At 63.6% G+C, this 57,278-nt stretch carries 51 protein-coding genes and 1 tRNA gene (2 of these 52 cut by a window edge); 30 read left to right on the plus strand and 22 right to left on the minus strand.

The window, feature by feature from the left end; genetic code table 11:
• On the minus strand, positions 1-501 hold the 5' portion of the coding sequence (locus OW493_RS02250; RefSeq protein ID WP_289863104.1) for a lipopolysaccharide kinase InaA family protein. 363 nt of this gene lie to the left of the window's left edge; the window shows 501 of its 864 coding nt (coding positions 1-501); it begins with the start codon at positions 499-501; the stop codon falls past the left edge of the window.
• A gap of 556 nt (positions 502-1,057) precedes the next feature.
• Between OW493_RS02250 and OW493_RS02255 the strand changes: the two genes are divergently transcribed.
• From OW493_RS02255 to OW493_RS02300, 10 genes are all read left to right on the plus strand, one after another.
• Positions 1,058-2,659 (plus strand): cytochrome ubiquinol oxidase subunit I, encoded by a 1,602-nt coding sequence (locus OW493_RS02255; protein WP_084209032.1) that lies wholly within the window; start codon positions 1,058-1,060, stop codon positions 2,657-2,659.
• Between the two features lie 6 nt (positions 2,660-2,665).
• Positions 2,666-3,799 (plus strand): cytochrome d ubiquinol oxidase subunit II, encoded by a 1,134-nt coding sequence (gene cydB / locus OW493_RS02260; protein WP_289863107.1) that lies wholly within the window; start codon positions 2,666-2,668, stop codon positions 3,797-3,799.
• 90 nt (positions 3,800-3,889) lie between these two features.
• Positions 3,890-3,991 carry a cytochrome bd-I oxidase subunit CydX gene (gene cydX, locus OW493_RS02265; RefSeq protein WP_024951692.1) on the plus strand — a complete coding sequence of 34 codons (102 nt, stop codon included), beginning with the start codon at positions 3,890-3,892 and terminating at the stop codon, positions 3,989-3,991.
• A 58-nt stretch (positions 3,992-4,049) separates the two neighbouring features.
• Positions 4,050-4,352: a cyd operon YbgE family protein gene (locus OW493_RS02270; RefSeq protein ID WP_167593034.1), complete on the plus strand. Its 303-nt coding sequence runs from the start codon at positions 4,050-4,052 to the stop codon at positions 4,350-4,352.
• 510 nt (positions 4,353-4,862) lie between these two features.
• On the plus strand, positions 4,863-5,969 hold the full coding sequence (locus OW493_RS02275) for a glycosyltransferase family 2 protein (RefSeq protein ID WP_289863110.1): 1,107 nt from the start codon (positions 4,863-4,865) through the stop codon (positions 5,967-5,969).
• The gene (locus tag OW493_RS02280) at positions 5,959-6,378 is read left to right on the plus strand and encodes a GtrA family protein (RefSeq protein ID WP_084209029.1); all 420 of its coding nucleotides are present in this window, start codon (positions 5,959-5,961) and stop codon (positions 6,376-6,378) included. The genes OW493_RS02275 and OW493_RS02280 overlap by 11 nt, the downstream gene beginning before the upstream one ends.
• Before the next feature lie 5 nt (positions 6,379-6,383).
• Entirely contained in the window at positions 6,384-7,595 is a 1,212-nt protein-coding gene (locus tag OW493_RS02285) for a hypothetical protein (RefSeq protein ID WP_191236748.1), read from the plus strand.
• The gene (locus OW493_RS02290; RefSeq protein WP_289863111.1) at positions 7,570-8,295 is read left to right on the plus strand and encodes a hypothetical protein; all 726 of its coding nucleotides are present in this window, start codon (positions 7,570-7,572) and stop codon (positions 8,293-8,295) included. Before OW493_RS02285 ends, OW493_RS02290 begins: the two co-directional genes overlap by 26 nt.
• A 186-nt stretch (positions 8,296-8,481) precedes the next feature.
• Positions 8,482-9,321 (plus strand): mechanosensitive ion channel domain-containing protein, encoded by an 840-nt coding sequence (locus OW493_RS02295; RefSeq protein WP_240499561.1) that lies wholly within the window; start codon positions 8,482-8,484, stop codon positions 9,319-9,321.
• A 159-nt stretch (positions 9,322-9,480) separates the two neighbouring features.
• The gene (locus OW493_RS02300) at positions 9,481-11,214 is read left to right on the plus strand and encodes a glucosyltransferase domain-containing protein (protein WP_289863244.1); all 1,734 of its coding nucleotides are present in this window, start codon (positions 9,481-9,483) and stop codon (positions 11,212-11,214) included.
• Between the two features lie 114 nt (positions 11,215-11,328).
• On the opposite strand, the gene putP is transcribed toward OW493_RS02300, so the two are convergent.
• The 4 genes from putP to OW493_RS02320 all read right to left on the minus strand — a co-directional run bounded on the left by putP (position 11,329) and on the right by OW493_RS02320 (position 18,103).
• Positions 11,329-12,810 (minus strand): sodium/proline symporter PutP, encoded by a 1,482-nt coding sequence (gene putP / locus OW493_RS02305; RefSeq protein ID WP_077372611.1) that lies wholly within the window; start codon positions 12,808-12,810, stop codon positions 11,329-11,331.
• Between the two features lie 470 nt (positions 12,811-13,280).
• Positions 13,281-16,478 (minus strand): bifunctional proline dehydrogenase/L-glutamate gamma-semialdehyde dehydrogenase PutA, encoded by a 3,198-nt coding sequence (gene putA, locus OW493_RS02310; protein ID WP_289863245.1) that lies wholly within the window; start codon positions 16,476-16,478, stop codon positions 13,281-13,283.
• A 501-nt stretch (positions 16,479-16,979) separates the two neighbouring features.
• Positions 16,980-17,738, minus strand: a complete 759-nt coding sequence (locus tag OW493_RS02315; RefSeq protein ID WP_077372614.1) for an AraC family transcriptional regulator — start codon at positions 17,736-17,738, stop codon at positions 16,980-16,982.
• Entirely contained in the window at positions 17,738-18,103 is a 366-nt protein-coding gene (locus tag OW493_RS02320; protein WP_077372617.1) for a hypothetical protein, read from the minus strand. Before OW493_RS02320 ends, OW493_RS02315 begins: the two co-directional genes overlap by 1 nt.
• Before the next feature lie 178 nt (positions 18,104-18,281).
• On the opposite strand from OW493_RS02320, the gene OW493_RS02325 reads away from it, so the two are divergent.
• Positions 18,282-18,950: a helix-turn-helix domain-containing protein gene (locus OW493_RS02325; protein ID WP_289863113.1), complete on the plus strand. Its 669-nt coding sequence runs from the start codon at positions 18,282-18,284 to the stop codon at positions 18,948-18,950.
• Between the two features lie 91 nt (positions 18,951-19,041).
• Here OW493_RS02325 and OW493_RS02330 read toward each other — a convergent pair whose 3' ends face one another.
• From OW493_RS02330 to OW493_RS02340, 3 genes are read right to left on the minus strand one after another with little or no spacing between them, the layout of a single operon-like run.
• Positions 19,042-20,562: a tripartite tricarboxylate transporter permease gene (locus OW493_RS02330; RefSeq protein WP_077372623.1), complete on the minus strand. Its 1,521-nt coding sequence runs from the start codon at positions 20,560-20,562 to the stop codon at positions 19,042-19,044.
• Positions 20,562-20,999: a tripartite tricarboxylate transporter TctB family protein gene (locus OW493_RS02335; protein WP_077372626.1), complete on the minus strand. Its 438-nt coding sequence runs from the start codon at positions 20,997-20,999 to the stop codon at positions 20,562-20,564. Before OW493_RS02335 ends, OW493_RS02330 begins: the two co-directional genes overlap by 1 nt.
• Complete coding sequence (locus OW493_RS02340) at positions 20,999-21,985, minus strand: tripartite tricarboxylate transporter substrate-binding protein (RefSeq protein ID WP_084209024.1); 987 nt, start codon at positions 21,983-21,985, stop codon at positions 20,999-21,001. The genes OW493_RS02335 and OW493_RS02340 overlap by 1 nt, the downstream gene beginning before the upstream one ends.
• A 392-nt stretch (positions 21,986-22,377) precedes the next feature.
• On the opposite strand from OW493_RS02340, the gene OW493_RS02345 reads away from it, so the two are divergent.
• Positions 22,378-23,958: an MFS transporter gene (locus OW493_RS02345; RefSeq protein WP_289863118.1), complete on the plus strand. Its 1,581-nt coding sequence runs from the start codon at positions 22,378-22,380 to the stop codon at positions 23,956-23,958.
• A 50-nt stretch (positions 23,959-24,008) separates the two neighbouring features.
• Here the strand turns inward: OW493_RS02345 and OW493_RS02350 are convergent, their stop codons facing one another.
• Entirely contained in the window at positions 24,009-25,079 is a 1,071-nt protein-coding gene (locus tag OW493_RS02350) for a tripartite tricarboxylate transporter substrate-binding protein (protein ID WP_289863119.1), read from the minus strand.
• A 309-nt stretch (positions 25,080-25,388) separates the two neighbouring features.
• Here OW493_RS02350 and OW493_RS02355 point away from each other — a divergent pair, with 309 nt between their 5' ends.
• Both OW493_RS02355 and OW493_RS02360 read left to right on the plus strand, forming a co-directional pair.
• Positions 25,389-26,429, plus strand: coding sequence for an adenosine deaminase (locus tag OW493_RS02355; protein ID WP_354670117.1), 1,041 nt, complete (start codon positions 25,389-25,391; stop codon positions 26,427-26,429).
• Positions 26,430-26,589: 160 nt separating this feature from the next.
• Positions 26,590-26,663, plus strand: a tRNA-Gly gene (locus OW493_RS02360).
• 50 nt (positions 26,664-26,713) lie between these two features.
• Here the strand turns inward: OW493_RS02360 and OW493_RS02365 are convergent.
• Together OW493_RS02365 and OW493_RS02370 are read right to left on the minus strand one after the other, a co-directional pair.
• A complete protein-coding gene (locus tag OW493_RS02365; RefSeq protein WP_289863121.1) occupies positions 26,714-27,247 on the minus strand; it encodes a hypothetical protein in 534 nt (177 codons plus the stop codon).
• Positions 27,248-27,427: 180 nt separating this feature from the next.
• Positions 27,428-27,889, minus strand: a complete 462-nt coding sequence (locus tag OW493_RS02370) for an HIT family protein (protein WP_289863123.1) — start codon at positions 27,887-27,889, stop codon at positions 27,428-27,430.
• Positions 27,890-28,218: 329 nt separating this feature from the next.
• Here OW493_RS02370 and OW493_RS02375 point away from each other — a divergent pair, with 329 nt between their 5' ends.
• Complete coding sequence (locus tag OW493_RS02375; RefSeq protein ID WP_289863125.1) at positions 28,219-28,857, plus strand: LysE family transporter; 639 nt, start codon at positions 28,219-28,221, stop codon at positions 28,855-28,857.
• A 110-nt stretch (positions 28,858-28,967) separates the two neighbouring features.
• On the opposite strand, the gene OW493_RS02380 is transcribed toward OW493_RS02375, so the two are convergent.
• Complete coding sequence (locus OW493_RS02380) at positions 28,968-29,963, minus strand: TRAP transporter substrate-binding protein (RefSeq protein WP_289863127.1); 996 nt, start codon at positions 29,961-29,963, stop codon at positions 28,968-28,970.
• A gap of 163 nt (positions 29,964-30,126) precedes the next feature.
• Positions 30,127-31,122, minus strand: a complete 996-nt coding sequence (dctP, locus tag OW493_RS02385; RefSeq protein WP_289863128.1) for a TRAP transporter substrate-binding protein DctP — start codon at positions 31,120-31,122, stop codon at positions 30,127-30,129.
• Positions 31,123-31,411: 289 nt separating this feature from the next.
• Here dctP and OW493_RS02390 point away from each other — a divergent pair, with 289 nt between their 5' ends.
• From OW493_RS02390 to xylB, 10 genes are all read left to right on the plus strand, one after another.
• Positions 31,412-32,005: a Yip1 family protein gene (locus OW493_RS02390; protein ID WP_077372653.1), complete on the plus strand. Its 594-nt coding sequence runs from the start codon at positions 31,412-31,414 to the stop codon at positions 32,003-32,005.
• A 184-nt stretch (positions 32,006-32,189) separates the two neighbouring features.
• Complete coding sequence (locus OW493_RS02395) at positions 32,190-33,146, plus strand: sugar-binding transcriptional regulator (RefSeq protein WP_077372656.1); 957 nt, start codon at positions 32,190-32,192, stop codon at positions 33,144-33,146.
• 715 nt (positions 33,147-33,861) lie between these two features.
• Entirely contained in the window at positions 33,862-35,205 is a 1,344-nt protein-coding gene (locus tag OW493_RS02400; protein ID WP_077372660.1) for a sugar ABC transporter substrate-binding protein, read from the plus strand.
• 258 nt (positions 35,206-35,463) lie between these two features.
• A complete protein-coding gene (locus OW493_RS02405; protein WP_043334545.1) occupies positions 35,464-36,351 on the plus strand; it encodes a sugar ABC transporter permease in 888 nt (295 codons plus the stop codon).
• Positions 36,352-36,379: 28 nt separating this feature from the next.
• A complete protein-coding gene (locus tag OW493_RS02410; protein ID WP_205632704.1) occupies positions 36,380-37,267 on the plus strand; it encodes a carbohydrate ABC transporter permease in 888 nt (295 codons plus the stop codon).
• A gap of 89 nt (positions 37,268-37,356) precedes the next feature.
• Entirely contained in the window at positions 37,357-38,604 is a 1,248-nt protein-coding gene (gene ugpC / locus OW493_RS02415) for a sn-glycerol-3-phosphate ABC transporter ATP-binding protein UgpC (protein ID WP_077372662.1), read from the plus strand.
• 26 nt (positions 38,605-38,630) lie between these two features.
• Entirely contained in the window at positions 38,631-39,341 is a 711-nt protein-coding gene (locus tag OW493_RS02420) for an HAD family phosphatase (RefSeq protein ID WP_240499560.1), read from the plus strand.
• Between the two features lie 26 nt (positions 39,342-39,367).
• The gene (locus tag OW493_RS02425; RefSeq protein WP_176502882.1) at positions 39,368-40,210 is read left to right on the plus strand and encodes an L-iditol 2-dehydrogenase; all 843 of its coding nucleotides are present in this window, start codon (positions 39,368-39,370) and stop codon (positions 40,208-40,210) included.
• A gap of 60 nt (positions 40,211-40,270) precedes the next feature.
• A complete protein-coding gene (locus OW493_RS02430; RefSeq protein WP_307722823.1) occupies positions 40,271-40,972 on the plus strand; it encodes a nucleoside/nucleotide kinase family protein in 702 nt (233 codons plus the stop codon).
• A gap of 24 nt (positions 40,973-40,996) precedes the next feature.
• Positions 40,997-42,514, plus strand: a complete 1,518-nt coding sequence (gene xylB / locus OW493_RS02435) for a xylulokinase (RefSeq protein WP_289863133.1) — start codon at positions 40,997-40,999, stop codon at positions 42,512-42,514.
• A 150-nt stretch (positions 42,515-42,664) separates the two neighbouring features.
• On the opposite strand, the gene mgrA is transcribed toward xylB, so the two are convergent.
• Entirely contained in the window at positions 42,665-43,693 is a 1,029-nt protein-coding gene (mgrA, locus tag OW493_RS02440) for an L-glyceraldehyde 3-phosphate reductase (RefSeq protein WP_054556771.1), read from the minus strand.
• A gap of 192 nt (positions 43,694-43,885) precedes the next feature.
• On the opposite strand from mgrA, the gene OW493_RS02445 reads away from it, so the two are divergent.
• On the plus strand, positions 43,886-44,791 hold the full coding sequence (locus OW493_RS02445) for a LysR family transcriptional regulator (protein WP_136938143.1): 906 nt from the start codon (positions 43,886-43,888) through the stop codon (positions 44,789-44,791).
• 123 nt (positions 44,792-44,914) lie between these two features.
• Here OW493_RS02445 and OW493_RS02450 read toward each other — a convergent pair whose 3' ends face one another.
• The 4 genes from OW493_RS02450 to glcD all read right to left on the minus strand — a co-directional run bounded on the left by OW493_RS02450 (position 44,915) and on the right by glcD (position 49,563).
• Complete coding sequence (locus tag OW493_RS02450) at positions 44,915-45,322, minus strand: heme-binding protein (RefSeq protein ID WP_077372671.1); 408 nt, start codon at positions 45,320-45,322, stop codon at positions 44,915-44,917.
• 61 nt (positions 45,323-45,383) lie between these two features.
• Positions 45,384-46,709, minus strand: a complete 1,326-nt coding sequence (gene glcF, locus OW493_RS02455; RefSeq protein WP_289863134.1) for a glycolate oxidase subunit GlcF — start codon at positions 46,707-46,709, stop codon at positions 45,384-45,386.
• A 28-nt stretch (positions 46,710-46,737) separates the two neighbouring features.
• The gene (glcE, locus tag OW493_RS02460; protein ID WP_289863135.1) at positions 46,738-47,940 is read right to left on the minus strand and encodes a glycolate oxidase subunit GlcE; all 1,203 of its coding nucleotides are present in this window, start codon (positions 47,938-47,940) and stop codon (positions 46,738-46,740) included.
• A 123-nt stretch (positions 47,941-48,063) separates the two neighbouring features.
• The gene (glcD, locus tag OW493_RS02465) at positions 48,064-49,563 is read right to left on the minus strand and encodes a glycolate oxidase subunit GlcD (protein ID WP_289863136.1); all 1,500 of its coding nucleotides are present in this window, start codon (positions 49,561-49,563) and stop codon (positions 48,064-48,066) included.
• Between the two features lie 360 nt (positions 49,564-49,923).
• Between glcD and glcC the strand changes: the two genes are divergently transcribed.
• Together glcC and OW493_RS02475 are read left to right on the plus strand one after the other, a co-directional pair.
• Positions 49,924-50,739 (plus strand): transcriptional regulator GlcC, encoded by an 816-nt coding sequence (gene glcC / locus OW493_RS02470; protein WP_218015034.1) that lies wholly within the window; start codon positions 49,924-49,926, stop codon positions 50,737-50,739.
• A 150-nt stretch (positions 50,740-50,889) separates the two neighbouring features.
• Positions 50,890-51,474: a VTT domain-containing protein gene (locus OW493_RS02475; RefSeq protein WP_289863137.1), complete on the plus strand. Its 585-nt coding sequence runs from the start codon at positions 50,890-50,892 to the stop codon at positions 51,472-51,474.
• On the opposite strand, the gene OW493_RS02480 is transcribed toward OW493_RS02475, so the two are convergent.
• The 4 genes from OW493_RS02480 to OW493_RS02495 all read right to left on the minus strand — a co-directional run bounded on the left by OW493_RS02480 (position 51,451) and on the right by OW493_RS02495 (position 56,521).
• Positions 51,451-52,887 carry a D-serine ammonia-lyase gene (locus tag OW493_RS02480; RefSeq protein ID WP_289863138.1) on the minus strand — a complete coding sequence of 479 codons (1,437 nt, stop codon included), beginning with the start codon at positions 52,885-52,887 and terminating at the stop codon, positions 51,451-51,453. The genes OW493_RS02475 and OW493_RS02480 overlap by 24 nt on opposite strands.
• A gap of 653 nt (positions 52,888-53,540) precedes the next feature.
• Positions 53,541-53,960, minus strand: a complete 420-nt coding sequence (locus OW493_RS02485; RefSeq protein ID WP_289863139.1) for a CBS domain-containing protein — start codon at positions 53,958-53,960, stop codon at positions 53,541-53,543.
• A 212-nt stretch (positions 53,961-54,172) separates the two neighbouring features.
• A complete protein-coding gene (locus OW493_RS02490; protein ID WP_077372695.1) occupies positions 54,173-55,657 on the minus strand; it encodes a dihydrolipoyl dehydrogenase in 1,485 nt (494 codons plus the stop codon).
• 114 nt (positions 55,658-55,771) lie between these two features.
• Positions 55,772-56,521 carry a glutathione peroxidase gene (locus tag OW493_RS02495; RefSeq protein WP_077372697.1) on the minus strand — a complete coding sequence of 250 codons (750 nt, stop codon included), beginning with the start codon at positions 56,519-56,521 and terminating at the stop codon, positions 55,772-55,774.
• A 335-nt stretch (positions 56,522-56,856) separates the two neighbouring features.
• Between OW493_RS02495 and OW493_RS02500 the strand changes: the two genes are divergently transcribed.
• Positions 56,857-57,117 carry a hypothetical protein gene (locus tag OW493_RS02500; RefSeq protein ID WP_240499559.1) on the plus strand — a complete coding sequence of 87 codons (261 nt, stop codon included), beginning with the start codon at positions 56,857-56,859 and terminating at the stop codon, positions 57,115-57,117.
• 82 nt (positions 57,118-57,199) lie between these two features.
• Positions 57,200-57,278: the 5' end (the start) of a YqaE/Pmp3 family membrane protein gene (locus tag OW493_RS02505; protein ID WP_043334518.1), read on the plus strand. 83 nt of this gene lie beyond the right edge of the window; the window shows 79 of its 162 coding nt (coding positions 1-79); it begins with the start codon at positions 57,200-57,202; its stop codon lies beyond the right edge, outside the window.

The following is a 57,278-nucleotide window of genomic DNA, read 5'->3' on the forward strand; positions in this document are numbered from 1 at the left end:
GCGTCGGGTATCGTCCAGCGCCGGCCAGCGTGCATGCCAGTGGTCCAGATCATCGCGGCCGTCGAGATCGAAGGTGATCAGGATGGCGCGCCACTCCTTGCCGGTGCGGCGCTCGCCATACCAGCCGGCATCCACCGAAGGAATGCCCAGCGCGTGATAGTGGCGGATGGCACGCCACTCGCGCGAGAAGGTCGGCTCGCCCAGTGGGCGTGACAGGCTGCGGCCCAGATGGTTGGTCTGGCGCTTGAGGTAGAGGCGATGTGTCTGGCCCTGCTCGTCCTCGAGAGTGAGCAGCGAGACCGTCGAGGTGCCTCCGCGCTCACGGTTAGGGGCATCAACGTCCTGGGCGGCCACGTGCCACAGGGCCTCGAACCGGTTCAGGCCGTGGTAATCCAGCAGATTCCCCAGGGCGGGGTCACAGTAGTCGGCATGGCCACGGGGCGCCGTGGCACGTGGGCCCCGAGAGGCGCTGGACAGGGAGTGGCGGGAAAAGGAGGTCATGGCAAGTTCACGAGCGAAAGAGGGGAGGTGGGTCACGGGCAATCCCTGCCGCAGGACCCAGCGATGGATCGCCCTATGATAGTTAGCCTGCTGGTGAAGTGATAGTCGCTGATCGGCAACTCCTGTGTCTGCGCATTCAACACGCGTCGCAGGATTGTCCGAGCCGTGCATGGCTGCTGTCGTGCAGGCCCGTGCTCTGTGGCGTGTGGTGGAAGGTCGCAGGTGTCGCGCAGGTGCGCAGGAAGAGCGTTGAGAGGCCGCTGGCGGTCCACTGCGCGCCAGCCCAGCAATGATGCGGGCCATGGACGTTTCCGCTGTCAGCTCATGGGCTTGCGATCCCCGCAGGCGGCGCTTGCCGGAGTGCGGCTGCGACAACCTGTCATCTGGAGCCTGTCGCGAGAGGGCAGAGAATGTCCGACCAAGGTCTTGGTACCACGGTGCCATTGCCTGTGCGCTTTCCGGCGGGAGTCGGGGGGGGAGACTGCCCCCGACGTCGGTGGCAAGCGCATGCAGAGACGGCAGTCTGGCCGTTCGTCTTATCGCAAAGGGGTTAGACATGATCTCCGATACCGTAGTGGAGCTGTCGCGGTTCCAGTTTGGCATGACCGCGCTCTATCACTTCCTGTTCGTCCCGTTGACCATCGGCATGGCCTTCCTGCTGGCCATCATGGAATCCCTGTATGTGATGACCGGCAAGCAGGTCTACCAGGACATGACCAAGTTCTGGGGCAAGCTGTTCGGCATCAACTTCGCGCTCGGTGTCGCCACCGGCCTGACGATGGAGTTCCAGTTCGGCACCAACTGGGCCTATTACTCGCATTACGTCGGCGACATCTTCGGTGCGCCGCTGGCCATCGAGGGCCTGGTGGCCTTCTTCCTCGAATCCACCTTCGTCGGGCTGTTCTTCTTCGGCTGGGACCGCCTGAGCAAGCGTCAGCACCTGATGGTGACCTGGCTTGTCGCCTTCGGCTCCAACTTCTCGGCGCTGTGGATCCTGATCGCCAATGGCTGGATGCAGAATCCGGTCGGGGCGGCCTTCAACTTCGAGACCATGCGCATGGAGCTGACCAGCTTCGCGGATGTCATCTTCAATCCGGTCGCCCAGGCCAAGTTCGTGCATACCGTGTCGGCAGGTTACGTGACCGGCGCCATGTTCGTGCTCGGTATCAGCGCCTTCTACCTGCTCAAGGGGCGGGATCTGGGCTTCGCCAAGCGCAGCTTCGCCATCGCCGCGGCCTTCGGACTGTTCTCAGTGGCCTCGGTCATCGTGCTGGGCGATGAGTCCGGTTATGAGGTGGGCGACGTGCAGAAGGCCAAGATGGCCGCCATCGAGGCGATGTGGGAGACCGAGCCGGCGCCGGCGTCCTTCACGCTGATCGGTCTGCCCAACGAGGAGACCCAGCACACCGATTACGGCATCCACATTCCCTATGTGATGGGGCTGATCGGTACGCGCTCGCTGGATACCGAGATTCCGGGCATCAAGGAGCTGACCGAGGAGCACCGCGGACGCATCGTCAATGGCATGCAGGCCTATGATCTGCTTCAGCAGCTGCGGGAGGGTCAGGACGATATCGCGACCCGCAAGGCCTTCGATGCCGTCAAGCAGGATCTCGGTTACGGCATGCTGCTCAAGCGCTATGTCGAGACGCCCTCCGATGCCACGCCGGAGATGATCGACAAGGCCGCGGCCGACTCGATCCCCCCGGTGGCACCGATGTTCTTCTCGTTCCGGATCATGGTCGCCTGTGGCATGGCGATGCTCGCGATCTTCATCGTCGCGGTATGGATGAGTGCCAAGCATCGCTTCGATGTGCGCCCCTTCCTGTGGATCTGCCTGTTGTCGATCCCGCTGCCGTTCATCGCGGTGGAGACCGGCTGGTTCGTGGCCGAATTCGGGCGTCAGCCCTGGGCGGTCGGAGAGATTCTGCCGACCTTCATGGCGGCCTCGAGCCTGGATGAGTCGGATCTGTGGTGGTCCATCGGTGGCTTCCTGGCCTTCTACAGCCTGTTCTTCGTCATCGAGATGTGGCTGATGTTCCACTTCGCGCGCAAGGGACCCTCTTCCCTGCATACCGGCCGCTATCACTTCGAGCGCGGCGCCCTGCGAGACGACGAGGGCATGTCGCTCAATCCTTCGCTGTCATTCAAGGAGTAATGGATCATGTGGGATTACGAGATCCTCAAGCTGTTCTGGTGGGTGGCGGTGGGTCTGCTGCTGATCGGCTTCGTCATCACCGATGGCATGGACATGGGCGCGGCGATGCTGATGCCGCTGGTCAGTCGCAGTGACAGCGAACGGCGCGTGGTGATCAACACGCTGGCGCCGCACTGGGATGGCAATCAGGTATGGCTGGTCACCGCCATCGGTGCCGTCTTCGCGGTGTGGCCGGTGGTCTATGGCGCGGCGTTCTCCAGCTTCTATTTCGCGATGCTGACCATCCTGTTCTCGCTGTTCTTCCGCCCGCTGGGCTTTGACTATCGCTCCAAGCTCGAGAGCCCCCAATGGCGGGGCTGGTGGGACCGCGGCATCGTCGCCGGCAGCCTGATTCCCACTGCCTTCTTCGGGCTGATCTTCGGCAATCTGCTGCAGGGCGTGCCACTGGAAGTCGATCAGTACATGCGTGCCAGCTACGACGGCAGCTATCTCGGGCTGTTCAATCCCTTCGCGTTGCTGTGTGCGGCGCTGTCCGTCGTGATGGTGATGCTGCATGGCGGTACCTGGCTGGTGGCGCGTGCCGATGACGCCGTGGCGGCGCGCAGTGCGCGTCTGGTGCAGCCGCTGGGACTGCTTTCGCTCGGGCTGTTTGGCCTGGGCGGACTGTGGGTGTGGTTGTCCGGCATGGGCTACAGCATCGACCAGATGGGCGATACCGGCACGGCGCTAAAGCTGCTGGACAAGCAGGTCGGCCCCGGCAGCTGGATGGATGTCTACGCGCGTGAGCCGCTGACGTTGTTCGCGCCCTTGGGCGCCGTGGCGGGTATCGTCACCGCGATGTGGCTCTCGGCCAGACGTCAGGGCGGGGCAGCCTTCACGGCCAGTTCCGTCGGGGTCGGCGGTGTGGTCGCCACCGCAGGCATCAGCATGTTCCCGTTCATCGTGCCGTCCTCGCGCATGGGCGAGGCCAGCCTGACGCTGTGGGATTCGGTCTCCAGCGAGCTGACACTGTCCATCGTCACCGTAGCGGGGCTGGTGATGGTGCCGACCATCATCCTCTACACCACCTGGTGCTACGTGAAGATGTGGCGGCGCGTCACGGTGAGTCACGTCGAGCAGGACGGACACAGTCTGTACTGAGGCAGGCAGCCGACGCTGCAACCGCTTTTCCCGTACGCTTCATAATTGCATCATTGGGCGAGGGCACCGCCCTCGCCGGGAGACGACTTCATGTGGTATTTCGCCTGGATTCTCGGTGTACTGCTGGCCTGCTTCGCGGGCATCATCAATGCATTGTGGCTTGAGCAGACTCACACCTTTGACGATGATTGAGGCAGGCGGCCTCAACGATGCTTCTGCGCCGCCGACCGTTCTGATCAAGGAGAGCTCGATGTCACGACCCTGGTACGCCTCACGACCACCGGCCTGGTGCCGAACTCGCCCTGCCCATCTGGCCTCGCTGCTGCTGTCTGCCATGGTGGCCATCTGGATGCTGCTGGGGCCGGATGCCATCGCCTCGATGGCCACCGGGCCGCGCTATCTGATGCTGCTGATCGCGCTGTGGGGGCTGGGGGCCGGCTTCACGCATGGGGTCGGTCTGGTGCCGCGTCATGCCACGCGCGCCTGGCTGCTGGGCGCACCGCTGAGCTGGTGTCTGCTGCTGATCACCCTGATCGCCCTGAGCATGAGCTAGCCACTGCGATGCCTTGAAAGTCCCGAGAGGGGTCACTCCATGAGTGGCCCCTCTTGCGTTGGGGGGGGGGGGCGGCGCGAGAAGTGTCACCGAGGAGGCAAGCGAGCCCTTCTTGAGCGGCAGCGACATGCGATATCGCTTTACATCCCGCCAGTCCGCGCCCTATAACGCCAGTGCAACCGCGTGAGAGGGGGCCTGGAGGTCACCGCGATTCGCTCATGCCCTTGGCCCATGCCCTGGGCTTGTGCATCCGGGCGTGGTGGGCCAGGCGTCATTGCAATCCCTCCTGCGAGCCCCACCTAACACAAGAGACCCCCTGTGCGCCCGAGCGTGCTGTCGTGGGGGTATGGCTGGGCGACCGATATCAACAACAATGGTTCACGAGCGATATCCAGACCGCTCTTCGAGGAGGAAGGCATGCGATCATCCGTTGACTCTGCCCGCGGTTCGGCCCGCGGACCCGAGGGAAGCAGGCCGTCCACGGCGTCTGCTGGTTATATCCCGCGCGACATGACACGGCGCCAATCAGGCGACTGGGTGCTGTCGCTGGTGGTGCCGGTGATGAATGAAGAGGAGACGGTCGCGCCGTTTCTTGCCGCCATCGATGCCACCCTGGCAGCGCAGGTACCGCACCTGGAAATCCTGTTCGTCGACGATGGCTCCAGCGATGCCACCCTGGCGCGCCTGGAAGCTGCCGCGGCCGATGATTCACGTATTCGTTATCTGAGCCTGACACGCAACTTCGGCAAGGAAGCGGCCATGAGCGCCGGCATCGAGCAGGCGCGAGGCGATGCCATCGTGCCGATGGATGTCGACCTGCAGGACCCGCCCGAGGTGATACTCGAATTCATCACCCAGTGGCAGGCCGGCTACGACATGGTCTATGGCGTTCGCGCCGCGCGTGATGAAGACACCGCCACCAAGCGCAAGACGGCAGGATGGTTCTATCGCATCTTCAATCGCCTGACATTTACCGAGATTCCACGGGACGCCGGGGATTTCCGACTGCTGGATCGTCGGGTCGTCGAGGCGTTGCGCCGCATGCCGGAGCGCAACCGTTTCATGAAGGGACTGTTCTCCTGGCCCGGTTATCGCTCGGTTGGCGTCACCTATCAGCGCCCGGCGCGGACCGCCGGCACGACCAAGTTCAACTACTGGAAGCTGTGGAACTTCGCCCTGGACGGCGTGGTGAGCTTCTCGACCTGGCCGCTGCGGGTCTGGACCTACCTCGGCGCGTGCATCGCGGGGCTGTCCTTCCTCTACATCCTCGTCATCATCAGCAAGACGGTGCTGTTCGGCATTGATGCCCCGGGGTATGCGTCCCTGATGATCGCGGTGCTGTTCTTCGGCGGCATGCAGCTGATTTCCATCGGCGTGCTGGGCGAATATCTCGGGCGCCTGTTCATGGAGACCAAGCAGCGGCCGCTGTATCTGATCGATCACGACAGCCTGCAGGATGGCCCCGGTGGCGCTACCTCGCCGGACAGCGGGCTGGACAGCGGCCTCAGCACGGCGCGGGTCTTGCGCGGACAGCGTGACCGTGAGGCCAGTCGCCGCCGTGAATCCTGTCAGAGTGCCGAGCCTGACATGACGCGAGGAGACTCGCGTGAGGGATGATGCCACGTCACGCCAGACGTCCAGCACCGCAGAGCGGGCACGACAGGAAGCCGGCACCGCCACCCGTTTCGGTCTGGTGGGGCTGGCCGCCACGGGGGTGCACCTCGCGGTCGCCGCGTTGATGCTGTTTCTCTGGCCACCGCTCAATGAATTCATCGCCAATATCGTGGCCTTCTGTGTGGCCTTCCAGGTCTCGCTGGTGGGGCATCGACGTCTGACCTTCAAGCGACAGGGCAGCGCCTGGCGGTTCGCGCTGGTGGCGGCCAGCGGCTTCGCGCTCAACAACGGGCTGCTGGCCGTTCTGATCCAGGGGCTCGGCATGAGCGGCTTCGTGGCCATCGCGATCGCGACGCTCTCGGTACCCGTCGTGACCTATCTGGCATCACGACTCTGGGCCTTCAAGGAATGAGCCTCATGAACGACAGCACTGCCGTGAAGGCCGAGCGGATGGGCAAGGGGCGGCTGGCGGCCCTGGGGGCCGCGTTGATCGCCGAGACGCCATCGCCGAGCGAGGCGCTGGTGCGCGCACGCACCGCCAGCATTCCCTGGGCACATATCCTGCTGGCACTGGTGATCACGCGGCTTGCGTGGCTGGCCATCGCCGCCCATGGCGATCAAAGCTACCTGCATGCCATGGCCCAGTTCGATGGCAGCTGGTTCAAGGGCATCATGACCCGTGGCTACGATGTCGAAGCCCGGGGCATGAGCGACGGTGATGCCGCCAACTGGGCCTTCTTTCCGCTCTATCCTGCCCTGTTGTGGCTGGTGACGCTGGGCGGCCAGCTCGACCCGGAGCTGATGGGCGTACTGCTGAGCAATGTGCTGCTGGCGGCGGCCTTGGGGCTGGGGTGTCGCTATCTTGCCATCACGCGCCCTGATGCCTCGCCGCTGCTGTTCGTGTGGCTGGTCGCCAGCATGCCGTACAGCTTCTATTTCAGTGCGCTGTACTCGGAATCGCTGTTCTGGCTGTTGTGTCTCGCGTCCCTGATCGACTGGCGCTGTCAGCGCACCGGACGGGTGATGCTGTGGACGTTGCTGCTGTCGATGACACGGGCCACCGGGGTGTTCTGGGTCATCGCCATGGGCATCGAGCTGCTGGCGCGTCTGCGTCTGGCGGCCTTCGCCGAGCTGTGGCGCCGCCCCGACTGGCTGTTGATCGGCGTGATGGGGCCGCTGGGGCTGTTTCTGTTCATGGCGGTGCTCTACCACCAGACGGGCGATGCGCTGGCCTTCAGTCACGTGCAGATCTCCTGGGGCCGCGAGATGGGAAATCCCATCGTCAATCTGGTGCAGGGGCTGGGGTACTGGTTCACGGCGCCGGAAACGCTCCGGCCCGCCTGGCAGGCCAGCATGGCGCTGATCGGCATCGCGTTGATCGGCTGGCTGGGCCTGCAGCGGCGCTGGCTGGAGATGGGCCTGGCGGCGTTCACCCTGTTCATTCCGCTGGCCACGGGGCTGGATGCCATCCCGCGTTACCTGATCGGCATGCCGGTGTTTGTGCTGGCGCTGCTGGATCTGCTCACGCGCCTCCCGAGCCGACTTGCCTGGGGGCTGGTCGCCCTGGGCGCGCTTTTCAACCTCTGGCTGGTGGAGAACTGGTATGACGCCGCATTCTGGCTCGTCTGATGTGAGTGCGGACCTCTCCGCCACTTCGGGAGGGCGTGCCGACGCGCGTTACGGCGTGCCGACCCGCTTGAGCCGGCGGCGTCTCTGGCTATTGCTGGCAACGGCCGCCGTGCTGGCCTTCGAACTCTGCATGCTGTGGCTGGCACGCACCCCTCAGGTGGATGACCACTACCGACGCTACTTCATCGAACACGCCACCACCTGCTATCGCCCGATGGGCGAGGTACCGGTTCTCGCCTTGGGCGAGCGCTATCCCGTGCGCAAGGGGGAGCCGCTTGGCAACTGCGGCGTGCTGTGGGAAGGATTTTATTCGCCCAAGGAGGATCGGCCGGTCAGTGCTCGCCAGGCGCAGGTGGGTCTGCGTCTGAAGGTCACGCCGGGCCTCAGGCAGCCGGTCGTGGTGGCACTCGCGCTGTCACGCTATCCCGATGACGCCGAACTCCGCCCGGTGGAGGTGTGGGGGGAAGGCGAGCTGTTGGCCCGCTGGCCGGTGGGCGGTCGTCAGGCCAGCCACGAGGTGGAGGTGCCGGAGCAGTTGATCCAGCCGGACGGCAGCCTGCATCTGACGCTCAAGGGGCCGCCGCCCATTGCCCCGCGGGATGTCGGGATCGATGGCAACAAGTTTCCCGTCGGCCTGCGCCTGGATAGCGTGATGTTGCGCTCGACCCTGGGGCTGACGCCGCCCGACAGTGCTCCATGACCCTGACCGGCGGCGCGCGATGGCACTGACGCGGCGACGATAGTCAGGTAAATTGTGCGCGCGGCAACGTGAATGATCCGTCCGACCGAGCGGCAGTTCGCCTGATGGTGAACGGCTCGCGTCCTATCAAGAGAAAGCGCCCGGTAGTCAGTGACTGTCATCGCAAGGGGCTTACAAGGAGTTAGTGTGGATTTTCTGAATGCCATTCCCATGGAAACCGACCAGTTGTTCGAGCTGGCGTTGTGGTGGGGCGGGACCCTGTTGTCAGCACTGGCCGTGCTGGTGTTCGGGATGTGGGTGGCCAAGCGTCTGACCCGCTGGGTCACCTCGCTGTTGCAGCGCAAGAGCATGGACGAGGCAGCAGCAGGCTTCGTCGGTCAGATCGCCTACGCGATTCTGGTGGTCATGGTGCTGCTGACCGCGCTGGATCAGGTGGGGGTCGATACCACGTCGATGATCGCGGCGCTGGGTGCGGCGGGTCTGGCCATCGGTCTGGCACTGCAGAGCTCACTGTCCAATCTGGCCTCGGGCTTCCTGCTGGTGACGCTGCGTCCGTTCAAGAAGGGCGATTACATCGAGGCCGCCGGGACGTCCGGCAGCGTCGACCAGATCACCATGCTGCAGACTCGTCTGGTGACGCCGGACAATCGCAAGGTCACCGTGCCCAACTCCAGCGTGATGTCCCAGACCATCACCAATTATTCGGCACTGCCGACACGTCGTCTGGATCTGGTGGTCGGGGTCAGCTATGACGACGACATCCGTCAGGTCAAGGCGGTGCTCGAGGAGCTGGTCAACAGCGACGAGCGCATCATGAAGGAGCCGTCCTACCTGATCGCCGTGGCGGAACTGGCCGACAGCTCGGTCAACTTCAACTTCCGCATGTGGTGCCAGGCCTCCGACTACTGGGCACTGAAGTGGGACATGACCGAGCGCATCAAGCTGACCTTCGATGAGCGCGGCATCAGCATCCCCTATCCGCAGCGCGATGTGCATATCCATCAGCCGGGCAGGGCGGCCGAGTAAGCCACCTGTCCTCGCGTGATGGCATGCCATGCCATGACATGCCGTGATATGGCACAAAAGAACGCCACCTTCGGGTGGCGTTTTTTTGTGGCGCGAGTCAGCTACTCTCGAGTGTGGCAGTGGTTCATCCTCCAGGACCGGGAGTGTCGTCTCTTGTACATGATCATGGATCTGACTCGTCGCCAACGTCGCCAGGCGTGGCGCCTTCTGCTTGCCAGCCTGGCCGTGCTCGGCATCGGGCTCGTGCCGCTGTTAAGCCAGCAGGCCCTCTATCTGGATGACATGAGTCGTACCCTGGATGGCTACTTCGGATGGGGGCTGAATGCCCGGCCGGCCGCGGAAGGCGTGATGCGCCTGCTGGGCTTCGGGGGAGAGCTTGTCAATGTCGCGCCCTTGCCGCAGCTGGCGGCCTGGGGCATCGCGGCCGGTATGGCGCTGGTCTGGTGGCGCCGGGTGCCGGGGCTCTCGCCGGGCGTCTGCGTGCTGGGCAATGCGCTCATCTGGCTGACACCCTTCACGCTGCAGAACTTCAGCTATGCCTACGACAGCCTGCCGATGAGTCTCGGGCTTGCCAGCGCGATGCTGGCCAGCCTGATCCTGCGCCCGGGTGTCCACGGGCCGGTGCAACGTTCGCAGCGCCGCTGGCAACCTTCATTGATGGCGCTGGGATTGCTGCTGCTGGCCCTGTGCTGCTACCAGCCGGCGCTGAACGCCTTTCTGGTACTGAGCCTGCTGGACGCCCTGATGGGGTCGCGCCCGCGCGGGGTCGAAAGGAGAGAGGCTGAAGAGAGAAATACCGAAGAGAGGAAGTTCGAAGAGGGAAAGACCGAACAGAGTGAATCTGTATGGCGCGCCTGGCTTGCGCTGCTGCAGCGCGGCGGACTGGTGCTGGCTGCCTTGCTGCTCTACCTGCCGCTGTCACGACTGCTGGTGGCGGGCGACTACAGCCAGCAGCACGGCGAGATGCTGTCGCTGGGGGATCTGCCGGCGCTGCTGGCCGCCTTGGAGCAGCATCTCGTACAGGCACTTGCCGCCCTGCGTGGCGGACTGGATCTCGTCAGCGGGGCACTGAGTGGCAGCCTGCTGGTGGTAGCGCTGGGGGCGGCGCTGATGACAGCAGGCCGGCGGCATGGCGCACGCCAGGTGTCCTCGCGCCAGCTGACGCTGGAGCGTCTGAGTCGTCTGCTGTGGGCGCTGCTGCTGATACCTGCACTGTGGGGGCCGATGCTGATGCTGGCGGAGCCGGTCTTTCACTCGCGCACCCTGGTGGGCTGGGGGGCACTGCTGGGCGGTGCCCTGATGCTGAGCCTGGCGGGCCGGCAGGCGAGAGCCTCCGAGCGCTTCACGCTGCGGCGCTGTCTGCTGGCGGTGGCGGCACTGCTGTTGCTGCGTCACTGGTTGATCTTCGCGGCCTGGAGCAATGCGCTGGCCGCCCAGCAGGCCCATGAGACCCAGCTGGCGCGTGAGATCGTCACCCAGGCACGTGAGCTGGGACTGCCGATCACCTCTCCACGTGACCGCGACACCTATCGGCCCGATGACGAGCTGGCGGTGCAGGTGCTGGGGAAGGCGCCGCTGGCACCGCTGGCGCGGGTCGCTGAGCGTCAGGTGCCCGCCGTGCGCCAGAACCTGATCGCCGCCTTCACGCCTGACAACTATTGGGCTGTGGTGAGATTGCGCATGGCCGGTGCCAGTGCGGCGACCCTGCTGCGCGATGATGAGCGCAAGGCCAGTATCAAGGAGCCGCCTGTCTGTGACGAGCGCGCGTCAGTGGATGCCCCGGGAGATGAGGGGGGATCGCCGAGAATCTTCACCCAGACCTTGCGGGAGGGTGTCTGGGTGATCGACTTTCGCACCGCCGAGAACTGTCGCCGAGCAGACGTGAGACCCTGACGTGCGTCCAGACGCTTGCCCAGGCGCTTGCCCAGACGCTTATCCAGACACGACAACGCCGCCCCGAGGGGCGGCGTTGTCGTGTCTCACGGCAGATCATGCTGCCGAGTTCGATCAGGCGTGGTTCTCGACCTGTTCGAATTCGTCGGTGATCTCATCGCTCGGCGCTGCGGTCATGATGCTGACCACGTAGATGGCGATGTAGGCGAAGATGACGCCCGGCACGATCTCGTAGAGGTCGAAGATGCCACCGGACAGCTGCTTCCAGACCACCACGGTCACGCCACCGACGATGATGCCGGCCAGAGCGCCGAAGCGGTTCATGCGACGCCAGTACAGCGACATGATCAGCGCCGGACCGAAGGCCGCGCCGAAGCCGGCCCAGGCGTAGGACACCAGGCCCAGTACGCTGGAGTTCGGGTCCAGTGCCAGCACCCACGCGATGATGGCGATGCCGATCACGGCGAAGCGACCGACCCACACCAGCTCGGACTGGGTCGCGTCCTTCTTGAACAGCGCCTTGTAGAAGTCATCGGCCAGCGCAGAGGAAGACACCAGCAGCTGGGAGTCGGCGGTGGACATCACGGCAGCCAGGATGGCGGCCAGCAGCACGCCGGCGACCGCCGGGTGGAAGATGAAGTTCACCATGACCATGAAGATCTTCTCGCTGTCGGCCAGATCCTTCGGCACATAGACGAGACCCAGCAGGCCGATGCAGATGGCGGCGAACAGCCCCAGGGCTGACCAGATGACGGCGATGGTGCGTGCGGTGCCGACATCCTTCTCGCTGCGGATGGCCGCGAAGCGCGCCAGGATGTGCGGCTGACCGAAGTAGCCCAGACCCCAGGCCAGTGACGAGATGATGCCGACCAGCGTCAGGGCTTCACCGGTGGAGGCGTCACGGAACCATTCCAGCAGCAGCGGGTTCTCGGCGGTGATGCGCGAGCTCGCTTCTGCCACGCCACCCATGTCGGTGAGCGCGACGATGGGCACCACGATCAGCGCGGCGGCCATCATCAGACCCTGGATGAGGTCGGTCCACGACACTGCGAGGAAGCCGCCGAAGAAGGTGTAGGACACGATGGCGATGGTGCCGACGGTCACGGCGATGGTGTAGTCGAGGCCGAAGACGGTCTCGAACAGCTTGCCGCCCGCCACCAGACCGGAGCTGGTGTAGAAGAGGAAGAACAGCAGGATGAAGACGGCCGAGATGACACGCAGCATCTTGGAGTTGTCGCGGAAGCGCTTCTCGAAGTAATCCGGCAGCGTCAGGGAGTCGCTGGCGACGAAGCTGTAGATACGCAGGCGCTTGGCGACGATCAGCCAGTTGAGCCAGGTACCGGCCAGCAGGCCGATGCCGATCCAAGCAGCGGACAGACCACTGAGGTAGGCCGCGCCCGGCAGGCCCAGCAGCAGCCAGCCGGACATGTCAGAGGCGCCGGCGGAAATCGCGGAGGTCCAGGGGCCCAGTGAGCGGCCGCCCAGGATGTAGTCCGACATGTTGGAGGTGCGCTTGTAGGCCAGCAGGCCGATGCCAAGCATCACCGCCAGATAGACGGCAAACGTGATGAGAATTGTGGGGCTATTTTCGACCATCGTGGAGTAAATCCTTTGCATTTATTGTTGTCGGACGTCGAGCGTTCCGATAATCCCGGAGGAGATGGCACCGCCTGGTGCATCACCGCCATGGCCCTGAGCACCTACCGAATGTCACCGTCCTGCAAGGGCTGGTGCCATTCTGTATATGTTCAGACTAGCGCATAAACGAATCATCTGAAGCCTCTCCGTCCCCGCATGTCGCCGTCGAATCAAGCAGGAGAACGGCAACGGACACCGCAGGGCACCTGGCAGGCAGGCCAGTCAATCGGCCTGTCTGCCAAGTGGCATCCCTGTCGGTGTCCGAAGCACACCCCCCGTGCTGCAGAGAGGGTGTGCCAGGCATCGTCCTGATGCCCATTGCCTGACTACTTCATGCACGTCCGGCATGCAGTCCTCTGTCAGGCGGGACCGATGCTACTCGTCGTGCGGGCCCGTCATGCCGAGCCCGTCACCGGCGATAGCGCCGATCATTCGTCGCCCATGGCCAGAAGAGACGCGTTGCCGCCGAGTGCCGTGGTGTTGATGGTACGGGTCTTCTCGGTGGCGAAACGGTGCAGGTAGTGGGGGCCGCCGGCTTTCGGACCGGTACCGGAGAAGCCCTGACCACCAAACGGCTGTACACCCACCACTGCGCCGATGATATTCCTGTTGACGTAGACATTACCAACACGAATTTTCTGTGCAACTGCATTAGCAAAACTTTCGTTTCGGGAATGCACACCGAAGGTCAGGCCATAGCCCAGGCCATTGATGGTATCGATGACCTTGTCGATATCGCCGCCTTTCCAGGTGGCGATGTGCAGGATCGGCCCGAACTGCTCGCTTTCCAGGCTGTCGATGCCGTCGATGCGCAGCGCGATCGGCGCGACGAAGGTGCCTTCGGCGGTGTGCGCCGGGTCCATGCTGGCTTCCGCCACCACGCGGCCCTGGGCACGATATTCCTCGATGTGCTTGAGCAGACCGGCACGTGCCTCTTCATCGATGACCGGGCCGACATCAGTGCCCAGATCGCGCGGATCGCCGATCTTCAGCTCATCCATCGCGCCCTTGAGCAGGCTGATGACGCGCTCGGCGACATCTTCCTGGACGTAGAGCACACGCAGGGCGGAACAGCGCTGCCCGGCGCTCTGGAAGGCGGACTGCACCACGTCATTGACGACCTGCTCCGGCAGGGCGGTGGAGTCGACGATCATGGCGTTGAGGCCACCGGTCTCGGCGATCAGACTCGGCAGCGGGGCATTTTCACGTGCCGCCAGAGAGCGGTTGATGATCTGGGCGGTCTGGGTGGAGCCGGTGAAGCAGACGCCGGTGATGCGCGGGTCGCTGGAGAGCACGCTGCCCACGGTCGGGCCATCGCCCGGCAGCAGCTGCACGACATCCCGCGGCATGCCGGCTTCACGCAGTAGCTCGACGACACGGTGCGCGACCAGCGAGGTCTGCTCGGCCGGTTTGGCGACCACGGTGTTACCGGTGACGGCCGCGGCGACCATCTGACCGCAGAAGATCGCGACCGGGAAGTTCCAGGGGCTGATGCAGGCGAACACGCCCTTGCCGCCCAGCACGATCTCGTTGTGCTCGCCGGTCGGGCCACGCAGGACGGTGGGGGCACCGAAGTCGGCACGCGCACGGTTGGCGTAGTAGCGGCAGAAGTCGACGGCTTCGCGAATCTCGGCGATGCCATCGGTCAGAAGCTTGCCGCCCTCTCGGGAGCACAGGGTCATCAGCTCCGCGGTATGGGCTTCCATCAGATCGCCAAAGCGCTCGAGGATGGCAGCACGCTCCTCGACCGGGGTCATCTCCCAGCGCGGGAAGGCGGCCCAGGCGGCGTCGATGGCGCGGGAGGCTTCATCGGCGCTGGTCCACTGCACGTGGCCCACGGTGACGCGGCGATCGAACGGGCAGGTCACGGCTTGACGTCGTTCGGCATTGGCGTCGACATCGAAGGCCAGCTGCGGACGCACGTCATAGGTGCTGTCCATGAACCTGGCCATCTCGTCCATCAGCGGCTGGTACTGGCTGTTGATGTTCAGATTGATGCCGCGTGAGTTGCGACGGCCCTCGCCATAGATATGCGGCGGCAGGGCGATACGCGGATTGTGGTAGCTCTTGAACTGGGAGAGCGTGGTGACCGGGTGAACGCACAGGCTCTCGACCGGCACGCGCGGGTCGACCAGCTGGTGGACGAACGAGGAGTTGGCGCCGTTCTCCAGCAGGCGACGCACCAGGTAGGGGAGCAGGTCCTTGTGGGCACCGACCGGCGCATAGATACGGCACCAGGTCCCTTCGGGAGCGCGCTTGAGGGCGGCGTCGTACAGCGCCTCGCCCATGCCGTGCAGACGCTGGAATTCGAACTGGCGCGTCTCGCCTGAGTTGGCCACGTCCAGAATGGTGCTGATGGTGTGAGCGTTGTGGGTCGCGAACTGCGGATAGATGCGGCCACGGGTGTTCTCGGACAGCAGGAAGCGCACGCAGGCCAGATAGCTGACATCGGTGGAGGCCTTGCGGGTGAAGACCGGATAACCGTCGACCCCCAGCTCCTGGGATTCCTTGATCTCGCTGTCCCAGTAGGCGCCCTTGACCAGGCGCAGCGGGATCTCATCACCCTGCAGGTCGGCGATGCGGTTCAGATACTGAAGCGTCGGCAGAGCGCGGGTGGAGTAGGCCTGCACCACCAGACCGAACTTGCCCCAGCCGCGGCAGGTGTCGCTCTCGTAGACGGCGCGGAAGACTTCCAGCGACAGCTCGAGGCGATCGACCTCTTCGGCATCGATGGTGATGGCGACTTCCAGCTCGCGCGCGATGCTGACCAGTTCGCGCACGCTGGCGACCAGCTCTTCCAGAATCTGCTCGCGACGGCCGAATTCATAACGCGGGTGCAGGGCGGACAGCTTGATGGAGACCGACGGTGACGGCGTCGCGGCCTTCAGCTTGCGAGAGGTCTCGCCCACGGTGCGAATGGCGCGCGCGTAGTCATCGAAGTAGCCCTTGGCATCGGCACGCGTGCAGGCGGCTTCGCCGAGCATGTCGTAGGAGTAGGTGTAGCCCTTCTCGAACTGCGGCTGGGAGCGCTTGAGCGCTTCCTTGATGTCACGGCCCAGCACGAACTGCTTGCCCATGATCTTCATGGCCTGATACATGGCGCGACGGATGACCGGCTCGCCCATGCGGTTGACCATGCGATTGATGAAGGTCGCCGGCTTGCCGTCATTCTTGGGCAGATCCATCTTGATGACGTTGCCGGTCATCAGAAGGCCCCAGGTGGAGGCATTGACGAACCAGGACTCGCTCTGGCCGAGGTGGGACTTCCAGTCGGCCACGCCCAGCTTGTCCTCGATCAGCGCATCGGCGGTGTCCTTGTCCGGAATGCGCAGCAGCGCCTCGGCCAGGCACATCAGCAGCACGCCTTCCTGGGTGTCGAGGCTGTATTGCTGCAGCAGCTCGTCGATGGAATCGACGGCGGTGTCCATGGTGCGAATCTCGCGGACAAGCTCCGCGGCCTTGTCACCGACACGCTTGATGTCGGCATCGTTGACGTCCAGCAGCTTGACCAGCTCAGCCACGAAACCATCTTCGTCGACCAGATAGTGGTCGCTGACCCGTGAGAACAGCTTGCTCGGATCGCGCTGCCAGGTATTCGGCGCCAGAATCTCGTCGGCACGCAGCACTGTCTCGCCCAGCGGGCAAGCGGTACGCGGCGTTTCCTTGAGGGAATCGGACGGCTGGGTAGTGGCCGGAACGGCCGGAGTGACGGTGGTCATTGAGCAAACCCCCTGCTGCTGGGTGGCATTACGCCAGATAGGATTGCCGGGCACGATGCGCGAAGGTGATGCGAGGCGCATCCGGGCGGGACATCGGCACGTCTTGTTGGATACCGGTGAATGTAGGGTGGTGCAGGGGGGCGGGTCTTTCCAATTTCTCGGCTGCGCGTGTCAAATCCACGGGCGTGGCGTGAAACCTGCCGCCATCTGCGACCTTCGTCGAAAAGCATGACGTCAATTGCTGTGAACTTGTTAGACCAAGGTCGGAGTGTCCTGTGTCAGATCCCTGCCGGTCACGCTCTAAGGACAGCGCCCCTGGCCGGGGCTTGCGTTCAGGGCTTGTGATCAGCGCTGGCGCTCAGCGCTTGTGGTCAGAGCTTGCGATCGGGAGACGCTGGGTGGGGGCGTTCAGGACTTGCGCAGTGCGGAAGGCGGGAAACCGAGGTGCTTGCGGAAGGCGTGCGAGAGTGCGCTCTGATTCGCGAAGCCGCAGCGCTCGGCAATCTGCGACAGGGAGAGGTCGCTGCTGTCCAGCAGATGGCGCGCTTCGTCCAGGCGGCGGCGCAGCAGGTACTGATAGGGCGAAAGCCCCGTCAACACGCGAAAGCGCTCACTGAAATGCTGTTCGGACAGGTGGGACTGACGTGCCAGATCCGCCACGCTCAGTCGGCGATGCAGGTTGGCATCGATGAAGCGGTTCAGGGCGACTAGATCCAGCTGGCGGCCGGTGCCGTTCAGGGCGCTCATCGGCTCGGCGATACGCGAGTTGAGACAGGCGAGGAAGGTGGCAGCCAGCAGGTCGCCGGGGGCCTGCTGATAATCATTGACCTCGGCGAGCATGAATTCCAGATAGCCGCGCAGCCGGGTATCCAGCGTGAAGAAGCGCGGGCGCTCGAACAGACGCTTCAGGTCACGATGCTGACCGGTCAGATAGGGCGCGTCATCCGGCAGGTCCAGAATCAACTGGCGATTCTCGCCGATGCCCGCGTAATAGTGCACGTGGTCTGCTGGCACGATACAGCCGGTCAGGGGGCGAATCTCGCCGCCCTGGCCTTCGATCTCGAATTCGGCCAGCCCATCCAGCCCGATCACCAGCTGGTGGTAGCTGTGATCATGGTGTTCCCGCAGGTTGGAAAGCGGGATCAGGCGCATCTCGCTGTTGACCATCAGGCGCGGGTCTCCGCCACGCCCGTGCGGGCGCGCAGGTGTCCCAGCAGGACGTTGAGTTCCTCACGCCCCTCGCGGGAGAACAACGCGCCGCCCTGCGCCAGTTGCCAGGGTCTGGCGTGCTTGTCGAAGATGCCCTGACAGCGGCGGCGCAGGCTTTCCAGATATTCATCATGACGAATCGGGTAGCCGATCACGCTATGCCACTCGTTCTCGTTGATCTCGCCGCTGACCGCCTGATCCAGCACGCGGGCGATATCACTGAAATCGGTACGAAATCGCGGCGTGCGCGACATCATGAGCAGAGCGACAGTGCCGACGCTGACGATCAGGCAGACCACGAAGGTAATGATGAAGATGGTCATGAGCGAACCTTGTGCGGGCAGAGCCGAGGGAATGATGGGGCATTCTACCACGCCTGTCCGGCACCATCGTCAGTCCGGCGTGTCGGGTGATGTTCTGTCTGGCAGAACGATATGGCATGATTCTCGCGACATCCGCAGGGTCATGAGTGACCCGTCCATCCAAGGGGAATGCCGAATCATGGCCAATCAACGCGTGGAAGCGGTCGAGCGTGCCTTGACCCTGCTGGAAGCCTTCACCCCCGAGACGCCTCGTCTGACGCTCAACGAGCTGGCCCAGGCCAGCGGTTTCTACAAGAGCACGATTCTGCGTCTGATGGGCTCGCTCGAGCATTTCGGCTACGTGGCGCGTGACAGCCATGGAATCTATGCCATCGGCGCGGCGCTGGGGCGCTTCGCCGAGCTGGCACCCGGACTCGATGCCCGCGAGACCCTGCAGCGTGGCTGGCTGGCACGCCTGCATGCGGCCAGTGGTGAGACGGCCAGCCTGCTGCTGGTCGAGCATGGCCCGGCTGCGCAGGCGCGTCCCGTCGAGGGGCTGACCCGCCCCCGGCAGGCGATCTGTCGCTATGTTCGCGTCAGTGAGGCGCCGCTGCGCCATCAGCTGGAGGAGGGGGAATGGATCGAGGAGGCGCTATCCGCCTTGCTGCATCACTGCATCGACAGTGGCGAGATCGAGGTCGGTGAGGCTGCGGGGCTGACGGTGGCAGCCCTGGCCGTGAGCGTCGCCCCGCATCACGATGAGGGCTTGGCCCCGGCGGAAGTCATCATGCTCAGCGGACCATCGGCTCGCCTGACGCCCGGTCAGGCACGGCAGCTGATGCAGGAGTGGCAGCAGAGCGCCAGGTGAGGAGGGGGGCTGGATGACACGACGCCCCCGCCGGGTAACCGGCGGGGGCGTCGTGTGGTTGGCCGTCTTCCCTTTGCAGGAAGCGCTTGCCTCAGGCGTCGGTGGCGGCCTTGGCGGCCCCCATGCGGCGACGCAGGATGGGGCCGACGATCACCGGCAGCAGCAGGCCGGCGATGGCGATGCACCACAGGGTCACGGCCAGCGGGCTGCCGATCAGGATGGTCCAGTCGCCGTCGGACAGCTGCATGGCGTGGCGCAGGTTCTTCTCCATCTCCGGGCCCAGCAGCATGCCCAGGATGACCGGTACCAGCGGGATGTCCAGCTTGCGCAGGAAGTAGCCGGCGACCCCGAAGGCGACCATGAAGTACAGGTCGAAGGCGGAGTGGCTGATGGAGTAGATGCCGACGAAGGCGACCATCGTCACCACCGGCAGCAGGTACTTGGGCGGCACGGACAGCAGCTTGACGAAGATGCCGACCATCGGAATGTTCATCAGCAGCAGGATGACGTTGCCGATCAGCAGTGCCGCGATCACGCCCCACACGATGTCACCGTGCTGGGAGAACATCAGCGGTCCCGGGGTGATGTTGAGCGAGATCAGCATCGCCAGCAGTACTGCAGTGGTACCGGAACCGGGCACGCCCAGTGTCAGCATCGGCACCAGGGCACCGGAGGCCGCCCCGTTGTTGCCGGCTTCCGGCGCGGCGACCCCACGCGGGTCCCCTTCACCGAAGTGACCTTTCTTGCCGATGATCTTCTTTTCCAGGGTGTAACTGATGAAGCTGCCCAGCGAGGCCCCGGCGCCCGGCAGCACGCCGGAAATGAAGCCCAGCACCCCGCCACGGAAGGCGGTCGGCAGGATGGCCACGATGTCCTTGAGCTTCAGGGTCATCTTGTTCATCGCGATCATCGCCTTGCCTTCCCCGGCGTGCTGCTCGATGAAGAACAGCAGTTCCGAGATGGCGAACAGACCGACGATGGCGATGATGAAGTCGATGCCTTCATACAGCTCGAGAATGTCGTAGGTGTAGCGCTGGGTGCCGGTGGAGGCATCGATGCCGACGGTGGCGATCATCAGGCCGATGGCCGCCGCCATCAGGGTCTTGACCGGGTTCTTGCCGGTGATGCCGCCCAGGGTGGCGAAGGCCAGCACGAACAGCGCGAAGTACTCCGCCGGGCCGAAGGTCAGCGCGAAGCTGGCCAGCCACGGCGCCATCACGATCAGGCCGATGGTGGCGATCAGGCTGCCGATGAAGGAGGCGATCGCCGAGATGGCCATCGCTTCGGCGGCCTTGCCCTTCTGGGCCATCGGATAGCCGTCGAGACAGGTCATCATCGCCGGCTCATCGCCCGGGATGTTGAGCAGGATCGAGGAGATGCGCCCGCCGTACATGGCACCGGCGTAGACCGAGGTCAGCAGGATCAGCGACGTCTCCGGGCTCAGGCCCAGGGTGAAGGCCAGCGGAATCAGGATGGCCACGCCATTGGCCGGGCCCAGACCCGGCAGGGCGCCGATCAAGGTACCGAGGAAGGCACCCAGCACGGCAAACATCAGATTTTCTGGCTGCAGGGCGATGCCGAAGCCCTGCATCAAGAAGCCAAGACTTTCCATTACGCCACCTCCAGAATGCCCAGCGGCAGTGGTAGCTCAAGCACGAAGTTGAACAGGGCGAAGACGACGATGCCGCCGACCAGTCCCGTGGCATAGGCCTTGAGCGGCGTGGCCCCCATGCGCCAGCACAGGGTGCCGACCGCAGCGGTGGTCGTGACGATGAAGCCCAGCGGCTCCAGCAGCGCGGTGTAGAGGCACAGGATCACGATCGCCAACACCATCTCGGCGCCGGTGCGGCTCCACGGCCAGTGCTGGTCAGGGTCAGGCCGCAGGATCAGGTACAGACTGCTCAGGCCCAGCACGATGGACAGCACGGTAGGGAAGGTTTCAGGACCGATGGACTCGGCCCCACCGAAGGGTTCGGGGAACTGCTGGGCACCCCAGCCGTACGCGACGGCCAGGGTGAGCATCAGCAGACCAAAGATGCGGTCATTCATCAGCGAATCAGCCCAATGTCCTTGGAGAGCGTCTGGATGTCCTTGATCTGTGCCTTCACGAAGGCATCAAACTCGGCACCCGATTTGTGGAACGGCATCAGGCCGCTCTTGGTCATCACGTCCTTCCATTCATCGCTGGTGTAGACGTTGTCCAATGTCGTGGTCCAGTACTGCTCGGCGTCATCGCTGATGTCGGCCGGCATGTAGAAGCCACGCCAGTTGGGCGCGACGGCATCGATCCCCTGCTCGCGTGCGGTGGGGACGTCAGCCAGCTTGCCCGGCAGGCGCTCTTCGGAGAGCACGGCCAGTACCTTCAGATCACCGGACTCCATGAAGCCCTGGATCTCGGAGATGTCACCGGTGAAGGCCTGCACGTGGCCGCCGACGACCTGGGTAATCGCCTCACCACCGTTGTTGTAGGACAGGTAGGAGACCTTGGGCAGGTTCTCGACACCGGCTGCCTGGGCGGCGATCAGCACCTTGAGGTGATCCCAGCCGCCTGCCGCACTGCCGCCGGCGAACTTGACGGATTTCGGGTCTTTCTTCAGCGCCTCCATCACCTCGCTCAAGGTGTTGTAGGGCGAGTCCTTGGAGACGGCGATGGCGCCGTAATCCGCGCCCAGTGCGCCGATCCAGTTGACCTGATCCTGATTCATGCCCGGGAACTGACCCTGAGCCAGACGCGTGGTGGTCGCGGTGGACGCGGCCACCAGCAGCTGCTCATCACCGGCGCGCTTGGAGACGGTATGGGCGAAGGCGACGCCACCACCGGCACCGGCCATGTTGATGGTCTGGACGTTGCCCGGCACGTATTCGAGATCAGACAGCAGCTTGCCGACGCTGCGGCAGGTGAAATCCCAGCCGCCGCCCGGGTCTGCCGGTGCGATGCAGTCGACCTTGCCCTTGGGCTCGAAGGCGAGGGCCTGGGCGGACATGGCGGTGACCACCGCGGCGGTCAGGAGTTTGAGAGACAGATGGCGTGTCATGGCGACCTCTGATGTCGTTGAGCTTGTTATTGGTATGCACTCTTTGCGCTGGCAGGACAGTGGCGGGCTTCGTCTCCCGGTTTCCTGTCAGCAACCTTACAGTTCTGTAAGGCAGAACTTTATTCTGTATGGTGAAATTAGTCCCCTCGGCCCTGCCTCGCAAGATCACCATTCGTCGCACCGACCTTGGTCGAAAGACGCCTCACTGCACCAGGACGGTGCATCGAAGGGACTTCGACGTTGTCCTGCTATCGGTCATGACGGCATGGCATGTCGTGAATGAGACCTCATGCGGCGTTGCAGCAACTGCAGCGCCGGCTGGCGAGGGCTAGCGTGTAGCCGAAGCCCGCCATCGCCTGACGACGAGCGAGGGGCAAGGAACAGGAGGCGTCATGGTCAAGGTACTGGGGGGAGTGTGGGCGTTGTTGCTGGGGATCGTGCTGATCATGCTCGGCAACGGCATGCACTTCACGCTGATCGGCCTGCGTGGCGCCATCGAGGGCTTCTCCTCGGCGGAGCTGGCGATCGTCACCTCGGGCTACTTCGTGGGGTTTCTCTCCGGGGCACGTTATACCCCGGTGCTGATCCAGCGGGTCGGACATGTGCGGGTGTTCGCCGCGCTGGGCAGTTTCATCTCGGCGGCACTGATCGCCTTGCCACTGCTCACCGAGCCCTGGGCCTGGACCCTGCTGCGCATGTTGATCGGCTTCTGCATGTCCGGCATCTATGTGACGGCGGAAAGCTGGCTGAACGCGGCGGCCAGCAACGAGACCCGTGGCAAGGTGCTCTCGGCCTATATGATGGCGCAGACCCTGGGCATCATCGGGGCCCAGGGTCTGCTGACGCTGGGAGATGCCGCGACTTCCGTGCTGTTCATCTGCGCCTCCATTCTCGTGTCGGTCTCCTTCGGCCCCATCCTGTTGTCGGCGGTCGTGGCGCCCGTGGTGGAAGTCTCGCGGGCCATGTCATTCGGTCAGCTGTTCCGGGCCTCGCCGCTGGGGGCCATCGGCATCTTTTTGCTCGGTAGCGTCTACGCCACCCAGTCGGGGATGGGCGCGGTATTCGGCACCCAGATCGGCCTCTCGGGGGCTCAGATCGCGCTGTTCATCGCCACGCTGTTCGCCGGCGCGCTGGTTCTGCAGACCCCCATCGGCTGGTTGTCGGACCGCATGGATCGCCGAGTGCTGATCGGAATTCTGGCCGCCGCCGGTGCAGCGTCCTGCGCACTGGGCTGGATGGCGGGAGATGCCCTGTGGCCGTTGATCGCCGCCGCGTTCCTCGCCGGTGGGGTGACCACGCCGCTGTATGCCCTGCTGCTGGCCTTCACCAATGACTCGCTGTCTGCCGAGGAGATGCCGGGCGCCTCGGGCGGGCTGGTCTTTTCCTTCGGACTCGGTGCTATCCTCGGGCCGCTGGCGGCAGGGGGCGCGATGGAGATGCTCGACCCCCATGCCTTCTGGCTGGTGCTGGCCGTCACCTTCGTGGCCATCTCGCTATATGCGCTCTATCAGGTCACCCAGAAGGCGAGGGTGCCGCTGGAGGACACCGACAGCTATCTGAATATCCTGCCGACGGCGTCACCGATGGCGGTGGAAGTGGCGGTGGAGTGGGCGCATGAACATGCCGAGGACGAGCAGGAAGCGCTGGCGGCAGCTGAAGCGGCCGCACAGGAAGAGGCCTTCGAACATGAACTGGAGGAAACCTTCGAGGAGGCGCTGGAAGAGGCTCTCGATGAGGCCTTTGCGGCCAATGAGACGCCAGTGGACGTTCAGGGCGCTGCTGATCAGAGCGCCATTGATCAGAGCGGTATTGATCAAAGCACTATTGATCAGAGAGACGGCAGACAAACCCCCGCCGCCGCGAAGTCAGATAGGACAGACTCCGCCGCGGCGGGGGGATCAGACGAGCCGGCGTGGCAGACATCTACGTCTCACGACGCGCTCAAGGCCCAGTGGCCGCCGTCCACGCCTTGAGATCCGCTCAGTGAGGGGCGCGTCTCACGCTTATCTGCGACGACAGGCCGTCACAGCAGGCCCAGCTCACGCGACAGTTGCTCCACATCGCTCACCTGGCGGGTGATGAAGGTCTCCAGCGCCTTGCCGGACTTGTGGAAGGGCATCAGGCCGTTGTCCTGCATCACCTGCTGCCACTCGGGCGTATCCGCCATGCGATTGAGGGTCTGCTCCCACCAGGCAAAGGCGGCATCGGAGACGCCACCCGGCAGGTAGAAGCCCCGCCAGTTGGGGGCTACCACGTCGATGCCCTGTTCGCGTGCGGTGGGAATGTCGCCGTACTGGCCGGGCAGGCGCTCTTCGCTGAACACGGCCAGCAGGCGCAGATGGCCTGACTCGACGAAGCCGCGGGCCTCGGTCATGTCGCCGGTGAAGGCTTCCAGGTGGCCGCCCATCACCTGGGTGATGGCCACGGAGCCGGAGTCATAGGCCAGATAGGGCAGGGCGCGCAGATTCTCGATTCCCGCCTCGCGCGCGGCCATCAGTACCTTGAGGTGGTCAAAGCCGCCCGCGACATCTCCCCCGGCAAAGCGGATTGATTTGGGGTCTGCCTGCATGGCGCTCATCAGGTCGCCGAGGGTCTGGTAGGGGGAATCCGCGGCCACCGCGATCACGCCGTAATCCGCGCCCAGCGTCACCAGCCAGCGCACGTCGTCCACCTTGCCGTCCTGATAGGCGTGCTGCCCCAGGCGAGTGGTGGTGGCGCTGGAGGCCGCCACGATGACCTGCTCATCGTCATGGCGTTTTGACTTCACGTGCGCGAAGGCAACACCCCCGCTGGCACCGGGCACATTCAGTGTCTGCATGCCGGCGGGAATCAGATTCTGCTCATCGAGAAGGCGTGCCACGCTACGACAGGTGAAGTCCCAGCCGCCACCGGGCTTGGCGGGGGCGATACATTCAGTCTTGCCCCTGGGGGCAACGTCATCGGCCGCGCTTTCCTCGGCGGAGGCGCTCAATGGTGTCATCAGGCCAAGACTCAGAAGCAGGGCAGCGGGCAGGGCGCCGGCACGATGAGGTGCAACAAGGCGAGAATGCAGGCGGCGCAGCAAGGTGCGGCGGGCAGGCAAGGTGGCGTACATGGCAGGGTGTCCTTGGGTGTTCAGCGTCGATCGTTATGGTTATGTCAGCCAGGGCGGCGTGTCTTCTGCGGCTGGCTTGCGTACTCGCGGGTTCTGGCATGGTGAGTCATTGCGAGAGTACGAATGAACGAAAATAGCCTATTTCGGCGCGCAGCGGAAAGGCGCAGGGCTGAGGCGTCCTGGCAGGAATCGGCATTTCCCCAAGCCTCTCTCCTCAAGGTGGTCCCAGGATTGCTAGAATTGCGCCATCAGGCTGTGATGAACGTTTCGCGATCTCCCAGCCGCCGCCTTTCATTGAGGAGACGGGCCATGACCCTTACCCCGCGCATGCATGACTTTCTCGCCCGCCTGCCCAAGGTGGAGCTGCACCTGCATATCGAGGGCTCGCTGACCCCTGCGCTGATGTTCGAGCTGGCGGCGGAGCAGGGCATCGCCTTGCCCTATGCCACTCTGGAGGAAGTCGAGGCGGCCTATGACTTCGCGGATCTTCCCGCCTTCCTCGCGCTCTACTATCAGGGCATGGGCGTGCTGAATGACGAGTCGCATTTCTACCGACTGGCGCAGGACTATTTCCGCCGCGCGAGTGCCGATGGCGTCAAGCATCTGGAGCTGTTCTTCGACCCCCAGGCGCATCTGTCACGTGGCGTGAGCCTGGCCACCCAGTTCGCGGGGCTGGAGCGCGCCTGTCGTGAGGCAGTGAAGGAATTCGATATCACCTCGGCACTGGTGCCGAGTTTCCTGCGTTGCCACTCCGCGGAATCTGCACGCGAACTGTTCGAGGCGCTGATTCCCTTCGAGTCACGCTTCGTGGGGGTCGGGCTGGACAGCGCCGAGATCGGCAACCCGCCGGAAAAGTTCACCGAGGTCTTCCAGCTGGCGGGGGAGCGCGGCTGGCACCGTGTCGCTCACGCCGGCGAAGAGGGGCCGGCTGCGTACATTCGCACCGCGCTTGAGGTGCTGGGGGTGGAGCGTATCGACCACGGCGTGCGCTGCCTGGAAGACCCGGCGCTGGTCGCGGAACTCGCCGAGCGGCGTATCCCGCTGACGGTGTGTCCGCTCTCCAATGTCGCGCTCAAGGTGGTGGAGCGCATGGACGACCACCCGCTGCCCAAGCTGATCGAGGCCGGGCTCAATATCACCCTCAACTCGGATGACCCGGCCTATTTCGGTGGCGGCATGCTCGACAACTTCATCGCCGTGCAGCAGGCGCTGGATCTCAGCGAGACGCAGTGGCTCACCCTGTGTCGCAATGCCATCGATGCCGCCTTCCCGCAGCGCGCCGAAGGCCTCGGCATGAGTGACACCCGCCGTGATGTGCTGCTGGCGCAACTCGATAGCTGCGTGGCGTGACGCAATTAACACTGACGCTTGAATACTGAATGTAATCAACGGCTTGGCCACCAACATCGCCAGCATGACGCCGCCTGCGGCAAGCGCTCCATCAGATGTTGCTTGACCGTGCTAAGTCGTTGAGTACAATGCAGTTCTGGCGTGCGCAATGCACCGCCCTGCGGGTGTAGCTCAATGGTAGAGCAGAAGCTTCCCAAGCTTAAGACGAGGGTTCGATTCCCTTCACCCGCTCCAGATTCTTCAAAAAGCCTCCCACTCGGGAGGCTTTTTTACGATTCCCTCCTTTAATCTCTATGAATCTCTATCAGCCCTGGTATCCCGTTGTTAGCATTATGGATAAAGAGCAAACTATCCATTCTTTCAATAATATCCTGACGTTCTGAGTTAGCCCAAGTAACCCATTCCCTACCAGCCAGAACTATATCTTCACAGAACTTATCTACTTGTAATTGTAAAATATTTCCATTTACCATATTTCTATGAGCTGACCCCCAATTAGGCGGTTCTATAAAATGAAACTTTTCGAGTGTATGTTTGGCTTTTTTCTCGAGCTCGGCACCACCTGCATGTAAATAACTGCACCTTAAACCATAGCAGTCCTCATCACTCAAGAATATGTGGCCGTCAAGTGCAGCTCCCTTTCCAGTATAGGTTTCTTGGAGCCACTCTCTGTACCACTGTTTATATCGTTGACCAACTTTAAGTTGAGGGTTTTCAAATTTACCTGCGATGTCTGGAATAGTTAAGGCAGTCGAGAGAGCCCCATACCAATCATGACATACTATAGCTCTTTCGATCGACTGAAAAAATCGTTCCATGAGATTGTCTTCCTTATATATGGTTTAAGCACAGTTTTTTCATTTTGCATATAGTTTGATGTCTAGTAGTGGCTTAAATGTTTCTACGCTATCTGGATTAGTCAAAATGTTGTCGAAGTTAACTTTAACGCAATCTTCTTTTTAGTGTATGTTGGTCATATCGATGCCTAGGAAAAATATTTATGAGTTTCTCTTATAACGTATCTCTTCCGCCAGTGCCGCTAGTTGCGCATCATCCTCACGCGGGCCATCAGCGCTGACGACGTAGCCATCGTATTCGGTCATGTAGTACTTCATCTTCGAGTGTCTGGCCTGCCATTCGCCTGGCTGGGTGCCATGCAGCGGGATGAGTTTGGCGTGCAGGTGGTTGACGCCATAACCTTCGAAGATGATGGCGGTGCGTGCTGTCCCGAAGTAGGCGTCGAGCTTTCGCGCCACGCCACGCGTGAAACGCATCAGGCCGAGAATCACCTCATCGTCCTGTTCATACACGCAGCTGCCTAGATGGCGTTTTGAGATGACGACCGTGTTGCCCGGGGTAGAGGGGAAGATGGAGAGGAAGGCCAGGAAGTGCTCATCTTCGGCCACGACATGGCTTTGACTCTGGCCGGTAACGATCTGACAAAATACGCAGTCACTCATGATCCTTCCCTGGTAGTTAAGTGTCGCCAGATTCGTCCTGATTCTGGGTCACAGTGATCTGAGCCCTGTGATCAGAGCTCTTGTGAGCAGGGCCCTTGTAAAGAGAACTTGTCAGTCTCCTTGTATGAGTGAAGTTTGATGGAGTCTGGTTGTCAATGCTTGGCAGTTCCCGCAGAAGGGGTAACGGCAGCAGCCTGCTCGATGAAGTGCCGCGTGACTGTCTTGCCGAGCCGATCGAAGCGAAATGTGTTGCTGACGTGGCGGAGAGCCGCGATATTGGCAGGTCACCTTTCAGCAGTTCGTCATTCGTTGAACGACAAGGAAATCCAGTGGAACTCACCGTCTGGTTGGCATTTGTCAGCGTCATCACCGCCTTGATCACCTTTCCCGGACCGTTTGCGTTGCTGTGCATGGATCATGGCCTGCGCCATGGCCGACGCCGCTCGTTCGCGACGGTGGCGGGCGGAGCGGCGGCGTCACTGGTGTTGATGGCCTTGTCGTCGCTGGGCCTCGGCGCGGCCTTGGCGGCGTCGGAGACGGGGTTTCTGGTGCTGAAGATCGTCGGGGCGCTCTATCTCATCTATCTGGGCATTCAGGCCTGGCGGGCGCCATCCCAGCCGGTGGTGTTCGATGCCGTGGGGGAGGAGGGCCAGACTCGCGCCAGAGCCACGCGTTGGCAACTGTGCCGCAAGGGCTTCGGTATCGGGATCAGCAACCCGAAGGACCTGCTGTTCTTCGGCGCGCTGTTCCCCAACTTCATCGACATGGCCCAGCCGCAGCTGCCCCAGTTCGTGGTGCTGGCGCTGACCTGGCTGGTGGTGGACCTGCTGACGATGAGCACCTACGCCCATGCGGGTTCCAGCATCAGTCGCTGGTTTGATAGCCACCGGCGCGTGCGGCTGTTCAATCGCACCACGGGCAGTCTGTTCGTCGTGGCCGGCGCGGGACTGGCGGCGTCGCATCGGTGAGCCGAGCCTTGGCTGCCATTGCACAAGACGTGAAGCGCACGAAGACGACAACGGCACCCTAGGGTGCCGTTGTCGTGTCTGGAGCCTATCGATCATCAGTGCTTTAAGGCTCAGCGTTCAGGGCGTGATTCCAGATACTCTTCGAGCAGGTTGCCGTCCTGGCGTGACACCTTCTGCTTCCAGCTATCGAAGACATGCTGGCTGGCGGCTTCCAGGTCACGGTGGAGTGCCGGCGGTGCAGGGGTGATCAGGCGTGCGCCATTGGCTTGCAAGGTGGTATAGGCCTCGGCGAGCACGGCTTCAGCAGATGCCCAGGCGTTTTCTTCTGTTGCCTTCGCGGCAGCGAGCAGTGCCGTCTGCTGGCGCTTGTCGAGACGATCGAAGCTGTCACGATTCATGTGAACGATATTGAGCGGCATGGCGTAGTTGAGCGTCGTGAAATTGGGCATATACCGGTAGAGCTCGGCGCTGACACCCCCCATGGCGGAGGTGAGGGCGCCGTGGATGCTGCCGGCTTCGAGCAGGGGCTTGAGTTCCCCCCAGCTCATGACACGCGGGTCGGCTCCCAGATTGAGCAGGATGCGCTGTGTGTTGCGGTCATAGGTGCGAATCGGCATGTCCTTGAGGTCATCACCATCGGCGATGGGCCGAGTGCTCCACAGGCCGCTTGGGGGCCATGGCAGCGCGAACAGCAGTATCTGGTGGTGGTCCTCGAGCAGCTCGCGATAGCGGGGCTTGGCGAGCTGATAGAGACGGTTCGCTTCCTTGAGGTTGTAGGCGATGGCCGGCAACGACGAGATGCCGAAGAAGGGAATCTCCTCGGCGAGGGCACCACTCAGCGTCGCGGCAATGTCGATGACGCCGGCGGAAGTGGCCTGCAGGTGACTGGCCGAGCGAATGTCCGAGCGCAGCGTCAGGGCCAGATCACCATCGGACTGCCTGGTGACTTCCTGGCTGAATTCTGCCGCGCGTTGGCCCATCAGGGTATCGGGCTCGTAGTCGCTGCTCATGCTGAGCGTCGTCTTGGCCTGGGCAAGGGGGATCGTCAACAGCGCGGTGAGCGCCATGAGCGAGCGGAATCGGCGTAGAGGAGAGGATGGCGTCATGGTGGGGGCCTTTCTCGTTGTTGTCATTCCGGGTGTCCGGCATCGGGACACTCGAGGGCGCTCCCACGGCCCTCGGCTCGGGGCTGATCCGCCAGACCGAATGGCTCGCGCTTCATGCCCGGGTGTCGCGAGACATCTGGGCGGACTGGAGAGCGTGGCGGCGCTAGAGCGTGGAGCGCACGTCAAGATAGTGATCCAGCAATTCGTTTTCCTTCGGGCCTACCTTGCTGCGCCAGCTTTCGATCACGCTGATGCTGGCGCGGGAAAGTGACTGCTTGAGATCAGGCGTGAGGGGATTGCGGACAGTCACGCCCGCGTGTTCAAGCTGGGCGTGCGTCTCTTCCAGGATGCCGGCGATGGCGTCCCAGCTGGTATCTTCAATCTCTGCCGCGGCGGTGAGCAGCGCCTCGCGCTGGGGGGCGTCGAGGGCCTCGAATCTCGCCTGGCTCATGTGCACGATATTGAGCGGCATGGCGTATTGCAGGGCGGTGTAGTGATCCAGCGTGCGGTTGAGCTCGGCTGTCAGACCGCCCAGTGCCGAGGTCATCACGGCCTCGATGCGGCCTTCGGCCAGTTGCTGTTGCATCGGCTCCCAGCCCAGCACGCTGGCGATGGCGCCGAGGTTCAGCAGCACGCGCTGGGTATTGCGGTCATAGGCACGCACGGTCAGCCCCTGGAGGTCCTGGCGCTCGGCGATCGGCTTGCGCGACCAGAGTCCGCTGGGAGGCCAGGGCAGGGCGTAGAGCAGAATCTGATTATGGCGCGCCAGCAGTGCCTCGTAACTCGGGCGAGCCAGGCGATAGAGCTCTCGGGCCTGGCGCGGATTGTCGACCAGCGTGGGCAGTGAGCTGATACTGAACAGCGGCATGCTGGTGGCGAGGGCGCCGCTGTGGGAGTCCGCCAGTTGAATGATATCGGCGTTGATGGCTTCAAGATGATTCACTGACCGCAGGCGAGTCAGCGGGCCTTCACCGAAATGGATCACCAGTTCTCCCTCGCTGAGCGAGGCCACCTTCTCGACGAATGCCTGGGCACGCTGCCCCATCATGGTCTGGGGGCCATACTCCCGGCTCATGGTCAGCTCGACCGAGTCAGCCCGGGCGTCCGCGCCCATTGGCGCCAGACCCAGGGCAAGGATCACTCCGAGCACTCTCTTCATGCTTGAGCGCTGTCCAGTTGGCATGTGTCGTCATCCATCCGTTGTGTCTGATACATCCAGTATCTCTCATTCGCGCCTCCCTTGCCGTTGGTGTTTCGGTCAACGCAAGCCGCCGCTCTCCTTTCCCCTGCACCAACGCAGGGTTCAGGGCGGCGCAACGGGCGTTGAACTGCCAGTTGACGCAATGTGGTCTACGCTCAGAACAAGGCCGTGCAACTGCCCTGACACGAATTCCGCGCCGGGACCGCATGACCGGATTGTCGACGACTGTCAACGGGAGGTAGACCACATGCTGACCCACGTATGGGGCTTGATGGCACATCCGCAACGGGAATGGCAGACCATCCGCAAGGAACACGAATCCATCACCCACCTCTACGCACATCATGTGCTGCTCATGGCGCTGGTGCCTGTCATCTGCGCTTACATCGGTACCACCCAGGTCGGCTGGAGCCTGACGGAAGGCCACGCCATCCTGCTGGAACCCCTCGATGCCTTCTATGCCGGTATCGCCTTCTACATCGCCATCCTGACGGCGATCGCCTTCATGGGCACCGTCATACACCTGCTGTCGCAGCGCTTCTCGGGTCATCCCAGTCGTCGTCGCTGCATCATCTTCGCAGGCTATGTGGCCACGCCGATGTTCCTGGCAGGCCTGGTGGCGTTGTATCCCATCATCTGGCTGTGCATTCTCGCCGGTACCATCGGCCTGTGTTACAGCGCCTATCTGCTGTATCTGGGCATCCCGCCACTGCTGGACATCTCCAACAAGGAAGGCTTTCTGGTCACCGGCTCCACGCTCGGGATCGGGGTGCTGGTGCTGGAAGGACTGCTGGCGGTGACCGTGCTGCTGTGGGGGTACGGCGCACGCTGGTTCATGTAGCCCGTGAGGCAACGACCCCGATGTCAGTGACGTGATGCCAACTGCTTGAGAAAACACACCTTCGACGCCTCGCCTTCACCGGCGGGGCGTCGCCGTTTCGTGACCGTGTTGGTCCGTGACTCTTGTGCTCGGCGGCAGCGGCGTGGAAAGTGTTGGACTCAATAGACAGTGTGGAAGAAAGCGCATGGACAAGTTTGAGCTGAGACTGGAGCAGGCTGCGCGTGCCGCATGGTTGTCCTATGTGGGAGGGCGAACCCAAGATGAGATTGCCACCCAGCTTGGGGTCTCTCGCCCGGGAATACAGCGCCTGCTGTCGCTGGCGCGTCAGGAACGCCTGGTCAAGATCTCCATCGATCACCCCGTGGCCAGCAGCATGGCGCTGTCGGATGCGCTGGTGGAGCGATTCGGTCTGAGCTTCTGCGATGTGGTGCCCTCGGACACCCAGTCGCCGGAAAGCATTGCGGAATATCTCGCGGTGGCCGGTGCCGAGCGCCTGTCGTTCTATCTCGGTCGACAGCAGCCACAGACCATCTCGTTGAGTACCGGACGCGCGGTGCGTGCGGCGGTGGAAGCCCTGAGCCGCAGTGAGCGGCCCCAGCACCGTATCGTGTCGCTGGTCGGCAATGTCGCACTGAATGGCTCCTCGAACCGCTATGACGGCGTGATGCTGCTGGCGGACAAGATCGGCGCGGACCGCTTTCTGCTGCCCGCGCCGGTGGTGGCGGCCAGTGTCGAGGAGAAGGAGTCACTGCTCAGTCAGAGTCTGGTCAAGGCGGTGTTCAGCGTCGCCTGCGAGGCCGATGTGGGCATGATCGGCATCGGGCGACTCGATGCCCAGGCGACCTTGTTCCAGGATCAGTTCATCAGCGCCGCCGAGCGCGATGAGTTGATGGAAGTCGGTGCCGTGGGCGAATTGATGGGCTGGCCTCTGGACATGAATGGGCAGCTGATCGATTGCCCGCTGGCGCAGCGAATCACCAGCGTGCCGCTGACCTCGCTCAAGGCACAGCCGCTGATCGGGCTGGCGGGCGGGCACGACAAGGTGCCGGCCATTCTGAGTGCATTGCGCGGTGGCTGGCTGCAGGGGCTGATCATCGATGAGGTGGCCGCCCAGCGGGTCTGCGCGGCACTCAAGGACTGAGCAGGAGACGGCTGCCTTCGAATGGCTTCAGAGTGATGGGGGCATTCTGATGGCGTTCTGCTGACGGCTTGCGCTCGACGACAGGCTCCCGATGACAGGCTCTCGTGAATAGACGCCGTACAAGGCGCCGAGCGAGTTATCGGGAGCAGGGCGGGGGCAGTGTCTGGCGTTGTCTTGCTGGCGCGATGCCTGGGGGATGCACACAACCCTCACGCCGCCATTTCTGTTCTTTTTCTCCCTCTTATTTCTCACCTTCTTTTCTCTTTCTCTTTCTCTTTCTTTCTCTCCTTCCTTCGTCTGGCCCACGGCTTTTGCTGCGAAACCTGCCATCTCTTGTCAGACATTCCGGCAGGATTGTTCGACTCAATGACGGCGGATTTCCGCCTCGATCAAGAACTGCGTTGTTTCGTTTAACGCTAATATCTGTATAGGCTGATCGGGTCGCAAGCTCAGAGGTCATGCCGGCTATCGGTCTACACCCAAAGGATCAGATCCCAAGGTGGTATAGCCCAAGGTATAGCGCTTCAGAGTTTGCTTTTTCAAAGGTCTGATCCGATCATTTGTTCACTGAATGACGTTTTGATCGAACGTATTTGTGCCGAGATGTCTCGCCAGGACATTCGAGCACCAGACCGGTAGATGGGAAGGTATCGGTGCCTCAGGTGCCGCTACCCTCGAAAAGAACAATGCCAATAACGCCCGATGGAGTGCCCTCATGCGCCTACCTCACATCACCAAGCCCCGCCGTCATCTGCTCACGCTCGCCAGCGTCGCCGCCATTGCGCCGCTCAGCGCACAGGTGAGTGCCGAGACCATCACCGTGGCGACCGTCAACAACGCCGACATGGTGGTCATGCAGAGCCTGACCAGCGAATTCGAGAAGGCGCATCCGGATATCACTCTCGACTGGGTGGTGCTGGAAGAGAACGTGCTGCGTCAGCGCCTGACCACCGATGTCGCGACCCAGGGTGGCCAGTTCGATGTCATGACCATCGGTACCTATGAAGTGCCTATCTGGGCCAAGCACGGCTGGCTGACCAAGCTCGACAATCTGCCGGACGACTATCAGGTCGATGACCTGATCAAGCCGGTGCGTGATGGTCTGAGCCTGACCGAAGGCGAGAACCAGGGCCTCTACGCGCTGCCGTTCTATGGCGAGAGCTCCATGCTCTACTACCGCAAGGACCTCTTCGAGAAGGCCGGTATCGAGATGCCGGAGCAGCCGACCTGGACACAGGTCAACGACTGGGCCGCCAAGCTCAACTCCGCGGATGAAGGTGTCTACGGGATCTGCCTGCGTGGCAAGCCGGGCTGGGGCGAGAACATGGCGGTGCTGGGCACGATGGTCAACAGCTTCGGTGGCCGCTGGTTCAATGAGGAGTGGGAGCCGCAGCTGGACTCGCCGGCCTGGAGCGAGGCCATCAACTTCTACGTCGACATGATGGGCAAGTACGGCCCGCCGGGGGCGACCTCCAACGGCTTCAACGAGAACCTGGCGCTGTTCTCCAGCGGCAAGTGCGGCATGTGGGTCGATGCCACGTCCGCAGCCGGCAAGCTCTACAACCCGAAGGAATCTTCCGTGGCTGACAAGCTGGGCTTCGCGCCGGCGCCGATCGCCAAGACGGAGAAGGGCTCGCATTGGCTGTGGTCCTGGGCACTGGCCATTCCTGAGTCTTCCAAGTCCAAGGATGCCGCCCAGACCTTCATCACCTGGGCCACATCCCAGGAATACGTGAATCTGGTCGGCGAGCGTGAAGGCTGGGCCAGCATCCCGCCGGGCACCCGTGTCTCCACCTACGAGAACCAGTCCTACAAGGACGCCGCACCCTTCGCCGGCTTCGTGATGGACGCCATCACCAGTGCCGACCCGACCGATCCGACCCTGGAACCGGTGCCCTATGTCGGCGTGCAGATGGTGACCATCCCGGAATTCCAGTCCATCGGTACCCAGGTGGGTCAGATGATCGCCGCGGCGCTGGCGGGCCAGATGTCGGTCGAGCAGGCGCTGTCCTCCGCCCAGCGTTCCACCGAGCGCACCATGCGCCAGTCGGGCTATTGATCTGATCTCAACGGCTGTGATCTCAACAGCTGTGATCTCAAAGGATCTGGTCTGATCTGACCTGAATGTTCCAACGGCCTCCCGCCTTGCCTTGAGCCTCGACACGAATTGACTCGAAGCACGGCGGGAGCCCGTCCGGCACCCGCGGCAACCTCTTCCTCTCGAGACTTCTGCAACGCCCTCGCGGCGTGGCACGGGGAGCCTCGGCCTGAAGCCCACCGCATTGCCGGACTTCCTCACCGTATCGAAGGACTCACCATGCGCACGAGAGCATCCGGACGCACCGTCGGGGGATTGCGAACCCTGTCGCTGCAAGCCCCAGCCGTAAGCCTGTTGTTGATGTGGATGCTGGTACCACTGGTCATGACCCTGTGGTTCTCCTTCCAGCGTTACAACCTGATGATGCCGTCGGTGTCCGGTTTTGCCGGCGTCGACAACTATTACTATCTGCTGACCGACCCGTCCCTGTGGACGGCCATGGGCAATACCCTGCTGCTGGTGGGCTGGGTGCTGGTGGCCACCGTGGTCGGCGGCACGCTGCTGGCGGTATTGCTGCAGCAGGAATTCTTCGGGCGTGGCGTCGCGCGTCTGTTCGTGATCGCGCCGTTCTTCATCATGCCCACCGTGAGTGCGCTGGTGTGGAAGAACATGATGATGCACCCGGTCAACGGCATTCTGGCCTGGGTCGCCGGGCTGTTCGGTCTGCCGGCCATCGACTGGTTCGCCAGCCTGCCGCTGACCTCCATCGTGATCATCGTCACCTGGCAGTGGCTGCCGTTCGCGGTGTTGATCCTGCTGACCGCCATCCAGTCACTGGATGACGACCAGGTCGAGGCGGCACGCATGGACGGGGCAGGGCCGGTAGCGATCTTCTTCTACATCACCTTGCCGCACTTGAAGCGTGCCATCAGCGTGGTGGTGATGATCGAGATGATCTTCCTGCTGACCATCTTCGCCGAGATCTTCGTCACCACCTCCGGTGGTCCGGGGCTGGCCTCGACCAACCTGGCGTACCTGATCTACATCCGCGCCCTGCTGGACTTCGATGTAGGGGGTGCCTCCGCCGGTGGCGTGATCGCCATCATCCTGGCCAATATCGTGGCCTTCTTCCTGGTGCGTACCGTCGCCAAGAATCTCGAGAACTGATGACAAGCGCTCAGCACAGGGAGACTCAATGATGTCGACTTCAACTTCCAATTCCGTGGCCGCCGCCAGCGCAGCAGTGAGCGCCAGTCGTGCGCGCCGCAGCGTGATCAACAAGAAGCTTGTCCTGACCCTGGTGGCCTGGACCATCGCGCTGGTGATGTTCTTCCCGATCTTCTGGATGATCCTCACCAGCTTCAAGACCGAGGCCGAGGCGATCGCCACGCCGCCGAGCCTGTTCTTCACGCCCAGCATCGAGGGCTATATCGAGATCCAGGCGCGTGCGGACTACTTCAAGTATGCCCTCAACAGCGTGGTGATCTCGCTGGGTGCCACGCTGCTGGCGCTGCTGATCGCGATTCCATCCGCCTACTCGATGGCCTTCCTGCCCACCAAGCGCACCCAGGGGACACTGCTGTGGATGCTGTCGACCAAGATGCTGCCGTCCGTGGGCGTGCTGCTGCCGGTCTACCTGATCTTCCGCGATCTGGGACTGCTGGATAGCCGTACCGGCCTGATCATCATCTACATGCTGATGAACCTGCCGATCGTGGTCTGGATGCTCTACACCTTCTTCAAGGACATTCCCAAGGACATCCTGGAGGCTGGACGCATGGACGGCGCCAGCACGCTGCAGGAGATCTTCCATCTGCTGCTGCCGCTGACCCTGCCGGGCATCGCCTCCACCGGCCTGCTGTGCGTGATCCTGAGCTGGAACGAGGCGTTCTGGAGCCTGAACCTGACCACCTCCAACGCCGCACCGCTGACCGCCTACATCGCCTCCTTCTCCAGTCCTGAAGGGTTGTTCTGGGCCAAGCTCTCCGCGGCTTCCACGCTCGCCATCGCGCCGATCCTGATCTTCGGCTGGATGACCCAGAAGCAGATGGTTCGCGGCCTGACCTTCGGTGCCGTCAAGTAACGGCGCGCCATACGCATGTCGCCTTGATGCCATGCCACCCAAAATTGCCATCACCTGCCCGAGGGCAGGTGCGGATAAGGAAACCTCCCATGTCCACACTCACGCTCAAGAACATCGTCAAGGAATTCACCTCCGGCAGTGGCGCCAGCGCCACGACGACCCAGGTCATCAAGGGGGTCGATCTGGAAGTGAAGGACCAGGAATTCGTGGTCTTCGTCGGCCCGTCCGGCTGCGGCAAGTCCACGCTGATGCGCATGATCGCCGGTCTCGAGAACGCGACGTCCGGTGACATCCTGATCGACGGCAATCGCATGAACGATGTCGGCCCGGCCGAGCGCGGCCTGGCGATGGTCTTCCAGAGCTATGCGCTCTACCCGCACATGACGGTGGGCGAGAACATGGGCTTCAGCCTCAAGCTCGCCGGCGTCTCCAAGGAAGAGCGTGCCGAGAAGGTCAATGCGGCCGCCGAGGTGCTGCAACTGGGTCCGCTGCTGGATCGCAAGCCCAAGGCACTGTCCGGTGGTCAGCGTCAGCGTGTCGCCATCGGGCGTGCCATCGTGCGCAACCCGAGCATCTTCCTGTTCGATGAGCCGCTCTCCAACCTGGACGCCGCGCTGCGCGTGCAGATGCGCATCGAACTGGCGCGCCTGCATGCCGAGCTCAAGGCGACCATGATCTACGTGACCCACGACCAGGTCGAGGCCATGACCATGGCTGACAAGATCGTCGTGCTGCAGGGCGGTGTGGTCGAGCAGGTCGGCTCGCCGATGGAGCTCTACCATCACCCGCGCAATCGCTTCGTGGCCGGTTTCATCGGCTCACCGAAGATGAACTTCCTCGACCTCACCGTTACCTCCGTGGCGGTCGAAGGGGTCACGGTGCGTCTGCCGGATGGCAGTGAGCACCTGATTCCGGTCGTGAGTCAGACGGAAGACGGTGCCTCGGTGTGTGTCGGCGATACCCTGACGCTGGGCGTGCGGCCGGAGCATCTGGTGCTCGACGAGAATGGCCCGTTCACGGGTCAGATTCAGGTCATCGAGCGTCTGGGCGGGGTGACGTCGCTCTATCTGGCGACCCCGGACGGCTCCGGCGATGCGCCGATCGGCGGCCTCAAGTCTGACGAGCAGTCCGACAGCGGCTGGATTCTGATGGCGGATGGCGACGTCGACAGCCGTGTGGGAGACCGCATCCGCTACGGCTTCGAGACCGAGCGTGCGCACCTGTTCACCGCCGCGGGCCTGGCATTGCAGAATCTCAACCGTCACCCGCTGACCAGCCTGACGCGCCAGGACAATTCACTGTCCAGTGCCGGTGCCGCACAGGCAGCCCGCGCATGAACGGGAAGCCCGAGGAGGAGGCCGACATGAGTACACCCTTGCAGCAGGTGATCTTCGATTGTGATGGCGTGCTGGTGGACAGCGAGATACTGGCGGAGGAGGTGCTGTCACGTCAGTTGGGGGAATGGCTGCCGGACCTGGATACCGAGGCGGAGCTGCGTGCGGCGCTGGGCATGACCACTGATGCCATTCTGGGGCATCTGGAGGCCATGAGCGCACACACGCTGCCGCCGCAGGCGATGGAGCGCATCGATCACGCCATCGAGTCGCGTCTGGCCAGTGAGCTTGCGCCCATCCAGGGCATGGCGGAACTGCTGGGCGAGCTGATGACCCGGGGTCTGGCGGTGGCGATCGTCTCCAACAGCGCCGAGCGACGAGTGCGTGCCTCGCTGGCCGCCACGGGTCTGGATCGCTGGTTGGGAAAGGTGCCGCTGTTCACGGCCGAGCAGGTCGCACGGCCAAAACCTGCGCCGGATGTCTATCAGTTGGCACTGCGTCAGCTGGGGCGTGATGTCGAGGAATGTGTGGTGGTCGAGGACAGCCTGGCCGGTGTCAGCGCGGCGGTCGCGGCCGGTCTGCGCGTGATCGGCTTTACCGGTGCCGGACATATTCCGCCGGGGCATGCGCAGCGTCAGCAGGAGGCGGGTGCCTGGCAGAGCTGTGCGACCATGGAGGAGGTCAACGGTCTGATTCGCCAGCTGCATGCTGGCCAGGCCAGCGACCTGAGCGCCACATGAGCACCGTCAGGGGGTGACACATACACATGGCTTCTGGACGCACTGACAGTGACTCCGTGACGTCGCCGGTGTCCCGCAGTGCAAGGCTCAAGGGCAAGGTGGCGGTGGTCACCGGCGGTGCGGGAGGCATCGGTCTGGCCATCGCCACCCGGTATGTCGCGGAAGGTGCCTATGTGGCATTGGCGGACATCAATGGCGAGGCGGCCGAGCGTGCCGCGAAGCGACTGCGTGCACAGGCCGGGCCGCAGGCGCGGGTGCTGGCGGTGACGCTGGACGTGACCTCCAGCGTCTCGCGTCAGAGCATGCTGGAGTGCGTGCAGGCCCAGCTGGGCCCGATCGACATTCTGGTCAACAATGCGGCCGTCTTCGCCATGGCGCCGGTGCTTGAGGTCAGCGAAGGCATGTTGCGCCACCAGCTGGCGGTCAATGTCGAAGGGCTGTTCTTCACCCTGCAGGCGGTGGCCAGGACGATGGTCGAGCGCGGGCAGGGCGGCAAGATCATCAACATGGCCTCGCAGGCAGGGCGGCGGGGTGAGGCGCTGGTCAGCGCCTATTGCGCCTCCAAGGCGGCCGTGATCAGTCTCACCCAGTCCTGCGGGCTTGATCTCATCCGCCATGGCATCAATGTCAATGGCATCGCGCCGGGCGTGGTGGATACGCCGATGTGGGATCAGGTCGATGCGCTGTTTGCCCATCACGAACAGCGCCCGCTGGGAGAGAAGAAGCGGCTGGTCGGGGAGGCCGTGCCCTATGGGCGCATGGGGCTGCCGGATGACCACGCCGGCGCCGCGGTATTCCTGGCCTGTGAAGACAGCGATTTCGTCGTCGCCCAGACACTCAATGTCGACGGTGGCAACTGGATGAGCTAAGGATGAAAGACACCTTCCGTCCTGCTGCAAGCGGTGTGCATCCATGAATGAGGTAGTCACGTGACATCTTTACCCGATTCTCGCCTGGCCCACATGTCGCCCTCACTGGACGACATGGCCAGCCGTGTGCTGGCGGAACATGCCTCCAGTCAGCGCACACGTACCATCGTGGCCCTCGCCGGCCCGCCGGCGGCGGGCAAGTCGACGCTGTCGGAATCCCTGTGCGAGACCCTCAACGCGCTGGAACCCGGCATCGCCGTGGTGGTGCCGATGGATGGCTATCACTACGACAACGCCGTGCTGGCCCCTCTGGGGCTGCTCTACGTCAAGGGCGCTCCGGAGACCTTCGATGCGCGCGGGCTCTATCACGACCTCGTCAGGGTGCGCGCCGATGATGGCCCGGTGGCCGTGCCGGTGTTCGACCGCCCGCTGGATCTGGCGCGTGCCGGAGGCCGCGTGGTCGAGCCCCGTCATCGCATCGTGCTGGTCGAGGGCAACTATCTGCTGCTGCGCCACGCGCCCTGGGATGCATTGCTGGAATTGTTCGATATCCGCATCTTCCTAGACATCGAGGATGAGGTCCTGGTGCCGCGCCTGCTGCATCGCTGGCGCGAGATGGGCCAGGATGCGCGGGGTGCCCATGAGCGTACCCATCACAAGGACATGCTCAATGCGCATCTGATCAAGCAGGACTCGCTCAACGCCGACTGGCGCTGGCGTCTGGCGAACGACCCCATCGGCCCCGACGCGGATGACAGCTGAATGATGGATGGCAAGGAGAGCCGCATGTGGGTTGGCGTTGACTGTGGAACCCAGAGCACCAAGGTGGTGATTCTCGACCCGGACTCCGGGCGGATCGTGGCCCAGGGCCAGCGCAGTCATGCGCTGCAGGAAGGGGCCAACGGGCGCCGTGAGCAGGACCCGCTCGACTGGGTCGCCGCGCTGGAAGGTGCCTTCGATGAGGCACTGACCACCTCGCGGCTGGACCCGCTGCGCATCGAGGCGATCGGGGTGTCCGGTCAGCAGCATGGCATGGTGGTGCTGGATGAGGCGGGCGTGCCCCTTTATCCGGCCAAGCTGTGGTGTGATACCGAGACCCGCGAGCATAACGCCGCGTTGGTCGAGGCGCTGGGAGGAGAGGCGGGCTGTCTGGAGGCATTGGGACTGGTGCTGCAGACCGGTTACACCGCCTCCAAGCTCGCCTGGCTGCGTGAGCAGCATCCCGAGCGCTATCAGCGCATCGCCAGCATCCTGCTGCCGCATGACTATCTCAATTTCTGGCTGACCGGGGAGCATGTCGCCGAATACGGCGACGCCTCGGGCACCGGCTATTTCGATACCCGGCACCGCTGCTGGCATCACGATGTCTTCGCGCAGATCGCCCCGGAACTGGACGCGCAGCGCGTGTTGCCCAGACTCATCGAATCCCATGAGCCCGCCGGGCATATCCGGCCCGAGATCGCCGCGCGCTTCGGGCTGCGCCCGGATGTCGTCGTCTCCAGTGGTGGTGGGGACAACATGATGAGTGCTATCGGTACCGGCAACATCGCGCCGGGGCGCGTCACGCTGAGCATGGGCACCTCCGGCACGGTATGCGCGTGGTCAGCTCAGTATCCCGAGAGCTGTGACCCTCAGGTGGCTGCCTTCAGCGCCAGCGATGGCGGCTGGTTGCCGCTGGTGTGCACCATGAATGTCACCTCTGCCACCACGCGGGTGCGCGAGATGTTCGGCTTCGACATCGACACCTTCTCCGCGCAGGTGGCAAGTGCGCCTCCCGGGGCCGAGGGCGTGCAGATCCTGCCGTTCTTCAATGGCGAGCGCGTGCCGATGCTGCCGCGTGCCCAGGCCAGTTTCCATGGGCTGGACAGCCGCAACACCACCCCGGCCAACCTGTGCCGCGCGACCATGGAAGGCGCAAGCTACGGCCTGCGCTACGCGCTTGAGTGCATGGGGCCGCTGGGCAGTGCGGCGCGCCAGATTCGGCTGGTGGGGGGAGGTGCCAAGAGCCCGCTTTGGCGTCAGATGCTGGCGGACATTCTCGACCTCGAGGTGGTCTGCCCGCAGGTGACCGAGGCCGCCGCATTGGGCGCCGCCATTCAGGCCGGCTGGTGTCTGCGCCAGCGGGACGCGCAGGGAGAGGGGCCACGCAGCGAGACGCTGAAGGCGCTGTGTGATCGGCTGGTGGCGCTGGACCTGACGACCCACACCCAGCCCCAGCCCGAGGGAGTGGCCGCCTACCGCAAGGGCTACGCTGACTACCGCACGCTGCTGGCCAGCGAGCACGGCATCCCCACCGGCGGCTGAATTCCTGCCATCAGCGCTTCAAGCCAGACAACATCGCCCCCGTCGAGGCTCACTCGGCGGGGGCGATGTGTTTCAGGCACTTCACTGTATCAGTCGCAGCTCATACGTACGCTATCAGGCTCGAACTTGGGCGCGAGCTTATGCACGAGCTTAGGCATTGGACGAGCGCGCCCATAGATTGACGCCGCCATCGACGGCGTAGCGATCGATCTCATCAAGCTCCGCCTGGGTGAAGTCGAGGTGATCCAGCGCCTTGACGCAATCACTGACCTGCTGCGGACGGCTGGCGCCGATCAGTGCGGTGGTGACGCGGTTGCCGCGCAGTGCCCAGGCGAGCGCCATCTGCGCCAGCGACTGGCCACGCCGCTCGGCGATGGCATTGAGGGCGCGCACCCGCTCCAGGTTGTCCTCGGTGAGGTGGTCTTCCTTGATCGCCCCGCCACGTGCCAGGCGGCTGTCCTGTGGCACGCCGCCCAGATACTTGTCGGTCAGCACGCCCTGGGCCAGCGGCGAGAACACGATGGAGCCGATGCCCTCGTCATCGAGGGTGTCGAGCAGGCCGTCTTCCTCGATCCAGCGATTGATCATCGAGTAGCTGGGCTGATGGATGATGCAGGGCGTGCCCAGCTCGCGCAGGATGGCGGCCGCTTCACGGGTGCGCTGGGCATTGTAGGAGGAGATGCCCGCATAGAGCGCCTTGCCGGAACGCACGGCGCTGTCCAGCGCCCCCATCGTCTCTTCCAGCGGCGTGTCGGGGTCGAAGCGGTGCGAGTAGAAGATGTCGACGTAATCGAGATCCATGCGCTTGAGGCTCTGATCCAGACTCGAGAGCAGGTACTTGCGGCTGCCCCATTCGCCGTAGGGGCCAGGCCACATGTGATAGCCCGCCTTGGTGGAGATCACCATCTCATCGCGATAGCCGGCGAAGTCGCGCTTGAGCATGCGGCCGAACATTTCCTCGGCGCTGCCCGGGGGCGGCCCGTAGTTGTTGGCCAGATCAAAGTGGGTGATGCCCAGATCGAAGGCGGTGTGGCAGATGGCGCGCGCATTGTCTTCATGGGCGTTGTTGCCGAAGTTGTGCCAAAGCCCCAGTGACAGGCGGGGCAGTTTGAGGCCGCTCTTGCCGCAGCGCTGGTATTGCATGCGTTCGTAGCGATCTTCAGCCGGGGTATAGCGCATGGCGGAGTCCTTTCGCGAGTGAAGGCGGGGATGTCTCAGGGAGGAAATGACCTCGGATGACACCTTCAGTCTAGGTCGCGTCTGTCGGTCTGATAAGCACATGCGAACGAATAGATTGTTCGCCAGAACGTACAATGCTGTGGCAGGCTCGATCACTGAAATCTCGGGTAGCTGGCATGAGGAGCAGGCTGGATGCAGCATCACAAGCAGGTAGAGCGCCTGATGTTGTTCGCTCAGGTGGCGGAATCGCTCAGCTTCACGCAGGCGGCCAGGGTGCTGGGCATATCGCGCGCCCATCTCTCCGAGCAGGTGCGGCGGCTTGAGCACGATATCGGGGCGCCCTTGCTGATTCGCACCACGCGGGCGGTGCGCCTGACCGAGGAGGGCGAGCGTATCCGCCAGCGCATGCAAGGCGTGCGCAGCGAGCTGCTGGCACTGGAGCGTGACCTCGAGCACGACCTCGAGCATGGGAGGGAGCACCCGCGACAGGGGTTCAGCGGCGTATTGCGCATCACGGCGCCGGTGCTGTTTGCCGAGCGTTATCTGATCGGGGTCTGCAATGCCTTCCAGGCCCGCCACCCGGCGGTCGAGCTGCGCCTGGACGTCAGTTACGAGAGTCATGATCTGACGCGCGAACCGTTTGACGTGGCGTTTCGCGCCACGCGCACGCCACCGGACAACCTGATCGCGCGGCGCCTGCTGGATTACGTCCACTGTTGCTGTGCCTCGCCCGAGTACCTTGCGGCGCAGGGCACCCCTCACACGGCCGCAGCACTTGCCGACCACCGTTGCCACCGCTGGGCCGGGCAATCCGGCTGGCCGCTGGCCAGTGGTGAGGTAAGCCCCGCTGGCGGACTGGCGATCAATGATCATCGTCTGCTCAAGCAGCAGGCGCTGGATCACGCCGGCATCATCCGGGTCGCTCATTACCTGGTGGATCGTGAGCTGGCCGAGGGGCGTTTGGTGCGTCTGCTGGCGCACGAGGAGGGCGAGCCCAACAGCATCTACATGCTCTATCCCCAGCGCCTGCCACAGTCGGGCAAGCTGCGCGCCTTCATGGCGGCGGTGGAAGCCGCTATGCCACCTCGCAGTGCGTGACCGAAAGGCACAGACGCAAGAGTGGCGTATGCAAAAAGACCGCCGTGCCCTGATGGGCGCGGCGGTCTTTTTAATCGCCTTTTATTCAGACCGGTGAGGCCTCTTGACCAGGCTGGCGGGGTCTCAGAGACCCAGTGCGGCGACCCCGGCCTTGGCGATCTGGGCATCCTGCTCCGGCTTGACGCCGGACACGCCGATGCTGCCGGCGATCTGGCCCTCGACCATCACCGGCACGCCGCCGCCCAGCATGCCTTCCAGCTCCGGCGCTGACAGGAAGGCGGTGCGTCCGCCGTTGATGGAGTCCTCGAACAGCTGGGTCTCGCGGCGCCCCAGGGCAGCGCTCTTGGCCTTTTGCTGGGCGAAGTAGCCGGTCATCGCCGGCGTGTCGTCCAGGCGACGCAGGCCCAGCGGGTGGCCGCCATCGTCGGCAACGGCGATGGAAACGGCCCAGCCGTTGGTCTCGGCTTCCTTCTGGGCGGCGTCCAGCATCTGATTGACGTCAGCGAGGGTCAGTACGTGGCGAGTGATCATCGGGCTTCCTTGGCAAGTGGTGCGAGTGAGTGAGAGTACCAGTAACAGTAACGGTGAATCGTCATGCCTGCGGCAGCGTCTCGGGCAGGGCGTCATCCACCAGTTCGATCCAGTGACTTACCGGCGTGCGTCCGGCGCTCGAGAGATGCGTCTGACAGCCGATGTTGGCAGTGGCGATGCGCGCAGGCCCGTTGGCCTCCAGCGCCTCAAGCTTGCGGTCTCGCAGCTGGCGTGACAACTCCGGTTGCGTGATCGAGTAGGTGCCGGCGGAACCGCAGCACAGATGCCCCTCGGCGACCGGGGTCAGGGTGAAGCCCAGCGCGCGCAATATCTTCTCCACTTCACCGCCCAGACCCTGGGCATGTTGCAGGGTGCACGGGCAGTGGAAGGCCAGCGGCTGCGGGTCGGGGGTGGCGGCGGAAAGCGTCGGTCGGTCATCGCGGGCGATCTCCTCACCGAGCACCTCGACGATATCACGCGCCAGGGCACTGACGCGCGCGGCGCGCTCAGCATAGTCCGGGTCATCGGCCAGCATCTCGCCATATTCCTTGACGAAGGCGCCGCAGCCACTGGCGGTCTGCACGATCGCTTCCGCTCCCGCCTCGATGGCCGGCCACCAGGCTTCGATGTTGGCACGCATGCGCGCGCGACCGGCCTGCTGGGCGTTGAGATGATAGTCGATGGCGCCGCAGCAGCCGGCCTCGCGGATCGGCGTGACGCCGATGCCGAAGCGCGCCAACACGCGGGCGGTGGCGGCGTTGATGTTGGGAGCCAGGCCCGGTTGCACGCAGCCCTCCAGCATCAGCACCTGGCGCGAAAGCGCCTGATCAGAAGGCGTCGCGGTGACGGGGACGGCCGGGTGCTCAGCGTGACGGTCGTGCTCGCGGGCCAGCGGGATCTTGTCGGCCAGCGCGCCCGGCGCGAGCGGGCGGAAGCGCACCCCGAGTGCCAGCAAGGCCTTGAAGCGAGCAGGTTCGACCAGCGCATGGCGCAGCCCGGTGCGCAGCAGGCGCTCACGCCAGGGGCGTCCGACGCGCTGTTCCAGTTCCTGACGGCCGATATCCAGCAGGGTGTGATATTGCACGCCTGACGGGCAGGTGGTCTCGCAGCTGCGACAGCTCAGGCAGCGATCCAGATGCTGCTGGGTCTCGCGGGTGATCTGCGTTGCCTGCTCGCGAACTGCCTCGTCGGGACTTTCGGGGTCGCTTTCCAGCAGCTGCTTGATCAGATAGATGCGTCCACGCGGTCCATCGCGCTCATCGCCCAGCAGCTGATAGGTCGGGCAGGTGGCATTGCAGAAGCCGCAATGCACACAGCTGCGCAGAACCTTGTCGGCTCGCTGGATGTGCGGCCTGGCAAGTGCGGCGTCACTGAAGTGGGTCTGCATTCAGGTGCGTCTCCCGTCATGAAGTGAATCACATCTCGGCATATAGACGACCGGGATTGAGGATGCCGTGAGGATCCAGCTGCTGCTTGAGCTGGAGGTGATAGCGGGCATTGATGGCGGCCAGTGGCATCAGTGGACTGTCCTCGGCAGCGACGGCTCCCGGGGTGTAGCAGATGGCATGGCCACCCAGCCGGCTGGCCAGCGAGCGAACCCTGTCAGCGGGGGCGTCGCTGTAAAGCCAGCGCTGGGCGCCCGCCCAGTCACACAGCAGGTCGGCGTCCTCAAGATGACCCAGCAGCTCGCTGACGGCGGCTTGCCATTCGACGTGATCCAGTGCCAGCGGCAAGGACAGTCGCCACAGGGCCTGATGTGGCGCGCGCGCGGTGAAGAAGGGCAGGCGGTGCTCGCGCAACTCGGTCCATTGCGCCGATGCCTGGTCAGGCATCAACACCTCGCCGCCCAATTGCTCGCGCCCGGCCTGGACCGAACGCTCGCCCCCTTCCAGGCGCAGGGTGAGGCGACCGTCATGCCAGCTGGTCGCCGTGACCGGCAGCGGCGTGCGCCCCCAGGCATCCAGGCGAGTCAGCGCCTCGGCGAGACTTAGCTCCAGGCACAGCGATTCGCTCGCCACCGGTCGCGGCATCACCTTGAGCGAGACTTCGCTGATCACGCCCAGCGTGCCCTGGGCACCGCACATCAGGCGCGACAGGTCGTAGCCCGCCACGTTCTTCATCACTTCGCCGCCGAAGCGCAGCGCCTTGCCATCGGCACTGATGATGCGCGTGCCCAGCACCAGGTCGCGCAGGCTGCCGCTCCAGGGGCGGCGTGGGCCGCTGAGTCCAGAGGCGAGAGTGCCGCCGACGGTCGCTTCGGGGCCGAAGTGAGGCGGCTCGCAGCTCAGATGCTGGCCTTGTTCGGCGAGCACGGCCTCCAGCGTCGCCAGTGGTGTGCCGGCACGTACCGAAACCATCAGCTCCACGGGGTCGTAGTGGGTGATGCCGTGGTGCGCACGCAGGTCGAGTACTTCCTCGGCAGCCACTTCACGGCCGAGAAAGGCCTTGCTGCCACTGCCGGCGATGCGCAGCGGGCGTCTCGCCTCATGGGCGGCGCGGACCTGCTCGCAAAGTGCCTCACTGGCATCGTGTTCCTGCGTGTGCTGGCTGGCGGCAGGTGTGGCGCACTCGGCATGGCTTGGCACCTGATCCTGGAGCGAATCATCTGGCTCTGGCATGGCATATCTCTATGAAGTGGCGATGAAGTGGCTATGAAGTGGCGATGAAGTGGCTATGAAGTGGCGATGAAGTGGCGAAAATCAGGTGGCAGAAGGTCTGGTGGCGGCGAATTCAAGAGCTGTCTAGAAACGCGGAAGCTCCGGATGTGGCAGCTGGTTGTCATGCACATGCATGGCACCGAATTCGGCACAGCGCGCCAGCGTCGGGATGTTCTTGCCGGGATTGAGCAGCCCGGTGGGGTCGAAGGCGGCCTTCACGGCATGGAAGACGCTGATCTCCTCGTGATTGAACTGCGCGCACATCTGGTTGATCTTCTCGCGGCCAACGCCATGTTCACCGGTGATGCTGCCGCCGGCGGCCACGCACAGTTCCAGAATCCTGCCGCCGACCTCCTCGGCCAGCTCAAGCTCCCCGGGCTTGTTGGCATCGAACAGGATCAGCGGGTGCATGTTGCCGTCACCGGCATGGAAGACATTGGCCACTGCGAGCCCCGATTGGCGCGAGAGTTCGGCGATACCGTTGAGCACGACGGGCAGTTCGCGGCGCGGGATGGTGCCATCCATGCAGTAATAATCGGGCGACATGCGACCCACGGCAGGGAAGGCATTCTTGCGTCCGGCCCAGAAGCGCGCGCGCTCGGCCTCATCACGGGCGAGCCGGATCTCGGTGGCACCGGCGCGTTCCAGCACCTCGCGAACCCGTGCGCAATCATCAACGACATCGGCCTCGGCACCATCCAGCTCGCAGAGCAGGATGGCAGCGGCCTCCACCGGATAGCCCGCGTGGATGAAATCTTCAGCGGCGCGGATGGCGAGGTTGTCCATCATCTCGAGCCCGCCGGGGATGATGCCGCAGGCGATGATGTCGCCCACCGCACGGCCGGCCTTGTCGATATCGGCGAAGCTTGCCATCAGCACCTTGGCCGTCTCGGGGCGGGGCAGCAGACGCACCGTGACTTCCGTGACCACGCCCAGCATGCCTTCGGAGCCTGTCATCAGCGCCAGCAGGTCCAGTCCGGGGGAGTCGAGGCTGTCGGCGCCGATCGTCATCGCCTCGCCCTCGATGGTCAGCACCTCGAGCTTGAGCAGGTTGTGCACGGTGAGGCCGTACTTGAGACAGTGCACACCGCCGGCATTCTCGGCCACGTTGCCGCCGATGGAGCAGGCGATCTGCGAGGAGGGGTCCGGCGCGTAGTAGAGCCCGTATGGGGCGGCAGCTTCTGAAATGGCCAGGTTGCGCACCCCGGGTTGCAGGCGCGCGGTACGCGCATCGGGGTCGAGCTCGAGAATGCGCGCCATGCGCGACATCACCAGTAGCACGCCTTGTTCCAGCGGCAAGGCGCCGCCGGAAAGGCCAGTGCCAGCACCGCGCGTGACCACCGGAACCCCCAGCGAGTGGCATTCGCGCAGCAGGGCGGCGACCTGTTCGACACGCTCGGGCAGCGCGACCAGCATCGGCATGACGCGATAGGCCGCCAGTCCATCACATTCGAAGGGATGCAGATCCTCTTCGCGATGCAGCAGGGTGAGGTCGGGCAGCAGCGTGGTGAGGTGCGCCAGTACCCGGGACTTTTCGTGCTGGGGGAGAGGGCCATCCAGCGTCGGGTCATACAGGATATTCATGCCATGCCTCCAGGAGAGTCCGGTACTCGCGATGCCGTGTCGGGTGTCCATTGCGCCGGTGATGCATGCGGCGTGTCGGGTGTGCAGGTCACGATGCGTGGGTGTGCCTCCAATCTGGCAGTGAGGGCTGCGCCTTGTCCATGCGAAGCCACAGTGGTCTGACCAGACATTCGTCTAGTTCATGTCATCGGGTATCGCTGCCGACAGGAGAGCTCGCTAGGGTAGAGAGCGTGGTCTGACCAGTGAGAAGGGCGGCAGTCTCCTTGCCGCATGCGGGCAGGCGAGCGGCAGACGTGAGACGAGCACCCCGGGAGAGGCCAGCCGGGCTGGCTCGGCCGGTTCATCAGGGGAGGGGCAGGGATGCAGGTGTCAGAGAGAATGGCGTGCGGTGAGCAGCGTGCGCCGGAGCATGCGGCGGCGCGCCTCGAGCAGTTGATACTGGATGGTGTGCTCAAGCCGGGGCAGATGATTCCTTCGGAACGCAGGCTCTGTGAGCGACTGGGTATCTCACGCGCCTCGCTGCGCGAGGGGCTGAGGCTGTTGCGTGGCAAGGGCATCATCGAGACGCGCCACGGCAAGGGCTCCAGCGTCGCTCAGCTGTTGCCGAGCGGCGATATCAGTCCGTTGATGCACCTGTTTCGGGACCAGCCGCGCACCTTGTATGACCTGCTCGAGGTGCGCGCGCTGCTGGAGGGGCAGTCGGCGCGACTGGCCGCCCAGCGCGGCACGCCGGCGGATAGAGTACTGATCCGGCGTCATTACGAGGCAATGGCGGCCTGCGTGCGCGAGTATCCGCCGGACTTTCCGTCCTCAGCGCAGGGTGATGAGGTGCTGCCGGATGCCCAGCAGCTGGCGCGTCACGACCACGCCTTTCACCACGCCATCTGTGAGGCATCCCACAATCCGGTGCTGGTGCATACGCTCAAGGGCATCAATGACCTGCTGCTCAGCTCGGTGTTCGCCTCGCTGCGCAATCTCTACCATCGGCCGATTCCCCGCGGCCAGATCAATGCTCAGCACACGGCCATCTATCGTGCGGTGATGGACCAGCAGCCGGACGCTGCCGAAAGCGCGGCGCTGGACCACCTGCACGGCATTCGCGACAGTCTGCGTGAGCTGGAAGCGGAAGATGAGCGGCTCATCCGCTCTGCCATGCGCCTGGAAGGCTTCGAGTAGCGCGCAGGGTTTGAGAGCTGGACTTGAGAGCTGATCTTGAGAGCTGGCCTTGAGAACAGGCTTCGAGGTCAGGCGTGTGGCCAGGCTGGCAAGCGGGGCGGACTCAAGGCAAAGTGGTCAGCTCATCATCCAGGACAACGTGCTGCCTTCATGTGGAAACTCTCTTCCGCGAGTGATTGGCTCGACCGCCTCAATCAATCCCGCCACGCCATGCTGTGGCTGTTCATCGCCTCGATGCTGGAAACCCTTTTGATCCCGATTCCCATCGAGGTCATCCTGATCCCGTGGATGCTGCGCCATCCCGAGCGCCGCTGGCGAGTGGCCGCGGTGGCATTGGCCGGCAACCTCACCGCGGCGCTGCTGGGGTTCTATCTCGGGGCCTATGCACTGGCAGCGTGGGGCGATGGGTTGATCAGCTTCTTCGGCGGCCAGCAGGCCCTCGAAGCCTTCCAGCAGCGCTTCAGCGAGCAGGGCTTCCTCGCCATCATGCTGATCGGCATCGTGCCGATTCCCTTCCAGAGCGCCATGCTGGTCGCCGGTGCCAGCGGGTATCCGGTCGGGCTGTTCCTGCTGGCGGCACTGGTCGGGCGCGGAGTGCGCTATTTCGGACTGGCGGCCCTGGTGGCACTGGTCGAGGATCAGGCGATGGCCCTCTGGCAACGCTATTCACGCCCGCTGGGCGTGATCGGGCTGACCCTGACGGGCGTGTGGTTATGGCAGGCGTTCATCGCCTGATCTGCCGGCAGTCGCCAGCAACGCCTTGCCACGCTGATAGTCGGCCTGCCAGATCTCATCGGGCACCATGCTGCCGCCGGTGGCCCATATGACATGGGTGGTGCTGGCCTGCACTTCGCCGTCATCCAGCCCGACAGCCGCTCGCCAGGCGTGCCACTCGGGGGCGTCATTGCGCAGCACGCGGATGATGCCGGGCACCCCGGCCAGCGCCGACGGCTCAAGCTTGAGCCCTTCGCTGTCATGCGCCAGCGCCAGCCATTCGAGCATGCTGTCATCCGACAGGGTGTAGATGCCACTGAGCAGCGGTGCCATCACCTGTCCGACGAAGGCCGAGGCGCGCCCCACCGCCAGGCCATCGGCACAGGTGCGATTGTCCAGTCCGATATCCTCCACCGCGATGCCGTCATGCTTCCCGGTCAACATGCCCAGCAGCATGCAGGGGGAATTGACCGGCTCGGCGAAGAAGCAGTGCACGGCGTCACCGAAGACCTGCTTGAGGCCGTAGGCCACGCCGCCCGGGCCGCCGCCGACGCCACACGGCAGGTAGACGCACAGCGGATGGCGGGCATCCACGGCAATCCCCTGATCCTCGAGCTGCCGCGCGAGGCGGCTGGCTGCCGTGGCGTAGCCCATGAACAGATCCCGCGAGCTTTCATCATCGATGAAGTGGGCGTCTGGCTGCTGCGCCTCCCGGCGTCCAGCCTCGACCGCCTTGCTGTAATCGCCGCTGTGCTCCACGACCTCTGCGCCACGCGAGCGCAGCAGGTCCTTCTTCCACTGCTTGGCATCCGCCGACATGTGGACGGTGACGCGAAAGCCGAGTCGGGCACTCATGATCCCGATGCTGAGTCCCAGGTTGCCGGTGGAGCCCACCAGTATCCGCTGGTTGGCCAGCAGTGCCTGAATCGCGGGGTGTTCGAAGGCGCGATAGTCGTCATCAAAACGCACAAGCCCTGCGTCAACGGCGAGACGCTCGGCATGCTTGAGCACCTCGTGGATGCCACCACGTGCCTTGATGGACCCTGAGATCGGCAGTTGATGGTCACACTTGATCATCAGGCGGCCGGGGAGTGTCTGCCCGGAGGCATGGGAGGTATCAGGCGTGGCAAGGGACTCGCCCAGCGCCTGCTGCAAGCTGGGCGCTGCCACCAGCGGTGATTCGATGCGCCCTGACGCGGCGGCCGTCTCAGGAAAGGCCTCGGCAATCCAGGGCGCGAAACGTGCCAGGCGCGCCTCGGCAGCCTCGATATCCTGTTCGCCCACGCCACTTGCCTGCAATGCCGGCGAGGCCTGCGCTTGCGTGATGTCGAGTCGTCCGGGATTCAGCCAGCTGATTTCCCGGCGAGCCCTCAGAGTGGCAATTTCCGGATGATGCAGGGTGAGGGCACTCAGATCATGGGGCGTGGCAGACATGCGATGTCCTTGTGATGGGGGGCTCGATTGCGCAGCAATGGGGAACAGGCCTCAGGCTAGCGCGTCCTTGCCCGACATGTCTCGGATCAATCGGGCCTGCACATTCGGCCCTGCACATGATGCGAGCCGACTCATGCGTCTTCATCAGGCAACGCACGTAGCCCAGCTTTCACATCTGGTAAAGGTCTGTGACAAAAAAGGCCGATTTTTTTGGCCACCCTCGGGATAGAAATGCCAAAGCTGCAGTCATAGTTGGCAAGGACATGATGTTATCGCGATGTTATGTCTGGCTTTAACTGTTCTTATCCACCGCCATGCACTGCCTGGCGGTTTTTTTTGGTCACGAGTGCGTGGTCATCGAGTCAATGCTACGGCGTCATTGCCCGAGAGAACGTCATGACTTGCGTTCGCAAGCGCTTTTCCGTCCTGGGGTGACGCTCCAGAGATCATGACCCGGACATGAATGGGTTAGCTGGCAGGTAATCATGTGAGGCAAGGCCTCACACATCGGATGGTCAAAGAGACATGAAAAAGCCCGCGCAGACATCCTGTCTGCGCGGGCTTTTTCATGGGCGCTGCATGCTTCTGCATGCTCCTTCATGCGGCGCCATGTCTGGCCAGCGTCGTCAGGCAATCACGCGCCGGATGTCAGTTCAGCAACCCGCCTGCATGGTGAGCAGGGCACTCAGGACATCACGACGTGTCACCACACCGATCAGGCGTCCCTGTTCCACCACGGGATAGACCTTGGGCTGATGACCATTCATGCGCTGTGCAAGGTCGGTGATGCTGTCATTGGGGGCGACACTCAGGACCTCGTGACGCATGAGGTCACCGACCTGTGCGTGTTGGCCGCAGTGATAGGCGCTGTCGAGCAGCTTGCCGAGGATGTCCTGCTCCGAGATGAAACCGACCAGACGATCCAGGTCATCGACCACAGGCGCACCCGGCAGACGGTGATGGGTCAGGCCGTGGGCGAATTCCAGAATGCTGGTGCGTGCCTTCACCCGATAACAGTCGCGGGACATGATGTCGCGAAGGGTCGAAGGGACCTTCAGTTGTGTGGCTTTCATGGGCAGGTCTCCTGCTTCGCCGCTGACGACGCCCGGGCAGGGAGTCGTTCGATGGATGTCGGCTACCCGCCAGGCGGTAGCCGACGGCATGTCGACGTCTCGTTCAGAGCATAGAGCATCCCATCGTGAGCTGCCCGACGCCGCTTGTCGCCTTGTCTCGGGGAGTCCGATCGCCAGTGGCCATCAGACTCCCCGAGCGTCGTGCGGCGAGATCAGTCGCCCGGGCCGCACTCCATGCAGCGTTCGACCACGGCCGGCCCCAGCTGCAGGTTGGCATTGAGATCCCGCAGCGCGGTGCGCAGACCTTCCTCGATCACCGGGTGATAGAAGGGCATTTCCAGCATCTGCTCGATGGTCATGCGCTGCTGATGGGACCAGGCCAGCAGGTGGGCGAGGTGCTCGGCACGGGGACCGAAGATCTCGGCACCCAGCAGCAGGCCAGTGCCTTGCTCGCCATAGACGCGCAGCATGCCCTTGTTCATGCGCATCACGCGGGAGCGGCCCTGGCCGGTGAAGTCGACTTCGCCGACCGCGTAGCAGTCGCAGGCACCGTAGCGCTGTTCGATCTCGGCGGTGGAGAGGCCGATGGTCGCCATCTGCGGATCGCTGAAGACGACGGCGATGGTGCTCTTGCGGTGACCGGCACGCACCTCGGGGAAGCGACCGGCGTTGTCACCGGCGATACGGCCCTCGTCGGAGGCCTCGTGCAGCAGCGGCAGGTCGTTGTTGGCGTCGCCGGCGATGAAGACATGGCTCGGGGTATCATCGCTCAGGCGAGTCTGCAGGGTGTGGCGATTGAAGATCGGCACGCCGCGCTCGTCCAGCTTCAGCCCGAGGGCGTCGATATTGAGGCGATCGACATTCGGGCGACGACCGGTGGCCGCGAGCAGATAGTCGAAACGTTCGGTCAGGCGAGCTTCGCTGCCACGCTCGATGAAGGTGATCTCGACACCGGCACCGTTCTCGTCCTCGACACGTTCGATCTTCTCGACCTTGGCGTCCGGGTCCAGATAGAACTCCTCGTTGAAGACGCGATCGGCATTGGCGCGCAGCTTCTCGTCACGCAGCGGGCCGATGGCGCCGCCGACGCCGAACATGCGGATGCGCACGCCGAGACGCGTGAGCGCCTGGCCCAGCTCCAGCCCGATGACGCCCGGGCCGAAGACGGCGACGGATTCCGGCAGGTCGTCCCACTCGAAGACGTTGTCGTTGATGATCAGGCGGTCACCGGCATTCTCGAAGAAGCCCGGGTAGCTGGGGCGTGAGCCGGTGGCGATCACGACACGCTCGAAGGTCACGCGGGTCTCGTTGTCGCCGATGATCAGGCTGTTGGCGGTCTCGAAACGTGCATTGCCGCGCAGCTTGTCCTGCGGCGGGATGCCTTCCACGGACTCGACCACGAAACCGACGAAGCGGTCGCGCTCCCGCTTGACGCGGTCCATCACGGCGCGGCCATCCACCTTGACCTCGCCTTCGATATTGATGCCGAACGGCGCGGTATCACGGGCGTGATGCGCGGCTTCCGCCGCACTGATCAAGAGCTTGGAGGGCATGCAGCCGACACGGGCACAGGTGGTGCCGTAGGGACCTCCCTCGATCATGACCACGGAATCGGTGTGGGCCTTGGCGGCGCGATAGGCGCCGAGTCCTGCACTGCCTGCGCCGATGATGGCGACTTCAACCTGGCGTTCGTTCACGTCGTACTCCTCAAGGTGCGCCAGCGGCGCACCTGACTGAATGGGGTCTCAGGCGCGGGGTGACCCGCGCATGATGAAACGAGATGGCGATGGGGTTACGTCAGCGTGAAGCGCTCAGGCGCTGGTTAGGCTGCCGAAGTAGCGGGCGACTTCATCGCTGCCGCCGACGTGCTCACCGTCGATCCAGACCTGAGGCACGGTGGCTTGGCCGGTCATGGCGCGCAGGGTGCGAGAGGTCACGCCACGGGTGCCGACTTCGATGACTTCGTAGCTGATGCGGGCTTCATCAAGCATCTGCTTGGCACGTGCGCAGTACGGGCAGCCCGGCTTGCTGAACAGGGTGGCGAAGCTGGGACGGCCGGCTTCCGGGTCCAGATAATCCAGCATGGTGTCGGCGTCGGAGACTTCAAAGGGGTCGCCCGGTTTCTGCGGCTCGATGAACTGCTTCTCGACCACGCCGTTGCGCACCAGCATGGAGTAGCGCCAGCTGCGCTTGCCGAAGCCGATATCGCTCTTGTCGACCAGCATGCCCATGCCCTGTGCGAAGTCACCGTTGCCATCGGCGATCAGGCTCAGGTTCTCGGCTTCCTGATGCTCGCCCCAGGATTCCATGACGAAGGCGTCGTTGACCGACAGGCAGACGATCTCGTCGATCCCGACCGCATAGAAACGATCGGCCAGTTCGTTGTAACGCGGCAGGTGGGTGGAAGAGCAGGTCGGGGTGAAGGCACCCGGCAGGGCGAAGACCACCACGTTGCGGCCTGAGAAGATCTCCTCGCTGGTGCGTTCGACTAGACGGCCGTCGCGGCGAATCTTGAAGCTGACGTTGGGGACTTGCTGGCCTTCGTGTGACTCGAGTTGCATGAAATTGGCTCCGATCTCGACATGAGAATGTTGAATGGGTTGGCAGGCGATGAAGACTTCGAAAAGGAAAGCAGGACCTCGAAGAATCAGTGCCTTGCGAAACTGGATCCAGTCTATGCAGATGCCGGGGGCGGGTGAATTTGATTGCATCAAGCGATGCGATAGCTTTTCTTGATGACGTGAGCCTGGGCGACTGAACGTTTGCGGAGTTTTTTGTTCGAAAGCGGTGTGCAGGCTTGATATTGCTCGGTGTCAGCCGCAGGTAGTGGGTAAGTCACAGCATCGTCAGGTTTCGCGCCTGACAAGCGAGGCAGCAGATGAACGCAAGAGAGTACATGGCAAAGCACGGCCTGGATGGCGACAAGGACAAGGAAGAGGACAAGCCTCAGAGTCTGGAAGAACACGCCTGGGCACGTGCACGTGAGTCGGGCAGTCACCGCCCCCGCAGTGGCACGCCACATGACTGGGAGGACTGGGAGCGCTATCACGAGCAACTGGCAGCGGAGTCCGAGTCGCTTGCACAGAAGGTCAATCGTGACTCCCGGGTCAAGTCGCAGGACTCGACAGATGAGGACGAACCGCCACGGAAGCCATGAGTGCGTCATTCGTGTGTCACGCTGCAGGTAGACGTTGGACGAGAGGATCAGGTCACCCAATTCCACCCGCAAGGAGCAAACTATGGATATCATTCGCATCATTCTGGCCATCATCCTTCCGCCGCTGGGCGTACTGATGCAGGTGGGGGTCGCCAACAAGC

Source organism: Cobetia sp. 14N.309.X.WAT.E.A4, assembly GCF_030397495.1.
Classification (GTDB): Bacteria; Pseudomonadota; Gammaproteobacteria; order Pseudomonadales; family Halomonadaceae; genus Cobetia; species Cobetia marina.

Bases quoted from the DNA above. Each gene is read 5' to 3' on its own strand.
- OW493_RS02495 (WP_077372697.1), bottom strand. From the start codon at position 56,521: ATGCAACTCGAGTCACACGAAGGCCAGCAAGTCCCCAACGTCAGCTTC.
- OW493_RS02400 (WP_077372660.1), top strand. From the start codon at position 33,862: ATGCGCCTACCTCACATCACCAAGCCCCGCCGTCATCTGCTCACGCTC.
- OW493_RS02485 (WP_289863139.1), bottom strand. From the start codon at position 53,960: ATGAAAGCCACACAACTGAAGGTCCCTTCGACCCTTCGCGACATCATG.
- OW493_RS02270 (WP_167593034.1), top strand. From the start codon at position 4,050: ATGTCACGACCCTGGTACGCCTCACGACCACCGGCCTGGTGCCGAACT.
- OW493_RS02255 (WP_084209032.1), top strand. From the start codon at position 1,058: ATGATCTCCGATACCGTAGTGGAGCTGTCGCGGTTCCAGTTTGGCATG.
- OW493_RS02350 (WP_289863119.1), bottom strand. From the start codon at position 25,079: ATGTACGCCACCTTGCCTGCCCGCCGCACCTTGCTGCGCCGCCTGCAT.
- glcE (WP_289863135.1), bottom strand. From the start codon at position 47,940: ATGCCAGAGCCAGATGATTCGCTCCAGGATCAGGTGCCAAGCCATGCC.
- OW493_RS02405 (WP_043334545.1), top strand. From the start codon at position 35,464: ATGCGCACGAGAGCATCCGGACGCACCGTCGGGGGATTGCGAACCCTG.
- OW493_RS02300 (WP_289863244.1), top strand. From the start codon at position 9,481: ATGATCATGGATCTGACTCGTCGCCAACGTCGCCAGGCGTGGCGCCTT.
- mgrA (WP_054556771.1), bottom strand. From the start codon at position 43,693: ATGCGCTATACCCCGGCTGAAGATCGCTACGAACGCATGCAATACCAG.
- OW493_RS02390 (WP_077372653.1), top strand. From the start codon at position 31,412: ATGCTGACCCACGTATGGGGCTTGATGGCACATCCGCAACGGGAATGG.
- glcF (WP_289863134.1), bottom strand. From the start codon at position 46,709: ATGCAGACCCACTTCAGTGACGCCGCACTTGCCAGGCCGCACATCCAG.
- OW493_RS02425 (WP_176502882.1), top strand. From the start codon at position 39,368: ATGGCTTCTGGACGCACTGACAGTGACTCCGTGACGTCGCCGGTGTCC.
- OW493_RS02365 (WP_289863121.1), bottom strand. From the start codon at position 27,247: ATGGAACGATTTTTTCAGTCGATCGAAAGAGCTATAGTATGTCATGAT.
- xylB (WP_289863133.1), top strand. From the start codon at position 40,997: ATGTGGGTTGGCGTTGACTGTGGAACCCAGAGCACCAAGGTGGTGATT.
- OW493_RS02320 (WP_077372617.1), bottom strand. From the start codon at position 18,103: ATGACCATCTTCATCATTACCTTCGTGGTCTGCCTGATCGTCAGCGTC.
- OW493_RS02345 (WP_289863118.1), top strand. From the start codon at position 22,378: ATGGTCAAGGTACTGGGGGGAGTGTGGGCGTTGTTGCTGGGGATCGTG.
- OW493_RS02355 (WP_354670117.1), top strand. From the start codon at position 25,389: ATGACCCTTACCCCGCGCATGCATGACTTTCTCGCCCGCCTGCCCAAG.
- OW493_RS02410 (WP_205632704.1), top strand. From the start codon at position 36,380: ATGATGTCGACTTCAACTTCCAATTCCGTGGCCGCCGCCAGCGCAGCA.
- OW493_RS02335 (WP_077372626.1), bottom strand. From the start codon at position 20,999: ATGAATGACCGCATCTTTGGTCTGCTGATGCTCACCCTGGCCGTCGCG.
- cydX (WP_024951692.1), top strand. From the start codon at position 3,890: ATGTGGTATTTCGCCTGGATTCTCGGTGTACTGCTGGCCTGCTTCGCG.
- OW493_RS02445 (WP_136938143.1), top strand. From the start codon at position 43,886: ATGCAGCATCACAAGCAGGTAGAGCGCCTGATGTTGTTCGCTCAGGTG.
- glcC (WP_218015034.1), top strand. From the start codon at position 49,924: ATGCAGGTGTCAGAGAGAATGGCGTGCGGTGAGCAGCGTGCGCCGGAG.
- OW493_RS02475 (WP_289863137.1), top strand. From the start codon at position 50,890: ATGTGGAAACTCTCTTCCGCGAGTGATTGGCTCGACCGCCTCAATCAA.
- OW493_RS02275 (WP_289863110.1), top strand. From the start codon at position 4,863: ATGACACGGCGCCAATCAGGCGACTGGGTGCTGTCGCTGGTGGTGCCG.
- cydB (WP_289863107.1), top strand. From the start codon at position 2,666: ATGTGGGATTACGAGATCCTCAAGCTGTTCTGGTGGGTGGCGGTGGGT.
- OW493_RS02500 (WP_240499559.1), top strand. From the start codon at position 56,857: ATGGCAAAGCACGGCCTGGATGGCGACAAGGACAAGGAAGAGGACAAG.
- OW493_RS02480 (WP_289863138.1), bottom strand. From the start codon at position 52,887: ATGTCTGCCACGCCCCATGATCTGAGTGCCCTCACCCTGCATCATCCG.
- OW493_RS02370 (WP_289863123.1), bottom strand. From the start codon at position 27,889: ATGAGTGACTGCGTATTTTGTCAGATCGTTACCGGCCAGAGTCAAAGC.
- OW493_RS02315 (WP_077372614.1), bottom strand. From the start codon at position 17,738: ATGGTCAACAGCGAGATGCGCCTGATCCCGCTTTCCAACCTGCGGGAA.
- OW493_RS02450 (WP_077372671.1), bottom strand. From the start codon at position 45,322: ATGATCACTCGCCACGTACTGACCCTCGCTGACGTCAATCAGATGCTG.
- putP (WP_077372611.1), bottom strand. From the start codon at position 12,810: ATGGTCGAAAATAGCCCCACAATTCTCATCACGTTTGCCGTCTATCTG.
- OW493_RS02325 (WP_289863113.1), top strand. From the start codon at position 18,282: ATGGCCAATCAACGCGTGGAAGCGGTCGAGCGTGCCTTGACCCTGCTG.
- OW493_RS02395 (WP_077372656.1), top strand. From the start codon at position 32,190: ATGGACAAGTTTGAGCTGAGACTGGAGCAGGCTGCGCGTGCCGCATGG.
- ugpC (WP_077372662.1), top strand. From the start codon at position 37,357: ATGTCCACACTCACGCTCAAGAACATCGTCAAGGAATTCACCTCCGGC.
- OW493_RS02330 (WP_077372623.1), bottom strand. From the start codon at position 20,562: ATGGAAAGTCTTGGCTTCTTGATGCAGGGCTTCGGCATCGCCCTGCAG.
- OW493_RS02340 (WP_084209024.1), bottom strand. From the start codon at position 21,985: ATGACACGCCATCTGTCTCTCAAACTCCTGACCGCCGCGGTGGTCACC.
- OW493_RS02380 (WP_289863127.1), bottom strand. From the start codon at position 29,963: ATGACGCCATCCTCTCCTCTACGCCGATTCCGCTCGCTCATGGCGCTC.
- OW493_RS02290 (WP_289863111.1), top strand. From the start codon at position 7,570: ATGACGCCGCATTCTGGCTCGTCTGATGTGAGTGCGGACCTCTCCGCC.
- OW493_RS02285 (WP_191236748.1), top strand. From the start codon at position 6,384: ATGAACGACAGCACTGCCGTGAAGGCCGAGCGGATGGGCAAGGGGCGG.
- dctP (WP_289863128.1), bottom strand. From the start codon at position 31,122: ATGAAGAGAGTGCTCGGAGTGATCCTTGCCCTGGGTCTGGCGCCAATG.
- glcD (WP_289863136.1), bottom strand. From the start codon at position 49,563: ATGAATATCCTGTATGACCCGACGCTGGATGGCCCTCTCCCCCAGCAC.
- OW493_RS02420 (WP_240499560.1), top strand. From the start codon at position 38,631: ATGAGTACACCCTTGCAGCAGGTGATCTTCGATTGTGATGGCGTGCTG.